The 57671-nt window shown below is 67.2% G+C and carries 52 protein-coding genes and 1 riboswitch; of the genes, 26 read left to right on the forward strand and 26 right to left on the reverse strand.

Annotation, left to right across the window (positions count from 1 at the left end):
- Positions 1–55: 55 nt before the first annotated feature.
- Positions 56–3139, reverse strand: coding sequence for an ATP-binding protein (locus ABD301_RS18330; RefSeq protein WP_344311522.1), 3084 nt, complete (start codon positions 3137–3139; stop codon positions 56–58).
- 99 nt (positions 3140–3238) lie between these two features.
- On the opposite strand from ABD301_RS18330, the gene ABD301_RS18335 reads away from it, so the two are divergent.
- Both ABD301_RS18335 and ABD301_RS18340 read left to right on the forward strand, forming a co-directional pair.
- Positions 3239–4021 (forward strand): hypothetical protein, encoded by a 783-nt coding sequence (locus ABD301_RS18335; RefSeq protein WP_344311467.1) that lies wholly within the window; start codon positions 3239–3241, stop codon positions 4019–4021.
- Positions 4018–5646, forward strand: coding sequence for a hypothetical protein (locus ABD301_RS18340; protein ID WP_344311468.1), 1629 nt, complete (start codon positions 4018–4020; stop codon positions 5644–5646). The genes ABD301_RS18335 and ABD301_RS18340 overlap by 4 nt, the downstream gene beginning before the upstream one ends.
- A gap of 66 nt (positions 5647–5712) precedes the next feature.
- Here the strand turns inward: ABD301_RS18340 and ABD301_RS18345 are convergent, their stop codons facing one another.
- The 6 genes from ABD301_RS18345 to ABD301_RS18370 all read right to left on the reverse strand — a co-directional run bounded on the left by ABD301_RS18345 (position 5713) and on the right by ABD301_RS18370 (position 9398).
- Complete coding sequence (locus ABD301_RS18345) at positions 5713–6111, reverse strand: S26 family signal peptidase (protein ID WP_163571888.1); 399 nt, start codon at positions 6109–6111, stop codon at positions 5713–5715.
- Complete coding sequence (locus ABD301_RS18350; RefSeq protein WP_344311469.1) at positions 6111–7940, reverse strand: ABC transporter ATP-binding protein; 1830 nt, start codon at positions 7938–7940, stop codon at positions 6111–6113. The genes ABD301_RS18345 and ABD301_RS18350 overlap by 1 nt, the downstream gene beginning before the upstream one ends.
- Complete coding sequence (locus ABD301_RS18355) at positions 7937–8476, reverse strand: TlpA disulfide reductase family protein (RefSeq protein WP_163571887.1); 540 nt, start codon at positions 8474–8476, stop codon at positions 7937–7939. Before ABD301_RS18355 ends, ABD301_RS18350 begins: the two co-directional genes overlap by 4 nt.
- Before the next feature lie 84 nt (positions 8477–8560).
- A complete protein-coding gene (locus ABD301_RS18360; protein ID WP_163571886.1) occupies positions 8561–8755 on the reverse strand; it encodes a hypothetical protein in 195 nt (64 codons plus the stop codon).
- A 156-nt stretch (positions 8756–8911) separates the two neighbouring features.
- A complete protein-coding gene (locus tag ABD301_RS18365) occupies positions 8912–9118 on the reverse strand; it encodes a hypothetical protein (protein ID WP_163571885.1) in 207 nt (68 codons plus the stop codon).
- A gap of 43 nt (positions 9119–9161) precedes the next feature.
- The gene (locus ABD301_RS18370) at positions 9162–9398 is read right to left on the reverse strand and encodes a hypothetical protein (protein WP_344311470.1); all 237 of its coding nucleotides are present in this window, start codon (positions 9396–9398) and stop codon (positions 9162–9164) included.
- 12 nt (positions 9399–9410) lie between these two features.
- On the opposite strand from ABD301_RS18370, the gene ABD301_RS18375 reads away from it, so the two are divergent.
- From ABD301_RS18375 to ABD301_RS18385, 3 genes are all read left to right on the forward strand, one after another.
- Entirely contained in the window at positions 9411–9608 is a 198-nt protein-coding gene (locus ABD301_RS18375; RefSeq protein WP_344311471.1) for a hypothetical protein, read from the forward strand.
- Positions 9609–9805: 197 nt separating this feature from the next.
- A complete protein-coding gene (locus ABD301_RS18380) occupies positions 9806–10783 on the forward strand; it encodes an excinuclease ABC subunit UvrC (RefSeq protein WP_163571883.1) in 978 nt (325 codons plus the stop codon).
- Between the two features lie 290 nt (positions 10784–11073).
- A complete protein-coding gene (locus ABD301_RS18385) occupies positions 11074–11979 on the forward strand; it encodes a phytanoyl-CoA dioxygenase family protein (RefSeq protein ID WP_163571882.1) in 906 nt (301 codons plus the stop codon).
- Positions 11980–11986: 7 nt separating this feature from the next.
- Here ABD301_RS18385 and hisG read toward each other — a convergent pair whose 3' ends face one another.
- Both hisG and ABD301_RS18395 read right to left on the reverse strand, forming a co-directional pair.
- Positions 11987–12856, reverse strand: coding sequence for an ATP phosphoribosyltransferase (gene hisG, locus ABD301_RS18390; RefSeq protein ID WP_344311472.1), 870 nt, complete (start codon positions 12854–12856; stop codon positions 11987–11989).
- A gap of 18 nt (positions 12857–12874) precedes the next feature.
- Positions 12875–13192: a phosphoribosyl-ATP diphosphatase gene (locus tag ABD301_RS18395; protein ID WP_279582134.1), complete on the reverse strand. Its 318-nt coding sequence runs from the start codon at positions 13190–13192 to the stop codon at positions 12875–12877.
- A gap of 62 nt (positions 13193–13254) precedes the next feature.
- Here ABD301_RS18395 and ABD301_RS18400 point away from each other — a divergent pair, with 62 nt between their 5' ends.
- From ABD301_RS18400 to ABD301_RS18410, 3 genes are all read left to right on the forward strand, one after another.
- Entirely contained in the window at positions 13255–13506 is a 252-nt protein-coding gene (locus ABD301_RS18400) for a hypothetical protein (RefSeq protein WP_344311473.1), read from the forward strand.
- Positions 13507–13513: 7 nt separating this feature from the next.
- Complete coding sequence (locus tag ABD301_RS18405; RefSeq protein WP_163571881.1) at positions 13514–14263, forward strand: FAD:protein FMN transferase; 750 nt, start codon at positions 13514–13516, stop codon at positions 14261–14263.
- 81 nt (positions 14264–14344) lie between these two features.
- Positions 14345–14626 carry a DUF6355 family natural product biosynthesis protein gene (locus ABD301_RS18410; RefSeq protein ID WP_163571880.1) on the forward strand — a complete coding sequence of 94 codons (282 nt, stop codon included), beginning with the start codon at positions 14345–14347 and terminating at the stop codon, positions 14624–14626.
- Positions 14627–14879: 253 nt separating this feature from the next.
- On the opposite strand, the gene ribH is transcribed toward ABD301_RS18410, so the two are convergent.
- The 3 genes from ribH to ABD301_RS18425 are packed head-to-tail and all read right to left on the reverse strand — an operon-like array spanning position 14880 to position 17190.
- Complete coding sequence (ribH, locus tag ABD301_RS18415) at positions 14880–15365, reverse strand: 6,7-dimethyl-8-ribityllumazine synthase (RefSeq protein ID WP_163571879.1); 486 nt, start codon at positions 15363–15365, stop codon at positions 14880–14882.
- Entirely contained in the window at positions 15362–16603 is a 1242-nt protein-coding gene (locus tag ABD301_RS18420) for a bifunctional 3,4-dihydroxy-2-butanone-4-phosphate synthase/GTP cyclohydrolase II (protein ID WP_344311474.1), read from the reverse strand. Before ABD301_RS18420 ends, ribH begins: the two co-directional genes overlap by 4 nt.
- Positions 16600–17190 carry a riboflavin synthase gene (locus tag ABD301_RS18425; RefSeq protein WP_163571878.1) on the reverse strand — a complete coding sequence of 197 codons (591 nt, stop codon included), beginning with the start codon at positions 17188–17190 and terminating at the stop codon, positions 16600–16602. The genes ABD301_RS18420 and ABD301_RS18425 overlap by 4 nt, the downstream gene beginning before the upstream one ends.
- A 97-nt stretch (positions 17191–17287) precedes the next feature.
- Positions 17288–17416, reverse strand: a riboswitch (FMN riboswitch).
- Positions 17417–17774: 358 nt separating this feature from the next.
- Here ABD301_RS18425 and ABD301_RS18430 point away from each other — a divergent pair.
- The 5 genes from ABD301_RS18430 to ABD301_RS18450 all read left to right on the forward strand — a co-directional run bounded on the left by ABD301_RS18430 (position 17775) and on the right by ABD301_RS18450 (position 23418).
- Complete coding sequence (locus ABD301_RS18430; RefSeq protein ID WP_344311476.1) at positions 17775–19157, forward strand: DUF8189 domain-containing protein; 1383 nt, start codon at positions 17775–17777, stop codon at positions 19155–19157.
- 76 nt (positions 19158–19233) lie between these two features.
- Positions 19234–20448 carry a DUF8189 domain-containing protein gene (locus ABD301_RS18435; RefSeq protein ID WP_344311478.1) on the forward strand — a complete coding sequence of 405 codons (1215 nt, stop codon included), beginning with the start codon at positions 19234–19236 and terminating at the stop codon, positions 20446–20448.
- 159 nt (positions 20449–20607) lie between these two features.
- Positions 20608–21258 (forward strand): peroxiredoxin-like family protein, encoded by a 651-nt coding sequence (locus tag ABD301_RS18440; protein ID WP_279582132.1) that lies wholly within the window; start codon positions 20608–20610, stop codon positions 21256–21258.
- Positions 21259–21319: 61 nt separating this feature from the next.
- Entirely contained in the window at positions 21320–22789 is a 1470-nt protein-coding gene (locus ABD301_RS18445) for an alpha-amylase (protein ID WP_344311480.1), read from the forward strand.
- Between the two features lie 227 nt (positions 22790–23016).
- Positions 23017–23418 carry a hypothetical protein gene (locus ABD301_RS18450; RefSeq protein WP_163571875.1) on the forward strand — a complete coding sequence of 134 codons (402 nt, stop codon included), beginning with the start codon at positions 23017–23019 and terminating at the stop codon, positions 23416–23418.
- A gap of 23 nt (positions 23419–23441) precedes the next feature.
- Here the strand turns inward: ABD301_RS18450 and ABD301_RS18455 are convergent, their stop codons facing one another.
- On the reverse strand, positions 23442–25169 hold the full coding sequence (locus ABD301_RS18455; RefSeq protein WP_163571874.1) for a DUF4185 domain-containing protein: 1728 nt from the start codon (positions 25167–25169) through the stop codon (positions 23442–23444).
- A 101-nt stretch (positions 25170–25270) separates the two neighbouring features.
- A complete protein-coding gene (gene rpe, locus ABD301_RS18460; RefSeq protein WP_344311482.1) occupies positions 25271–25939 on the reverse strand; it encodes a ribulose-phosphate 3-epimerase in 669 nt (222 codons plus the stop codon).
- A gap of 158 nt (positions 25940–26097) precedes the next feature.
- Between rpe and ABD301_RS18465 the strand changes: the two genes are divergently transcribed.
- From ABD301_RS18465 to ABD301_RS18485, 5 genes are all read left to right on the forward strand, one after another.
- Positions 26098–27528 (forward strand): APC family permease, encoded by a 1431-nt coding sequence (locus ABD301_RS18465; protein ID WP_344311484.1) that lies wholly within the window; start codon positions 26098–26100, stop codon positions 27526–27528.
- Positions 27521–29122, forward strand: coding sequence for an amidohydrolase (locus ABD301_RS18470; RefSeq protein ID WP_344311485.1), 1602 nt, complete (start codon positions 27521–27523; stop codon positions 29120–29122). Before ABD301_RS18465 ends, ABD301_RS18470 begins: the two co-directional genes overlap by 8 nt.
- Before the next feature lie 67 nt (positions 29123–29189).
- Positions 29190–30020, forward strand: a complete 831-nt coding sequence (locus ABD301_RS18475) for a TIGR03560 family F420-dependent LLM class oxidoreductase (RefSeq protein WP_344311486.1) — start codon at positions 29190–29192, stop codon at positions 30018–30020.
- A gap of 4 nt (positions 30021–30024) precedes the next feature.
- Positions 30025–30969 (forward strand): zinc-binding dehydrogenase, encoded by a 945-nt coding sequence (locus ABD301_RS18480; RefSeq protein WP_344311488.1) that lies wholly within the window; start codon positions 30025–30027, stop codon positions 30967–30969.
- A gap of 200 nt (positions 30970–31169) precedes the next feature.
- On the forward strand, positions 31170–31856 hold the full coding sequence (locus ABD301_RS18485; protein WP_344311490.1) for a YceI family protein: 687 nt from the start codon (positions 31170–31172) through the stop codon (positions 31854–31856).
- Here the strand turns inward: ABD301_RS18485 and ABD301_RS18490 are convergent, their stop codons facing one another.
- From ABD301_RS18490 to def, 3 genes are read right to left on the reverse strand one after another with little or no spacing between them, the layout of a single operon-like run.
- Entirely contained in the window at positions 31857–33287 is a 1431-nt protein-coding gene (locus tag ABD301_RS18490; RefSeq protein WP_344311491.1) for an RsmB/NOP family class I SAM-dependent RNA methyltransferase, read from the reverse strand.
- Complete coding sequence (fmt, locus tag ABD301_RS18495) at positions 33284–34228, reverse strand: methionyl-tRNA formyltransferase (protein WP_344311524.1); 945 nt, start codon at positions 34226–34228, stop codon at positions 33284–33286. The genes ABD301_RS18490 and fmt overlap by 4 nt, the downstream gene beginning before the upstream one ends.
- Positions 34225–34776 (reverse strand): peptide deformylase, encoded by a 552-nt coding sequence (gene def, locus ABD301_RS18500; protein WP_344311492.1) that lies wholly within the window; start codon positions 34774–34776, stop codon positions 34225–34227. Before def ends, fmt begins: the two co-directional genes overlap by 4 nt.
- A gap of 360 nt (positions 34777–35136) precedes the next feature.
- Here def and ABD301_RS18505 point away from each other — a divergent pair, with 360 nt between their 5' ends.
- Complete coding sequence (locus ABD301_RS18505) at positions 35137–36090, forward strand: acyltransferase domain-containing protein (RefSeq protein WP_163573863.1); 954 nt, start codon at positions 35137–35139, stop codon at positions 36088–36090.
- Between the two features lie 116 nt (positions 36091–36206).
- Here the strand turns inward: ABD301_RS18505 and ABD301_RS18510 are convergent, their stop codons facing one another.
- Positions 36207–38201 (reverse strand): primosomal protein N', encoded by a 1995-nt coding sequence (locus tag ABD301_RS18510; RefSeq protein ID WP_344311525.1) that lies wholly within the window; start codon positions 38199–38201, stop codon positions 36207–36209.
- A 169-nt stretch (positions 38202–38370) separates the two neighbouring features.
- Here ABD301_RS18510 and ABD301_RS18515 point away from each other — a divergent pair, with 169 nt between their 5' ends.
- From ABD301_RS18515 to ABD301_RS18530, 4 genes are all read left to right on the forward strand, one after another.
- A complete protein-coding gene (locus tag ABD301_RS18515; RefSeq protein WP_344311493.1) occupies positions 38371–41175 on the forward strand; it encodes an AfsR/SARP family transcriptional regulator in 2805 nt (934 codons plus the stop codon).
- A gap of 174 nt (positions 41176–41349) precedes the next feature.
- Complete coding sequence (locus ABD301_RS18520; RefSeq protein ID WP_163573111.1) at positions 41350–43017, forward strand: FAD-dependent monooxygenase; 1668 nt, start codon at positions 41350–41352, stop codon at positions 43015–43017.
- A 27-nt stretch (positions 43018–43044) separates the two neighbouring features.
- On the forward strand, positions 43045–43476 hold the full coding sequence (locus ABD301_RS18525; RefSeq protein ID WP_344311494.1) for a hypothetical protein: 432 nt from the start codon (positions 43045–43047) through the stop codon (positions 43474–43476).
- A 55-nt stretch (positions 43477–43531) separates the two neighbouring features.
- Positions 43532–44980: an aromatic amino acid ammonia-lyase gene (locus tag ABD301_RS18530; protein WP_344311495.1), complete on the forward strand. Its 1449-nt coding sequence runs from the start codon at positions 43532–43534 to the stop codon at positions 44978–44980.
- A gap of 233 nt (positions 44981–45213) precedes the next feature.
- On the opposite strand, the gene ABD301_RS18535 is transcribed toward ABD301_RS18530, so the two are convergent.
- The 4 genes from ABD301_RS18535 to metK all read right to left on the reverse strand — a co-directional run bounded on the left by ABD301_RS18535 (position 45214) and on the right by metK (position 49824).
- Positions 45214–46191 carry an NADPH:quinone oxidoreductase family protein gene (locus tag ABD301_RS18535; RefSeq protein ID WP_344311496.1) on the reverse strand — a complete coding sequence of 326 codons (978 nt, stop codon included), beginning with the start codon at positions 46189–46191 and terminating at the stop codon, positions 45214–45216.
- 202 nt (positions 46192–46393) lie between these two features.
- On the reverse strand, positions 46394–47761 hold the full coding sequence (locus ABD301_RS18540; RefSeq protein WP_163573113.1) for a sialidase family protein: 1368 nt from the start codon (positions 47759–47761) through the stop codon (positions 46394–46396).
- Between the two features lie 3 nt (positions 47762–47764).
- On the reverse strand, positions 47765–48271 hold the full coding sequence (locus ABD301_RS18545) for a SigE family RNA polymerase sigma factor (RefSeq protein ID WP_344311498.1): 507 nt from the start codon (positions 48269–48271) through the stop codon (positions 47765–47767).
- Positions 48272–48627: 356 nt separating this feature from the next.
- Complete coding sequence (metK, locus tag ABD301_RS18550; protein WP_344311499.1) at positions 48628–49824, reverse strand: methionine adenosyltransferase; 1197 nt, start codon at positions 49822–49824, stop codon at positions 48628–48630.
- A 241-nt stretch (positions 49825–50065) separates the two neighbouring features.
- Here metK and ABD301_RS18555 point away from each other — a divergent pair, with 241 nt between their 5' ends.
- From ABD301_RS18555 to ABD301_RS18565, 3 genes are all read left to right on the forward strand, one after another.
- Positions 50066–52174 carry a phosphocholine-specific phospholipase C gene (locus ABD301_RS18555; protein ID WP_344311500.1) on the forward strand — a complete coding sequence of 703 codons (2109 nt, stop codon included), beginning with the start codon at positions 50066–50068 and terminating at the stop codon, positions 52172–52174.
- A gap of 294 nt (positions 52175–52468) precedes the next feature.
- Complete coding sequence (locus ABD301_RS18560; RefSeq protein WP_163573117.1) at positions 52469–52888, forward strand: MarR family winged helix-turn-helix transcriptional regulator; 420 nt, start codon at positions 52469–52471, stop codon at positions 52886–52888.
- The gene (locus ABD301_RS18565; RefSeq protein WP_344311501.1) at positions 52885–55155 is read left to right on the forward strand and encodes a molybdopterin-dependent oxidoreductase; all 2271 of its coding nucleotides are present in this window, start codon (positions 52885–52887) and stop codon (positions 55153–55155) included. Before ABD301_RS18560 ends, ABD301_RS18565 begins: the two co-directional genes overlap by 4 nt.
- Here the strand turns inward: ABD301_RS18565 and coaBC are convergent.
- From coaBC to mihF, 4 genes are read right to left on the reverse strand one after another with little or no spacing between them, the layout of a single operon-like run.
- On the reverse strand, positions 55139–56368 hold the full coding sequence (gene coaBC / locus ABD301_RS18570) for a bifunctional phosphopantothenoylcysteine decarboxylase/phosphopantothenate--cysteine ligase CoaBC (RefSeq protein ID WP_344311502.1): 1230 nt from the start codon (positions 56366–56368) through the stop codon (positions 55139–55141). The two genes, ABD301_RS18565 and coaBC, sit on opposite strands and share 17 nt — an antisense overlap.
- Positions 56369–56402: 34 nt before the next feature.
- Positions 56403–56666 carry a DNA-directed RNA polymerase subunit omega gene (gene rpoZ, locus ABD301_RS18575; protein WP_344311504.1) on the reverse strand — a complete coding sequence of 88 codons (264 nt, stop codon included), beginning with the start codon at positions 56664–56666 and terminating at the stop codon, positions 56403–56405.
- Between the two features lie 15 nt (positions 56667–56681).
- Complete coding sequence (gmk, locus tag ABD301_RS18580; protein ID WP_279582911.1) at positions 56682–57269, reverse strand: guanylate kinase; 588 nt, start codon at positions 57267–57269, stop codon at positions 56682–56684.
- 9 nt (positions 57270–57278) lie between these two features.
- On the reverse strand, positions 57279–57602 hold the full coding sequence (mihF, locus tag ABD301_RS18585; RefSeq protein ID WP_163573119.1) for an integration host factor, actinobacterial type: 324 nt from the start codon (positions 57600–57602) through the stop codon (positions 57279–57281).
- Positions 57603–57671: the final 69 nt, after the last annotated feature.

Here is a 57671-nt window from a genome sequence, read left to right on the forward strand (position 1 = left end):
TTTATCCCGCACTCGACGAAAATCCAACCCAACCTCAAGTTCACGACGTCCGGCCTCAGGGCTGGTCCGTCACCTTCCAGGTGCGCGGCAACCCTGGCCCGGCCTGATAGAAGCACTCCGTGCCGGTCACGACTGCTCCGCGCAGCCGTGATCCCAGCTCCTGGTCGGCGGCGGCGACGGCGTCCACGGCACGACGTAGGGCCTTCTGCACAGCCGTACGCGCGCGCTCACGGCTGTCAGTGAAGGCGCGCGACCGTCCGCCGAGGCCGGTGTGGCGGGCGATTTCGTCCAACAGGGCGGCTCGTTCGGTCCGAGCGAGGTCGGCGCGGCCCAGGTCGGCGCAGGCCTCGGCATCGGCCAGGGTCTCGTCCAGGTCAGCGAGCCGGCGGCGGTACGAGCGGCGGGCGGCCGGGTCGAGCACGGCCTGCGCGGACGCGGCGGCGGTCCAGCCGGCGAGGTCCTCGGCGGCAACTGGTTGGCCGGGGTGACCGAGCAGGACCGCGAGGTGGGCCATCCCCCGGGAATGCGGCACGTCGACCGCTTGGCCGCCGATTTCCAGGCGCCAGCCGGCGGACATTCGCCGCAACGTCCCGACGGTCGCCTCGGCGGCGTCGTTGGCGGTGGTGTCCGCGCGCTCGAGCCACTGGCGGGCCCGCTCGTCCAACCCCATCGCGGCGGCCGCCGCGGCGGCTTCCCGCCATCGTACGATCGCTTCCGCCGCGTCGCCGCGGGCCGCCAGCGCGTCGCCGAGCTCGCCCCGGGACAGGCACGCGAACGGCAGGTTGCCGAGCTTTTCGTTTGCTCGTACGGCAGCGTCGAAGTGCTCCACGGCAGCGTCCAGATCGCCGGTGGTCATCGCGCACACGCCCAGGGTCCGCTCGACCGAACCCAAACACACCACCGCGAAGGACGTGAGGACGGCCAGGTCCGCGTACGGGCGCAGTTTCGTGGCCCACTCCGCCGCGAGCGCCCGGTCTCCCAGCAACCGCGCGGTCTCGCTGATCACCACGCCCATCGCCAGCCACGTCGAGGCCAGCCGCTCGTCATCGTCCCCACGCGGTCGGACCGTGTCCAGGCACCGCCGCGCGCCGGCCAGGTCGCCGCCGGCGGCGAGCACCAACGACGCCATCGCCGTGTACGCCGAATCCGGGCCCAGCGAAGCCGAGTGCAGCTTCCCGACCAGCTCGGTGAGCTCGCCGGCGCGGCCCTGCATCCACCGGATCGCCAGCAACTGCGTGCCGTACCACCCGAGCGCGTCCGGGTCCCCGGCGGCGAGCCCGGACTCCAGGCAGGTCGGCGCCTGTTCCTCGACCTCGACGATCCGGCCCTCCCGCAGCATCAACATGAGATCGAGTACGTCCACCACGTAGCCGATGCCCCGATGCCCCAGCGCTCCGGACCGAATCCGCAGGTCGGCGAGCGCTCGCTCAGCGTCCGGATCAGTAACCAGGAAGGCGTCGATCGTCGCCCAGCACCGGCCGTACAGGACCAGTACGTCGTTGCCGGCCGCGGTCGCCACCTCGACGAGCTCACGCGCCACCGCCACCCGCTCGACCGCCGCGGCCGGACCCATCAGGGTGTGGTGTCGCATCGAAAGCGCCTCGCCGAGCGCGTCCCGGTCGCCGATCTCACGGGCCCGGGCAAGCGCCAGCCGGACCGGCTCGTCCGGCCCGCCGGCATAGCATTCGACCGCCGCGATCCGGGACTGCAGCCGGACCCGCAGTGCCGCCTCCCGCGCCGGCAGCCGTTCCAGCGCCGACCGCTGCAACGCGAGGATCCGCTCGCCGTCCAGCGCCGTCACCGTCTCGTTGATCCACACACCGCCGAGCCCGAGCGCGGCCCTGCCGAGCATCACCGCGTCCCGCTCGTCCTGCGCGGCGGCGCCGGCCAGTTCGAAGGCGGCTCGCGCGGCGGACAGCTGGCCGGCGGCCCGCAATGCCTCAGCGCGTGCGGTCAGCAACGGCGCCCGCGGGTCTGTCATGCCCGTACGGTCGAGCACCTCCAGCGCCTGTCCCAGCCAGGTGGCGGCCCGCTCGTACCCGCTGGCGTAGTCAGCGTCCGCGGCGGCCCGCAAACACGAATCGACTGCGAGCCGGGCATCGGCTCGGCCGCGGGCGGCCGCTCGTACGGCGTGATGCGCGCACCTCGCGAGCCGCTCCGGTCCGCTGCCGGCGGCGAACAACGCGGCCGCTTTCGCATGTGTTTCCAACAAATCACCGGCCGGCAGGCTGTTCGCCAGCGCCTCCCGGACGAGGTCGTGGGCGAACCGCAGCCGGTCGGCGGCCGCTGGCTCGGCAAGCTCGGCATGCACCGCTTCGGCGACCACGGACAGGACGGCCCGAGCCGACACCCCGGCGATCGCGGCGATCTCCTCGACCGTACTTTCGGTGCCCAGCACCGCGGCCCGGGTCAGCACCGACACCGTCGACAACGCCAGCGGCCGCAGCCGGGCGGTGATCGCCTGCCGGATCGTGAGCGGCAGCGGCCGCCGGCCGTGCGCGACCATTTCCTTCAGGAACAACGGATTCCCGCCAGTGGCCGTACGCAACCGAGGGGCGTCGGCGGCCGACAGGCCGACCGCGGTGAGATAGCCACCCACGTCCTGGACGCTCAGTCCCTTCAGGGCCAGCGTCGCGCCTTCCCTTGCCAGCTCAGCCAAACCCGCCGCCGACCGGGCCTCGGTCGACCGCCAGCTGGCCAGCAGCAGGAGCCGGGACCGAGCCGCCTCAACTGCCAGCATCCGAGCCACCATCAGCGCGTCCGGGTCGGCCTGATGCAGATCCTCCAGCACGAGCAACCGTGGCCGTTCCACGCAAGCTGCCCGTACTGCTTCGACTATGCCCAGGAAACGACCAAAACGCGGCAATGGATCGGCACTGTTCTCCGGCTGACCCAACTCCGCGATGACCTTCGGCCACGGCCACAACGCCGGCGCGTCGCCGCCCGCCCAACACCGCCCCCAATGTACGACAAAGCCGGCGTTTTCCGCGGAAAGCGCGCATTCCTCCAGCAGTCGCGTCTTGCCCATGCCCGGTTCGCCGGTCACCATGACCAGCCGGGACTCACCGTTGTCGGCGGCCGCGAGCGACTCCCGGAGCAGACGTGTCTCTGCCCGGCGCCCGACAAACGGCCTGCCCATCCCCGCCACGGCCCAACCGTATCGTCCCACCGCATTCCCGATAGGGCAGTTGGCACACCGATGTCACACCGTGAGATGGAGGTCATCGGGAGGTCACACATGCTCATCGGGGGCACCACACAGCTCGACCACACCAGAATCCTGCTCGGCATCTGGACCGCGGCCGACCAGGAAGTAGCCGCGGCCACCGCGGCTGGCTATGTCATTCCGGTGGAACTACGCAGAATAGGGCGGCATGCCCAAAATCAACTGAAACGCGCAAGACACCGTTGGGCCGCCCATCTTCCCGACCACGAACAGCAGATGAGCCCGGCCGAAGAACACCGCCTCGCCGACTTCCAGCGAAACGCCCTGGATCTCATCACCGACATGCGCGTTCGCCGTACGGCCGACATGCGCCGGACCGCGACCGCCGAGATCCGGGCACTGGAAGAACTCGCACACGGCCGCCTTCTCTCGCTGCGTTCGGCGGTCGCGGACCAGCGCCGGCACGCTTTCGCGACGAACCAGCAGGCCGGGATCGGCCCCCTGCACAACGCACTCGTCGAGATCACCCTTGCCATCGAGGAAGTGCTGGCCACCGCGCAAATCATCACCACTGAGCTGGCATCCGTCGCGGCCGGAATCGACCGGCCACTGGTCATTCCGATGGACCAGATCAAGCACATCCACGACCGCATCCGCTGCGCTTTGCGACTGCTGGACAAAAGTGACACGGCCGTGACGGAGCTGGACCGCGGCTCGCATTACCTGCGACAGCCCGGCTACGCGATCAAACGCTTCGCCGGCGCCGACGCGTGCCCCTTCGTGCAGACGTACGTCAGCCAGTTCCTGGTCCCCGCGCTTGACCGCTGCCTCGCGTCCCTGCCGGAGCTACCGTGAGAACTCGCCCCACCGGCGCCGAACACCGGCTGCCACCCGGACCGCCGACCGCTCGCGCGACCAGTGCGGATACTCGAAAACTGGCGCCTGCCGCGATGATCGCCCTGCAGCGTGCGGCCGGCAATCGAGCGGTCGCCGGCGCCGTACGGCAGCGGGCAGTCACCGTCCAACGACACAATTCGTACGAACATGCCCTCATGGCGGACACCCCGCGCAAGGACATCGAGTCAGTGGTCTCGGGGCTGCCCGGTCGCGCGCACGCGGCCGAAGAGGAACGCCTGCGGCTGCAGTTTTTCGCGACGGACCCGGCACGCGAGAAACCACAGCTGCAGTTTCCTGACGTCCACTGGATAAAGCTCGATGGGAGCGGCCTCTGGGTGAGCGCCGGCGAGATCACCGCGCTGGCCGATATCCTGCCCAACCCGGCCGTGATCATGTCCTCCTCGAAGAAATTCCTGGCACCGGTCTTGCAGAAACTCCGACAGGACATGGTCGACGCGATCACCGGCCTCACGTACGTCGGGGACACCAAGGTCACCTCCTTCGCTGGCGCCGCCGGGCTGCCTGCGTACGTGAAAGTCGGCAAGAAGGTGGTGGATATTCCGGACAGCGCGGCACAGATCGCGACCTTTGACGAGGCCACCGCCACCCTCGGCCCCGACCGGCATCGTGGAGTGCTGGCCCGAAACGCCTGTCATTTCGCACCATTCTCCTGGCAACGCTGGGCGAACTATCACAATGAGGCGCGTCGGGAAGCCACCGCGCACCATGCCAAGACCGGCGGAAAGCTTGGTGCACCGGGAAAGCTGGAGCACCACGAACAGCTGGCCAGGGTGAACAATTATTATGCCAACCATTTCCTGCAGGACAGCTTCGCGGCTGGCCACCTGATCAACAAAACCCTGGTCATGCAGTGGTTTCTGGAATATGCGAGTAAATGGGCCGGCATGCCCAAACTCAATGCCGCCAAGGCAATGACCACCAAGGCACAGCCGGGAATCGCCGGGCGACATCTCTATGGCGGACCTGACACCAGGACATCGGCCAGCCAGGACAGCAACAGCGGAACCATCGCGGCCGACCCACAAACGACCAGAGAGCGCACCGACGGTGGCCGAAAGCTGAGCGGCAGCGGCCTGAACGCCGGTGCGCATGGGAGGGCCTTCGCGTACGCGCAATACAACGCTTTCCTCAACTCTTCCTACATCAGCCTCGCCGCCAACGCGGCCCACGATCATTTCAACGACATTGGCTTGACTGTTGTCAACGGCCGCGGCGACCGATACACGATTGGCGGCGACGGCACGCTGCTGGACCTGAACGACGCAGCCGCCATGACCAACGTACTGGAGGCGAACGTCAACGCCGATCAGGCGATCGAGGAACTGCTCACGGTCGGCAAAACCAGTGTGGACCTGGACTCGATCTTCGCGCGGTTCCCGAGGGCCGTGGTGGTCAAAGGCGTCAGCGCACCGGTCCCGCTGGAAAGCTGGAACGATGGAGTGTTGCGCGAGATCTGCTTCAAGACAATCTTTCCCAAGGAAATGGAAAGTTTTCTCGTACTCCGGGCCCAGTTCCCGGAATTGGTGGAAGGCACCGGCCCAGTGCCCCTCTCGAGTGACTGAACCCTCTGACAAGGCCGCCATCTCGCAGAATCGGCACTTTCCCGAAGATTGCCCACGGCCCGAAAGTCAGGGGGCGAGGCGGCGGATGGCGATGCCCAGGACGCGATCAGTGCGGAAATAGCCGGCGGTCCGCGAATCGTAGCTGGCCGCCGGATTGTCGCCAACCAGAACGATCTTTCCTGCTGGTACACGATCTTCTGGCACATCGGCTAGCGCGTCGGCCCGGTCGCGCGGCACTGGATCGCCGGCCACCGCGACCACTCGCTTGATCATCCAGCCGCCGGTTCCCACCGGTGAGCCGGTGGGTATCTCCACCACGACAACCTGTCCGACCACGGGTGAATGGCCGCGTCGTGCCAGCACCCGATCGCCGTCGCGGTAAGTCGGCTCCATGCTCACGCCCCGCACAATCACCGCGATCAACTTGCGGCTCATTACCCCAAGAACCACCTGCCACCAGGTCATCAACGCCCGCTCGCCAGGATCGGCTCATCGGCTTGGTAGCCGGCCGCCTGCAAGGTGAAGAGCCGCGCGTATCCACCACCGGCGGCCAAAAGTGTGGCGTGGTCGCCCTGCTCCGCGACTGCGCCGCCGGCCAGTACGACGATGTGGTCGGCGTCCCGCACCGCGCCCAGCCGATGCGAGATCAGGAGGCTGGTTTTCCCGGCGCGGTGGGCGCCGAGGGAGGCATGGATTTCGTGTTCCGCCTCAGCGTCGAGCCCCGCGGCCGGTTCATCGAGGATCATCAGGTCGCAGCGATCACGCACGATGGCGCGGGCCAGCGCGAGCCGCTGCTGCTGGCCGCCGGAGAGTACGACGCCGGACTCCGGATCGTCTTTGTCGGACTCGGTAAAGAACATCCGCGACAGCATCGTGTCGTATCCGTGTGGCAGCTCGGAAAGTTTCTGGTGAATGCCGGCCTTGCGAGCGGCGGCCTCCAGCCGGGGACGATCCTGAAGAGCACCCAGGTCGCCAAGGGCGATGTTCTCCGCGGCGGTGAGGTCGTAGTGCATGTAGTCCTGGAAAACCGCGCCAATCCGCCGGCGCAGCTCAGCCGGGTCGACTTCACGAATATCCACGCCGTCCCAGCGAATCTCGCCCTCCACCGGGTCATAGAACCGGCACAACAGTTTGACCAGGGTGGATTTCCCGGCGCCGTTCAACCCGACCAGAGCCAGCGAATTCCCACGTGGGATGAACAAGTTTACCCCGCGCAGGATCCACGGGTGGTCGTCAGAATACCGGAACCAGACGTCCCGCAGCTCAATGCCGTCGCGCAGCGCCGGGAGCGCGTGGGGAGCCGCGACGACCGGCAGATCCGGTGCTGCCGCGATCACCGCCGCATAGTGTTCGAATGTCAGCAAAGCCTGGTGCGTACCGGCAACCTCGCCGGCCAATGACGCGAGCGCGCCCTGTACGCCGACCGCCGCCGCGGTGAAAACCGCGATATCACCAACCGAAAGAGTACCGGCCCGCGCGGCGATCACCGCCCACAGCAGCCCCCCGCCGGAAACCAGCGCGGTCAGCAGGCCAAGGCCACCCTGCACGACAACCTCGGTGCGCTCGGTAACCCGCTTTCCCTCATTGGCCTTTCGCCGCTCGGTCCGCATCCTGGTCCGCAGGAACCCACCAATCCCAAACAGGCGAACCTCTTTTGCCGCGTTCACGCTGGACAACAGCTCCGCATAGAAGAACTCGCGGCGCTGGGCGGGCTCGATTTTCCAGAGCATGTGCGCTTTGCGCCGAGAAAGCGCGACCTGCGCGAGCAGCCCGGGAGCCCCGGAAGCGAGCACCACCGCGGTCATCACCGGGCTGATCACCCAGAGCGAGGCGGCGAAGCCGCCGACCGTGATCACCGCCCGACCCACTCCAAGCATGCCGTCCACAGCCTGTTGTACGGTCCGCATACTGGCCTGCTGCGCGAGCCGCAGCCGGTCCAGAAAATGCGGATCCTCGAACCGGGCCAGTCCGACGAAGCCTTCCAGCGCGACGAAAAGCCGGTCGGTCGCCAACAAGGCCACCTGTCGCTCCAGCTCGGACCGCAAAAACTGGATGAGCTGCGGAGTGACCCTCGCGAGGACGCCGGCGACCGCCAACCCCAGCCCCAACCAGACCAAAATGATCAGCGGCGCCGAACCCACCACGCCATCGAGCACCAGTTTTGTCAGCCAGGCGACCACGACCGGCAGAGCACCGGTGGTCAGGGTCAACAAACAGTAGACGGCTAGCCGGCCCGGCGAGGTTTTCGCCGCGAGCGCACAGACCTGCCCCAGCTGCCGAGCGAGCGCTCTCACCCGACGAGAGCCGGTTGACCCAAAGGCACGTCGTTGGCGCGTACGACCAGACGGCCGGCCTCGTCCGGGGCGACTGTCAGCAGCGTCGGGAACGACTGAGTCTGGAACGCTGACACCAACGAACTTTCCATGCTCTCGACGACAACTCGCGCGACTGGGCGCAATGCGGCGACAAACTCCGCGGCCGCCTCGGGCTCGCCGACAATGGTCGCCAGCACTCGCTCCCGGCCGCCGGGCATCGCCTTCGCGTATTCCACGAAGCTCGGCATCTTCGCCCGGCAGGGCTTGCATTCCGGCGAGAAGAACGCGACCACGGTTTCCCCGTCCAGCCGCGCCGGACTCAGCACCTCACCGTCCACAGTGGACGCGGAGAACGTGCCGATCTCGGTGCCGACCGCGACCACCGGCTGGCTGCTCCTGCTGTTGGCGAGCTGCTCGGTGTGCTCTCGCAACCTCCTGATCACGCCCACCATGAGAACGAGATTCACTGCGCCCAGCACGCCAACCAGCAGCACCGACGCGACCAAGACTGCCATCACAAAACTCCCTCTATTTTCCGCTATCCGCATACGAACAGCTGGGAAGGAAGGCCGCCGGACCTCCCCTCCCAGCTCAGCAAACTAGTTGTAGCAGCTGGTGACCCAGCAGTCCTCGCGGACAATGCAGCCGGCACCCGGCCAGCAGTGGTTGGAAAACGGCAATGGGCAATGACCCGGGGCATAGCAGAACGGGGTGCACTGCGCCGCCGACGCCTGGACCTTGGGCACGAACCGGGCCAGCATCCGGTCCGCGACTGCCTGGAACTTCTTCTGCACGCTGAGACTCCTCACATGTCTTTTTGACCTTCCGATGGGTACGATGCGCGAGACCACCCATTGGTTGCGGCGAACCCCAAATATCTCAGCAAACACCGCGAACAAATGGCATTTCGGCCGAATTTTCCTTCAGTTCCTGACAAATGTCATCACGAGTCAATGGGTCGACAGAGCCGTTCGTTGACCCGCTGCACGGCACCAGTCGGTTCGCGCCGGCGACGGCACATCCACGTACGAAAACCCGGTCACGTCCGCGATGAGCTGTCCGAGAATCGCGTACCCGCCATTGCTGGGCAGGAACTCGCTGCGCCGATTGTGGCCCGGCACCGCCATTCCCCACAGGGCCACCCGGATCGGGGACACTGTTCGCGAATTCCCGCCGATCGCGGGTCGCTTTCGCCAGGTATTAGTTGGGGCGGCGTCCCGAGGTGGAGAAGAGCGGGTACGAGCTGACGGCCAACTCCGGATCGTCCAGCAGATTCAGGAAAGTTTCCACCTCGGCCTCGGCGGCGAGGCCTTTCGCGACCAGTTCGGCGCGGACCTGCACGGTGTTGGCGCTGTGCAGGCCAATCGCCGCCGACCCGCCCTGCCACGACTCCGAAAAACTGGTCATCGAGAGATCGACGAACCCGGCCTCGCGCATCGCCCGGTAAGCGTGGATGCCCCATTTCTGGTCACCACCACGGTCGTCGACGAGCTGATGAACACCGCCGCTGATCTTCGCGAAGAGCTCCGCGCTCGGCTGGTCCGGGGCCGCCAGCACTGGGAGGTACGAGCAGTCAAACTCGTCCAGCAGCGCCAGCCCGGCGCGATGTCCAGATCGGTCAGCCGAGCGGTGGTCACCGGGTCATAGCGGTGCTCCAGCGCGGCGAACCGGTTCGCCGTCGGCACCCGTCTGGCTGTTGTCGAAGACGTAGCCGGACACCGGAAACCTCCCCCTTGGATCCTCCCGAATGTAACGTCGTCGTCGGCGTCGGCTACCCGTAGTAAGGACCGATGTCCTCATCGGGCACCGCGGAGCGCGCGTGTACGCGGCAAACTGTCCGCCCGATGCTGGATGATCGGTTTCGGGGGCAGCTCAGCGCGAAGACGATCAAGGAGTTCTGGCCGATGGCAGCTGCGGGACCGCCGCCTTCGGTGCGGATGCTGCCGGCCGAGCCCGGTGTCTACCGGTTCCGTACGGCTGCTGGGCGCGCGCTCTACATCGGACGCGCGATCGATCTCCGCCGCCGCGTCGGGTCGTACTGGCGGGATCTGCGCGACCGGCCGCACCTGTCCCGGATGGTCGCCCAGGTCGGCCGTATCGAGGCGGTGGCCTGCGACTCCGGGCACGAGGCCGCGTGGCTGGAGCGCAATCTGCTGGAGCGCGAAATGCCGTATTGGAACCGCACGCCCGGCGGCGCGGAGGTCCCCGTCTACATCCGGCTGGACCAGCGGGTCGGGCTGCGGGCCGTCCGCTCCCCCGACACGGTCGCCGGCTCCCGTCTTTTTGGACCGTATTTGGGCGGTCTCAAGGTCCGGCTCGCGCTGTCGGCGCTGGAACGACTGATCCCGATCGCGTACGCGGCCAGCAAGCTCAGCGGCTCGGAGCGGGACCTCGCTCGTGTACGGGGTGTTGAACAGTCTGATCGCGCCGCACTTATGGACGCGGCGATGGCCGTGTTGGAGCGTGACCCGGCGGCGGTCGCGGCAGTGCGGACCGAGCTCGTACGTCGGCGGGACTGCGCGTCCGCCGACCTTGGCTTCGAGCTCGCCGGCCAGCTGCAGGCCGAGCTGGAGGCGATCGAGTGGATCGTCTCCGAACAGAAGGCGACCCGCACCGACACCCGTGATCTTGTCGTGCACGGCTGGGCGGACGGTCTGCTCGTACGCTTCGAGATGCGCGCTGGCCGGCTGTCGACCTGGACCCAGCGCCGCTGCAGCGAACCCACCGCCCGCGACCGGGTCGCCGCGACGGCGCCGGAATGGCAGTCCTTCGCGACCCGCAATGCCGCCCTCGCGGCCCGGTTGCATCACGTTCAACGATAGAAAGCCGCTCGGCGTACGACCTGAGGATGAATGCCGCACGCTGGACATAATCCGCTGAGCAACGCTTCACGCGACCGGTTGCGGACGCGGTCGGGCGTTGTTCGCGTGCACAGTTGCATAAGGCCGATCAAGGCAAAAGAAAGTTTCATCCTTCGACCAACCTGATGCCGCCCACAGCCGTTTATTCCTGTGAAGGACCTTCGAGGCATCACCGGGAGAAGGGGTGTGGACATCACCCGGCTGTTTTGGGTGATCTGCACGACACATCACAAAAGAGGGAAACGCGAAACATGACTATTGACGACGACGTCAGAGCTGTCTCCAGCACTGGGTACGAACGCATCAGCAAAAGTGAGCGCGAGCAATTCCAGGAACAGGGCTGGCTGTTGATTCCGAACGCGTTGGAATCGACGATGCAAAAGCGGCTCGTACGCGCCGTCGACAAGGTCTATCAGGAGGAGGCCAACGCGGGCGGATTGCGCGCCGACAAATCCCTGCACCTACTGGGATTCTTCGCCCGCGATCCGATGTTCGCCGAGCTGCTCGACTATCCGAGCACTTTCCGCTACGTGTGGAGTCTGCTGGGCTGGAACATCTACAGCCACCACAACCACATCGATGTCAATCCGCCGATCACCGAGCCGGTGGCACCGTTCTGGAACTGGCACCAGGACGGTTACCGGCAGAATTCCGACATCGACGCCGCGGTACGTCCAATGCTGTCGCTGAAGGTCTGTTTTGTGTTGTCAGACCTCGGGAAAGGCAGCGGCGCGACCCAGATCATTCCGGGCAGCCACCTCAACAACGAGCTGGCCGGCCGGCCAGCCAAGCCCGGCGATCCGGTCATCACGCCACCCGGCGCGGTGAGCATCGAAGCCAAAGCCGGCGACGCGTTCATTTTCGACCGCCGACTGTGGCACTCCCGCTCGGTCAATGTTTCTTCCGTCACCCGAAAACTCGTCTTCGTCGGCTACACCCATCGCTGGATCCGGCCATTGGACGAGGAGCGCTATCACCCGGATCCACACTGGCAGCGCATTCTCACGCCCGTCCAGCAGCAGCTGCTGGGTAACGGCCCGGACCACGCGAATTTCTGGGGCGTACGCCAGGATGGCTGGATCGACAACGACATTCCGCTGCGCGCCGAACTCCGGGCCCGCGGCCTCCTCGACGGCAGCGAGCCCTACCTCCGCTAGCGGTGGTTTACAAGCGGCACGCGTGAATGTCGGTGACGAGAATCGCGCGCGCCCCCACCTCGTAAAGTGCATCCATGATCGGGTGGATATCGGACCGCAGGATCATCGCCTGCACCGCCACCCATCCTTCGCGCTGCAGCTGCGAAACGGTCGGCGACTCGATGCCCGGAGTGTGCGCGGTCGCCTCGGTCAGCAGCGCGGTCGGCACGTCGTACGCGAGCATCACGTACTGCCGGGCGACCAGCACGCCCTGCAGCCGGCGCAGCAGCAGGTCCACGGCGTGCTGGACGCTGTCGTGGCCACCACCGGGCCGGCGGACCAGCACCGCCTCGGACTCCAGGATCGGGTCGCAGACGATCTCCAGACCGGCCGCGCGCAACGTGCTGCCGGTCTCCACCACATCCGCGATGGCGTCCGCGACACCGAGCCTGATGGCACTCTCCACCGCGCCCTCCAGCTGGATGATCGTGGCCGCGTGGCCGTGCTCGCGTAGGTGCGCGGCGACCAACCCGGGGAACGAGGTGGCGATCCGCAGCCCGTCCAGGTCAGCCAGTTCCTTGACCGCGCCGGGACGTGCCGCATAGCGGAACGTGGAACCGCCAAAGCCCAGCTTGAGCAGCGTCTCGGCCTCGATTCCGGCGTCCAACAGCAGGTCCCAGCCGGTGACGCCGAGGTCGATCTCGCCGGAGCCGATGTAGGTGGCGATGTCCCGTGGCCGTAGGTAGAAGAACTCGACCTGGTTGGGCGCGTCGAGGATGGCCAGCTCGCGATGGCTCCCGCGCTGCGCGTACCCCGCCTCCCGAAGCATGGTCGCCGCCGGGTCGGCGAGCGAACCCTTGTTGGGCAGGGCGATGCGCAGCGTACGGGTGGATTCCATGACAGCCAGCGGTCTCCTTTAGAGGTGTGCGTAAACGTCGTCGAGCGTGATGCCGCGGGCCAGCATCACGACCTGCAGGTGATAGAGCAGTTGGGAGATCTCCTCGGCGGTGCGGTCGGTCGACTCGTACTCGGCCGCCATCCAGACCTCGGCCGCCTCCTCGACGATCTTCTTCCCGATCGAATGGACGCCGGCCTCCAGCGCCGCGACCGTGCCCGAACCCGGCTCGCCGGCGGCCGCCTTGGCCGACAGCTCGCCGAACAACTGCTCAAAAGTCTTCACATCGGTATCTTTCCAGGCCGGCCGGGCCGTACGACGGAGGGTCTCGGCGGTCATTCTCACCGACCGAAGAGCACATTCTCAGGAAACTGTCAGGTACCTCACGCAGACTCAGGTTTATGAGCACGTCCGGGGAACGTCGATCAGCACCTGAGATTAATAAGAACGCACTGGACCGGCGAGCCAAGTCCAGCCGCGAGCGCCGCCGGATGGCCGCCGTCACAGCGGCCACGGCTGGCGGATTGATCAGCCTCACGGTGGCCCTGCTGGGCCCGAACGCCAGCACGGGTGCGGCCAGTACGGCAGCGCCGAGCGTGCAGCGACCAGCGCCGTCCTCGGTGACGGTCGCCGCGACCACCCAGCGGCGGTGACGCACGGATGAACGTCACGCACAGTGAGGTGCACCCGTCCGCGTCCCTGATCCGCCTGAAGACGTACGACGACGCCGACGCCGCGCCGATCTTTCGCAGTCATGTCTGCGACGACCGCGACGACGTCGAGCTGGTGGTGATCGGCGGCGACGCCGGGGTCATCGAGGATGCTCGCGACTCGCTGCATCGGCTGGCCCGGCGGTGGGATCTGGAGCGCCGCGGCAGCGAGCTTTGCAAGATCAACACCGCCGACGGTCCGGTCCCGGTGAGCCCGGAGACGCTGCTGCTGGCCGGCCTGCTGGAGGATCACGGCATCGCGCTGTCGGTGGATTTCACCACCGGGACGGTTCGCCGCGACAGCGCCGAGCCGATCGATCCGGCCGGCATTCCGGCCGCGCTGGCCACCGACCTGGTGGCCGCGGAGGCGCTGGAAGCCGGCGCGGACGGCGTCGCAGTGGCCGTCGGCAATATCGTACGCGTCGCTGGTGTCGGTCCTTATAGAGCCGGCTGGCAGGTGGAAGCGTGGTTGGGGTCGGACGGCTGGCGGCCGCTGACGCTGCGCGAGGGCGCGGTCGCGGCCGTGCGAGCCGGCGCCCGTACGGCCATCGCGGTGGACACTCAGGCGTGGCGAGCGCAGCGCGCGCTCACCGCGCTGCTCGCCGGCGACGAGCCGGAACCGCAGGTGGGAGCGCTGGTCGTGGGCGGCGAGCAGCCTGCTTGGCGGACGGCGGCATGGGACCAATACATCTCCGCTTGAGGCGTTTGTCCGTATTCTATCCCGATTCCATCTCGGCTTGGCACTGTGCGGGAGTCACAGTTCCACCGAGAGGAGACGATCGTGAAGCTCATCCCCGCCGTCGCGTTGGCTGGCCTGCTGGCCGCCGGCACGGTCGCTTTGACGGCCGCGCCGGCCGCCGCCGACGGCCCGCCCTCCCAGTGCGGGTTCTGGTCGGACACCGCGAACCACTCGCATTGGGGCAACTGCCGCCCGACCAACGTGAACATCGAGGTGCACACCTGGGTCGGCTCGAACTGGACCCGCTGCGTGCCGGGCTTCCAGACCACCGACCTCGGCAACGGCTTCAACATCCGAACCGCCAACGAAATCGGCGGTTGCTAGTGGTCTGTCCGCCGCGAGGGCGGAGATTTCCCACGCCACCCTCGCGGAATCGGCTCAGCTCTGCGGGTTGAACGCGCGCTTATCTCGCGCGCGCGTCAACTTACGTAATAAAAACCCGCCACCCACCCCCCACCCTTCTGAAAGGGCGGGGGCTCAAAATTTCACAACGGTACGACAGTTTCGCGCCGCACCCTAGGTAGACCTGCACAATCGGAATCCGATTGTCACGAAGGCGGGCGCCTGGTGGGTCGGCTCAAACCGATGCACCAGCCGCCAGCCGGCGGAGCGTGACGGCCGTGTCGAGCGCCGCGACCGTCGCCTCATAGCCCTTGTCCTCCGCAGATCCGGGCAACCCCGCCCGGTCCTGCACCTGCTCGAGGGTGTCGCAGGTGAGTACGCCGTTCCCGACCGGTACGCCGGCGTCCAGCGCGACCCTGGTCAGGCCGGCCGTGACGGCGTCGCACACGTACTCGAAATGCGGTGTTCCGCCGCGTACGACCACGCCGAGCGCGACCACCGCGTCGACCTCCCGGGCCAGCGCCTGCGCCACCACCGGCAGCTCGATCGCGCCGGCTACCCGCACCTGGACAATGTCCGTCACGCCGGAGTTGGCGGCCGCGATGCGGGCCCGGTCAAGCAAAACTCCGGTCAGCTCGCCATGCCAGCGGGTCGAGACGATGCCAAGGCGCAGCCCACTCGCATCCACCGATTCCACGGCCGGCCGCCCGTCGCCGCTCACAACACACCCGCTTCCGGAAGATCGAAGATCTCGTGCCCCATCCGGTCCCGTTTCGTCCGCAGATAACGAATGTTCTCGGGATGGACGTGGGTCGGCAGCGGCACCTGCCCGTTGACGGACAGCCCGTAACCCTCCAAACCAGCGCGCTTGGCCGGATTGTTGGTCAGCAGCAACATGCTTCGTACGCCGAGATCGGCCAGGATCTGCGCGCCAATGCCGTAATCCCGTGCGTCGGCGGGCAACCCGAGCAGCGTGTTCGCGTCGACGGTGTCGGCGCCCTGGTCCTGCAGTTTGTACGCCTGCAGTTTCGCCATCAGCCCAATGCCACGGCCTTCATGCCCGCGGATATAGAGCACCACGCCCCTGCCCGCAGCCGCAACCGCGCCCATCGCCGCGTCCAACTGCGGACCGCAGTCACACCGCAGGGAGCCAAAAGCGTCACCGGTCAGGCATTCCGAATGCACTCGTACGAGCACGTTCTCGCCGTCGCCGAGGTCGCCACTGACCAGCGCGACATGTTCGCGCCCGTCCACAATGGACCGATAGCCGTATGCGGCGAAGTCACCGTATTTGGTGGGAATCCGAGTGTCGACCACCTGCTCCACCTGCTTTTCCGACCGCCGCCGGTAAGCGATCAGATCGGCGATGGTGATCAGGCAGAGGTCGTGTTCCTTGCAGAACTCGACAAGCTGCGGCAACCGCGCCATCGAACCGTCGTCGTTCACGACCTCACAGCAGGCCGCGGCTGGCCGCAGGCCGGCGAGCTGGCACAGATCCACCGAAGCCTCGGTGTGGCCGGGCCGACGCAGCACCCCACCATCCTTGGCTCGCAACGGAAAGATGTGTCCGGGCCGGGTGAGATCGGCGGCGACCGTCGCCGGAGCCGCGATCGTACGCAACGTGTGCGCCCGATCGGCGGCCGAAATGCCGGTGTCGACGCCGTTTCTTGCGTCGACCGACACCGTGTAAGCGGTGCCCTTCCGGTCCTGGTTTGTGTGGTACATCGGCGGAAGTTCGAGCCGGTCCGCCTCGTCACCAGTAACCGGCGCGCAGATCACGCCGGATGAATAGCGAACGGTGAAACCGACCAGTTCCGGCGTCGCCATTTCGGCGGCGAAGATGATGTCGCCCTCGTTCTCGCGATCCTCGTCGTCGACCACCACGACGGCCTTGCCCGCCTTGATGTCCGCGATCGCGTCTTCGATGCTGTTAAAGGGCGTTGTCCCTGGCTCAATCATCGCGTACTCACCAACCGTTCCACGTATTTCGCGATCACGTCGACCTCGATGTTGACCAACTGGCCGGGTTCCTTCTTGCCGAGCGTGGTCAGGCCGAGGGTGGTCGGGATCAGGCTGACCTCGAACCAGTCGTCGCCGACCGCGGTCACTGTCAGCGAGACGCCGTCCACAGCCACTGAGCCTTTTTCGGCCAGATACCTGGCAGATCGGCGGGGTACGGAGAATCTGAGCACGTCCCAGTGCTCGTCCGACTGCCGGCTGAGCAGCTCGCCGGTGTCGTCGACGTGGCCTTGGACGATGTGCCCGCCGAGCCGGTCGCTGGCGCGTACGGCCCGTTCCAGGTTGACCTGGTCGCTGGGCTGGACGCCGCCCATGGACGAGCGGTCGAGGGTTTCGGCCATCACGTCGACGGTGAAATGCTCACCGTCCGTACGGATGACGGTCAGGCAGACGCCGTTGACGGCGATCGAGTCGCCGTGTTTCGCGTCCGCGGACACGGTCGGGCCATGCAGCGTCAGCTGCCCCGCCGTACCCAGGTTTTCCCAGCTCACGACGGAGCCGAGCTCTTCCACGATGCCAGTGAACATCCTGCCTCCCGGTCAGACGATGGTCACCGGGGTTGCGTCAGGCAGGTGCCTTGGAGCGACGCCCACAGGAGCACGTTTCCGTACGCCCATCGGCGGCGCGCGCATCCTCCCATCCGGACTTTAACCGTCGGTCCCGGAATTTCACCGAGTCAACCGGCCGCTGGCTGCGGACGGGTCGCGGACTTTAACCGCCGGTTCGGAATTACACCGACCCCGGAGCGCGTACTGCTGTTACGCCTGCGATTGTCGCACGTGATCGTCGAGTCCGTCGCCTAGGTGACCTGCCCCACATCCGCGATCACCGCGAAGGGGCAGGATCCGCGCACAGCGGACTGGGGGGCCTTCTGTTCGCCAAGACCGGCAACACGCCCGTCCTGCGCGCAAACGGCCTTCCGCCACGTTGGCCACATCAGCACCACCGGCCTCACGTCCGACGGCGAAGGCCTCCGAAGCAGAGGGAACGCACGTGTGTGGCGTTTTCGGCCGTGGCCGAAAACCGTTGGCCAGCGCTGACTCCTTCGTCATGCTCTGGAAGGTCCGCCGGTAGGACGCCGGTGTTTCCGGCCCAAAAAAAGGAAAGTTACATGAGTGAAAGTATACGGCCAGCTCTGCGTCGGTGGTCAGGCGCGCTGATCGCGACCACGACTTTGCTGGCGAGCTTCGGCTTCGCCGGTGCTGCGACACCAGCCTTCGCGGCATCCGGAATTGGCGGGAAGATCACCAGGTCGGAGCTGATCGCCCGGGCCGACGACTGGATGCGCCGGGCGCCGGCGTACGACCCCAACGGATCGGTCTTCGACGCGGGTCAGACGCGCAAGTATCGTACGGACTGCTCAGGATTCGTCGACATGGCCTGGCACCTGAATTCCGACGACAACACAACCGATTTCGCCGCTGACCCGTCGCGATTCGTCGAGGTCAGCGGCCGGGGCGCGGACAAGAGCGGACTGCGGCCAGGCGACCTGCTGAACGACACCATCGACGGACACGCGTTCCTCTTTGAGGCGTGGGAATCCGACCACGTGCATTTCTCCTATTTCAACTTCGGCGGACTCGACGGGTCCGCTCCGCCAGAACACCACACGCACGAAACATTCAGCCAGGCCAAGGTGGGATTCGAGCCGACCGGGAACTACGTGGCCTATCGGTATGTCAATGTCGTCGACGACCCTGGGGTGTCCGCCGTCTATGACGCCGCTGGCGCGTACCACGTTTTCTCGATCAACAAGGACGGAACGCTCTATCAGCGGATTCACACCGCCGATGGGTGGGGCGCTTTCCAGAACCTTGGCGGCACAGTGCACGGCACGCCAGGCGTGACCTACCACGACGGCCGGTACGACGTCTTCGCCATTGGCGGCGGTGGCGCCCTTTACCAGCAAATCTACGACGGAACCTGGCACGGCTGGACGAAAATCGGCGGATCCAATCTAGTGGGCGGCGTCCAGGCCCTCTACGTCAACGGCGTCTACCACATTTTCGCGATCAACAATGACGGCACGCTTTACCAGCTCATCCACAACGCCGACGGCTGGGGCGACTGGCAAAACCTGGGCAGCGGCGTCAGCGGCGTGCCCGGCGTGACGTACCACGACGGCCGGTACGACGTTTTCGCGGCCGGCGGGGAGGGTGTTCTTTACCAGAAAACGTACGACGGCACCTGGCATGACTGGAACAGGATCGGCGGCTCGAACCTGACCAATGTCGAGGCGTTGTACGTCGATGGCGCGTACCACGTCTTCGCGATCAATAACGACGGCACCCTTTACCAGATCATTCACAACTCCGACGGCTGGGGAAGCTGGCAGAACCTGGACGGGACCGTGCACGGTACGCCCGGCATCACATATCACGGCGGACGTTACGACGTCTTCGCGGTCGGCGGCACCGGAGCCATTTACCAGCAGACGTACGACGGCACCTGGCACGGCTGGGGCGCCACCGTTGGCGGCAGCGACTTCTACTGATCCGGAAAGGGTCGAGATGACGAAATACTCCTACCACAGACTGAGACGCGCCGCAGCGCTGATTGCCGTCGCGGTCTTGACGATCGCGGGTCTCGTGGCCACCTCGCCCGCGGCGTCGGCGGCGGTAGGCTCGGATTTATGCGCCCAGGTCGGCTATAACGCCGGGTTTCGCGACGACTCTCTGGTCACCGCGGTCGCGGTCGCACTGGCCGAGTCCGGATGCGATCCCAGTGCGGTCTCGCCGCGGAACTCCGACGGCTCGGTCGACCGGGGACTCTGGCAGATCAACAGCGTCCACATTCCACCGTACACAGTGGACTGCTTGCTCGATGCGCAGTGCAACGCCGGCGCCGCTTGGGACATTTCCGGGCAGGGCAGCACTTGGCAGCCGTGGACGACATACAACAATGGTGCCTACCGGCAGTTTCTCGACGAGGCGCGAGCGGCGGTGGGTCGGCTGCAATCGACTGCTCCCGGATACCTTCCCGGTATCTCCGCGGTCTATGACGCGGCGGGCGCGTATCACGTTTTCGCGATCAACAAGGACGGCACCCTCTATCAGCGGATTCACACCGATGATGGTTGGGGTGCCTTCCAAAACCTCGGTGGCACGGTGCATGGCACACCGGGCGTGACCTATCACGATGGCCGTTATGACGTGTTCGCCATTGGCGGCGGAGGTGCTCTGTACCAGCAGATTTATGACGGCAGCTGGCACGGCTGGACGAAGATCGGTGGATCCAATCTGACCGGCGGAGTGGAAGCGCTGTATGTCAACGGCGCATACCACGTTTTCGCGATTAACAACGATGGCACGCTCTACCAACTCATCCATACCGCGGACGGCTGGGGAGATTGGCAGAACCTCGGCGGCAATCTCAAAGGCGTGCCTGGAATTACCTATCACGACAACCGCTATGACGTGTTCGCCGCTGGCTCGGATGGCGTACTTCAGCAGCGTACCGCGGAAGACGGGACGTGGAGTGGATGGCACTCTGTCAGCGGGTCCAATTTGACCGGTGGCGTGAACGCACTATACATCGACGGCAACTATCACATTTTCGCCATCAACAACGACGGCACGCTCTACCAACTCATCCATAACACCGACGGCTGGGGAAGCTGGCAGAACCTCAACGGGGTCGTGCACGGCACGCTGGGCATCACCTATCACGGTGGCCGCTACGACGTATTTGCCGTAGGCGGGACCGGCGGCATCTACCAGCAGACGTACGACGGCACCTGGCACGGCTGGAGCGCCACCGTCGGCGGCAGCAACTTCCTTTACTGATCCACGGGACACGTGTCGAGGCCTGAGCGTTGACGGCGCCGACCTCGGGCCTCGGGCCTCGGGCCTCGACAGAGAGACGGAAGTTTTGGAGTTGACATTCCAAAAATAGGTGGCTAGCTTGTGGAGCATTCACTCCATACTTCGTCGAGAGGTTCTCTCGTGACCAGCATCGCTGAGCAGGTAACCCGTCTCCAGGAGGGCATGGCCGGCCAGGCGCCCGCCGAAATCCTGGCCGTCTTCGGGGCCGAGCAGGCCGTGCTCGACACGGCCGGTGTCCCGTCCGGGGTGCCCGCTTCCGGGGCGGCCATGCCCGACGGCGACCTCCTGGACGCCCACGGCACGGCCACCACGCTGGAGAAGGCGCGCGGCGGGAAGCCCGCGGTCGTCGTCTTCTACCGCGGTGCCTGGTGTCCGTACTGCAACATCGCCCTCCGCGCGTACGAGCAGCAACTCGTCCCGGAGTTGTCCGCGCGCGGCGTCGAACTGGTCGCCATCAGCCCGCAGAAGCCAGACGGCTCGTTGTCCATGCAGGAGACCAACGAGCTGACCTTCACGGTGCTGTCCGACCCGGGAAACCAGCTCGCCGGCCCGCTCGGCATCCTCACCGCGCCGTCCGAGGAGGCCCGTGGCGCGCAAGGCGCCCTCGGCCTCGACGTGACGGCCGTCAACGCGGACGGCACCGCTGGCATCCCGATGCCGACCACGGTTTTCGTGGACGCCTCGGGAGTCATCCGCTGGATCGACGTGCACCCGAACTACACCACCCGCAGCGAGCCGGCCGCCATCCTCGCCGCGGTCGACGCGGGCTGACTTTCGGCCGGGACGCTCAGAAGCCTTGCGGTCGGCGCGAGGACGGGACACGATGCCTGCCATGAAGGTGCGTGCTCTGCTTGCCGCTTCGCTTCTGATCCTGCTCGCCGCGGCCCAACCGGCCGCGGCCGCGACGCCCGCCTACAGCGGGCCGCGAGCCGGGATCGTGCAGCTGTTTCAGTGGCCCTGGAACGATGTCGGCAAGGAATGCACGAATTTCCTCGGCCCGAAGGGCGTCTGGGCCGTGCAGGTGACGCCGCCGCAGGAACACGCCCGGGTCGCCGGCGATCCGTGGTGGGAGGTCTACCAGCCGGTCAGCTACCGGCTGGACAGCCGCAGCGGGAATCGCGCGCAGTTCGCCGCGATGGTCAGCACCTGCAAAGCCGCCGGCGTCACGGTGATCGTGGACGTGGTCCTGAATCACATGACCGGCACCGACGGCACCAGCATCGACGGCACCGCGTACACGAAATACCACTACCCGTTCTACGGCCCGCAGGACTTTCATCAGCCGACCTGTCAGGTGACCAACTACCAGGACCGGTCGAACGTGCAGAACTGCGAGCTGGTCGAGCTCGCGGACCTGAACACCGGGTCTGATTACGTACGACAGACCGAGGGCGCTTATCTCAACGACCTGCTTTCGTTGGGAGTTGGTGGATTCCGCGTCGACGCGGCCAAGCACATGGCCGCCACCGACTTGGCCGCGATCATCGGCCGGGTCGACTCGAAATACCACCCGTACATTTACCAGGAGGTCATCGACTACGGCGGCGAGGCTATTTCCCGCGACGAATACACCGGCATCGGCAATGTGACGGAATTCAGGTACGGCCAGGACATCACCGGAGTTTTCCGGTCCGGCCGGCTTTCCACCCTGATGCATCCGGAGCAGAGCTGGAACAACTGGGGTCTGCTCGGCAGCTCCGACGCCGTGCCGTTCGTCGACGACCATGACACCGAACGCGACGGCAGCGCACTCAACTACAAGGACGGCTCGCTCTACAACCTCGCCCAGGTGCTCACTTTGGCGTGGCCGTACGGAAACCCGCTGATCACTTCGGACTTCAACTGGTCCAACCGAGACGCTGGCCCACCGACCGCCAGCAACGGCATGACCATCGGCCCGTACACGGCCGGCGACACCAGTTATCCGAGCGGCTGTACGAATATCCAGCCCTGGGTCTGCGACCACCGGTGGGGCAACATCGCCAACATGTTCGGCTTCCGGGCCGCCACCACTGGCGCCTGGTCGGTGGACAACAAATGGGACAACGGCAACCAGCAGATCGCCTTCAGCCGCGGTTCCCTCGGATTTGTGGCCGTCAACCGCGAATCCGGCGGCCTGGACCAAACCCTGCACACCGGCCTCGCCGCCGGCACGTACTGCGACGTGCTTTCGGGCGACTTCAACCTGACCACCCATGCGTGCACCGGCCGTACGATTTCGGTCGCCAGCGACGGAACCGCGCACATCACGCTTTCGGGAATGACAGCTGCCGCCCTCTACACGACCTCAAAGCTGTCCTGACTTTGACAAACGTGTTCAGTGTGATCTGACAAAAGTCATCGTTCCGCGCATTCCCGCCGTCGCGGATGTAAGACATCCGCTTTCATTCGCTACTTCGCAATGACGACTTCTTCCAGTTCAGTCCTATCTTCGACGTCATCTCTTGACCGCTCCGGCACGATCGCGTACTAATCCACACACCAGGTCTCATTCGTACGTGGATTCGCGTGCTCGATAGGAGCGATCACATGATTGACAAGAGGAATCGTCCCCTGTGGACAGTCGTCGGCATCTTCGTCGCCATTGCCGGCGTGCTTCTGATGGCTTCTCCCGCGAATGCGAATGTCGCGCGTCCGATGGGGTCGGCGAGTAACGCCCACATCGGCATCTCGAATTTCTGGGATGGCCACTACTACTACACGAAGGCTCGCCCCAACAGCTCCCCCAGCGGTAGTTCGCTCTATGGTCACTGGCAGTTCTGGGACCACGACCACCCCAACAGCCAGTTCAACACGCAGGAGATGTCGTTTCCGGTCGGCGTCGACCTCACCCAGAACGCCACGTGGGGCTACACCTGCGCGGTTTTCTGGATCCACAACAGCAACGGCAGCTACAGCCAATGGGGTCCGGCGATCTGCGCCACGGCATAATTCGACGACCGGCTGTGCGGTGGTCAGTTGTCGAGATAGACCTCTAGTTCGGCAATGGACGTGAAGGTGCTGGCGCCACCGGGCTGGCCGACGACGCGTACGCCGTCGCCCCAGGTCGTCTCGAAGCTGATCGTGTACGGGACGTTGGCGCCAGCGCTGGAAGAATGCGGATAGTCCGGGGTGATTCGCAGGTGTCGGACGTCCACCCAGTCGAAATTCTGCCGTACTTGTACGCGTGGGCCGCTCGCGAACCAGCCACCGTCCGGGAACATCGTGCCGGTCGTGTAGACCAGGCGATTCATCCGGTAGGAGCGGGAAAAAGCGTAGCCCCAGAAATCGAGCGACTTCACCGCGCCGTCGTAACTGTCCTCACTTCTCGTACGGTCGCCGTCGTTGTAGTAGCTACTGTGCGCGTAATGCGCCGACACCTGGATCGGCGTCACGTCGGCACCGCTGCGGGCAAGGTTGTCGTGCGAGTTCGGATGGTTTACCGGGATCGTCGGCCGGTACGGGGTGACGCGCAGCCGACGGAGGTTGAAATTGTAGTTGGCTTCCGGAGTGGGCACCGGCGCCTTCCACCAGTTGCTCTGCACCCACATCAACTGGCCATCATGACTCACGTACTTCGACGGGATAGTGGTCGCATACCCGCCATTTTTCGGCGTGTGGGTCCTGTCCCCCATCTCGTACCACTCGACCAACCCGAAATCGTGCGAGAGGAAGCGTTTCCACGGTCCCCACGGTGTGGGCGACTCATAGAACTCGAAAGTCGGATCGGTCCACGAGGTGTAGATATAGCGATCGAGCGGCCGGTTGTAGAGCACCCCACCCTGTGAGATCACCGTCAGATCACCGGATTTTCCCGGCAAAGGCTGGGTGAAGCGGCGGGTCGGGTCGTGCAGCACCGCGACCTTGTCCTGGATTTTCCGGCTCCAGGTCGGCCGGTGGTTTCTGGTGCCAGTGAAGAACTCCCATTGCGACCGCTGCTGGACCGCGTGCCGCGGCACCCGGGCGAGATACACGTCGACCGGGTCCGGCACCGTGTTGGTGTTCGAGTCCCGCCAGTTCCAGTCCAGCCCGTACGCGTAGACGAATCCAGCGTCCAGCGGCCCGAGGGCATAACCGGCGTTCCGGGAATCCTTGCCAAAGTCCAGAAAGAAGATGGTGGTGAACCGGTGGTCGGTAAACATCGGCTGGCTGGTCTTCTGCCACGTACGCCCATGATCGTCGGACCGGGAAATGCTGGCATTCGGTACGTCGTCGAATGCGTTCGCGCCGGATTTGAGATCCTGTACGGCGACGTAAAGAACTCCGTCGACACAGACCATGCCGGTCGGCTTGCGATTGTACTGGGTGGGATCGCCCCAGACAGTGCCGATCTGGTCGGCCTCGGCCAGTTTCACGCCGGACAGTCCGGATTCCGGAGTGCCGTCGATCCGGTTCATCACAATGTCTTTGAACGGCTGGTCACTGAATCCGCGGCCGTCGCCATTCGCCGCGTACGTACTGTCATCGTCGGCCCAGCAGTTGGCCCATAGATCACCATCGCTGCCCGGTGCCGCGTATGTGCCGGATTCCTCAATGGAAACCGTCGAGAAGAACGTGCTGGGAGTGTCTTGGGGAACCGCGGCGGCCGCGGCCACCGGCAGCGACGCGCCCAGGCCCACTGTCACCACCGCTCCCGCGACAGCCGTACGCCGCAGGAACTGCCGACGCGACAGCTCGGCACCGCTTTCCTGGTCCTCGCTCATGCCCAGCCTCCCGACGGAAATCGATTTCCGCAAGCTATGTCGGGGTCAGGAGGAGTGTCAAGGGCGAGCCAGCCGATGTCCCCATCCGGCTCCTTAAGGAGCTACTTCTGGCCGATGGCCAGGGCGCGGAGGCGGCGGACGGCTTCGGCGGGATCGGCGGCGCCGAACACGGCGGACCCGGCCACGAAGGTGTCCGCACCGGCCTCGGCAGCGGCTTGGATGGTGTCCGCGTTGATACCACCGTCCACCTCCAACCGGATCGACAGGTCGTCCAGGTCGATGGCCTGCCGGATCGTACGCACCTTGGCCAGCAGCTCCGGCATGAACGCCTGGCCACCGAAACCGGCCTTGATCGTCATGATCAGCACGGTGTCGAAATACGACAGGAGCGACAGGTACGGCTCGACCGCCGTGTCGCGGTCGATGGCGAGGCCAGCCATGCTGCCGGCGGCCCGCAGGTCCTTCGCGATGGCGATCGGGTCGTCGGTGGTCTCGGCGTGGAAGGACACGTTGACCGCACCGGCCTCGGCGTACCCGACCGCCCACCGCTGCGGATTCTCGATCATCAGATGACAGTCGAGCGGAATGCCGGTGGCCGCCTTCAGGCTCTTCACCACCGGCAGGCCAAGGGTCAGGTTGGGCACGTAGTGGTTGTCCATCACGTCCACGTGCAGCCAGTCCGAGCCGGCCACCGCGGCCGCCTCGTCGGCGAGGTGGGCGAAGTCCGCGGACAGGATGCTGGGCGCCACGAAGGCCTGCTGAATAGCCATGATGGAGGCAGCTTACGACCAGCCGCCGGACCGGCACGCTACGCGGTCGACACACGTGATTTCGTCGATTCAGGCGACCAGCACCACGGAATCACTTGTCGATCATGTCTGATTCTGTCAAAGTCGCACTTATCCTGGCCCCTCCCCGCGGAGGTCACATGTCCGAATCGGCTCCGGAGCAGTTGCGGCGGGTGCTCGGCATCGCCGACGGGATCGGCATCTCGGTCTCCAGCATGGCGCCGACCTTCACCATCGGCGTCGGGCTCGGGGTGACCGCGGCGATCGTCGGGCCGGCGATGCCGGGGATCTGGATTCTCGCGATCCTGCCGATGCTCGGCATCGCTGCTGGCCTGGCCAGGCTGAACGTACGGGAGGCGAACCTCGGCAGCGTCTACCACTGGGCCGGCGTCCACCTGAACCCGTGGCTCGGGTTCGTGTCGGCGTGGATCACCGTCGCGGGCGCCGTTTTGCTGCTGTCGTACACGATCCAGGTCACCGGCCAGACCACGCTGCAAACCCTCGCGTCCGCCGGCGCGCTGTCCGACCACGTTGTCAGCAGCGTCCCAGCGGCGGTGATCATCGGGGCGGTATGGCTCGCCGGGCTGTGTTTTCTGGCCGTACGCGGAGTGGATCTGGCCGCTCGCTTCCAGACGGTTCTCATCGTGGTGGACGTGATAGCGGTGATCGGCATTTGCGGGCTGGCGCTGCTGCACGGCGGCGGCGAGCCATTTTCCTTAGCCTGGTTCAATCCGTTCGCGGCCGGCTCCATCGGCGCGGTGGTGCACGGCGTCGTCGTCACGATTTATCTTTACTGGGGCTGGGACAACTCGCTCCGGTTGAACGAGGAGAGCCTCCGGGCATCGTCGGCCGGCCGGGCCGCTATCTGGTCTTTGACGCTGATCCTGGTGGTTTTCCTGCTCGCCCAGGTCGGGTTCCAGCGGGCCACCACGATCGGTGAACTGGTGGAGCATGGCGCCGCCGGGCTGACTTTCGTCGCTGGCCGGGTCGGCGGCCGCCCGGGCGAGCTGATCGCGGCGCTAGCGCTGCTTGTGTCGGTGCTGGCCATCGCCCAGGCGGTGGTGCTCGCGGTCAGCCGACAGACGCTCGGGATGGCCCGGGACGGCGTGCTCGGCCAGGTGTGGGGACGGATCCATCCGCGCTGGAACACGCCGGCCGCTGGCACTGTTCTGATCGGCGTCATCGCCACCGCCATCTGCGTGGCGAGCGCCGCGCTGGGCAGCCTCAGCCAGATCATCGCCGCCTTCGTCACCGCGATCGGCATGCCGATCTGCCTTTATTACGCCATCGCCGGGCTGGCCGTCGCGGCCGCTTTTCGGCGCGACAGCGGCAACTTCGGCGACCGGCTGGTGGTGTGGTGGCTGCCGATCGGGTCGGCGGTGGCGCTTTTCGCGATGGCCGTTTACCTGTTCGTGCTGAACTGGATCACCGCCGATGGATTTGCCTTCACCGCGACCAATACCCGCTTCCAGGACGTGGTCGCTCTGGTGGTGCTGATCGGTGGCGTACCGATCGCGCTGGCCCGCCGGAACAGCCCGTACTTTCACCGACTGGCGAGGACCGATGGCTGACATTGTTATCACCGGCGCGAAAATTCATGGCATCGACGCCGCGGCGATGGCCGTACGGGACGGCCGCATTGTCGGCGTCGGCGACGAGGCGAAAGTGCTGTCGGTGGCCGCACCGCAGGCCCAGCGGCTGCACCTGCCCGGTCGGATGGTGGTGCCCGGATTCCAGGACGCGCACGTCCACGCGCCCTTCGCCGGCCGCGACCTGCTCCGCGTACATTTGAACGACCTGGCCGGCAAGGAGGCCTACCTGGCCGCCATTTCGACGTACGCGCGGGAAAATCCGGACGAGGAATGGATCGCCGGGGGCGGCTGGGCGATGGAGTATTTCCCCGGCGGCTCACCGTCCAAAGAGGACCTCGACCGGATCGTGCCGGACCGGCCGGTGTTCCTGTTCAACCGAGACGTGCACGGCGCCTGGGTGAATTCGGCGGCGCTGCGGATCGGTGGGATCACCGCGCACACTCCCGATCCCGCCGACGGCCGGATCGAGCGGACCGCTGACGGCGAGCCCAGCGGGATGCTCCAGGAAGGCGCCGCCTACACATACCGGGACCGTTTCCTGCCCGTACTGACCAGGCAGGACTGGGAAGCCGCGATCCTGCACGCGCAGGAATATCTGCACAGCCTGGGCATCACCGGCTGGCAGGACGCCTGGGTCACCCCGGACACCCTCGCGGCCTACCGCTCGCTGGCCGACGACGGCCGGCTGACCGCTCGGGTCGCGGCCGCGCTCTGGTGGGAACGGCATCAGGGCCTGGAGCAGATCCGGTCCTTCACGGAGCAGGCGTCCTGGGGATCGGGAGGCAATATTTCGGTGCGTACGGTCAAAATCATGACCGACGGAGTGCTGGAAAACTACACCGGCTCGCTGCTTGAGCCCTACCACGACGGTTGTGGCGGCGACAACGTTGGGCTGTCCTATTTGGACTCCGACGAGCTGGCGGCCGCGGTCACCGAGCTGGATCGAGTCGGTTTCGGCGTACACATGCATGCGATTGGCGACCGGGCCTGCCGAGACAGTCTGGACGCGGTGGCGGCCGCCCAGGCCGCGAACGGCGTTTCCGACAACCGCCACCACATCGCGCACATCCAGCTGATCGACCCAGCCGACCTGCCGCGGTTCAGTCACCTTGGTGTCACCGCGAACATGCAGGCGTACTGGGCACAACGCGATGGACAGCTGGAAAAATTGACCCGCCCGTTCCTCGGCGACGAGCGTACGGACCGGATGTATCCCTTCGCCGACCTACGCTCGGCCGGAGCCCGGATCGCCGCCGGCAGCGACTGGCCGGTGTCCACTCCGGACCCGCTCGCGCAGATCGAGGTCGCGGTCCGCCGCCGCAGCCCGGAGGACCGAGAGAACGATCCTTTCCTGCCACACCAGTCATTGTCACTGTCCGAGGCGCTGACAGCCTTCACCAGCGGCTCGGCCTACGTGAACTACGACGACGAGGCCGGCCGCATCGCGGTCGGCCAGCGCGCCGACCTGACCGTGCTCGACCAGGACCTTTTCCAATGCCCAGACGGGAAAGTAGCGGACGCCTCGGTCGAGTTCACCATCACCGCCGGCACCATCGTCTACGCGCGAGGCTAACCTCGCTGCCAGACCACCGGCGAGGGCGTAGGTTCAGGCGGGAGACCAAACTCACGAGGAGGACACGGTGCGTTTCGCGATCAAGACCCGGCCTGAGCACACCACCTGGGAGCGGATCCGGGATGTCTGGATCGCCGCCGACGACTTCGAGATCTTCGAATCGGCGTGGAACTGGGACCATTTCTATCCCCTGTCGGGCGATCCGGCCGGCTCTAACCTGGAAGCGTGGAGCATGCTCGCGGCGCTCGCCCAGGCGACCCGGCGGATCCGGATTGGCTGCCAGGTGAGCGGCATGATTTACCGGCATCCGGCGCTGCTGGCCAATATCGCCGCCAGTGTCGACATTATTTCCGCCGGCCGCCTGGAACTCGGCGTCGGTGCCGGCTGGAACCAGCAGGAATGTGATGCGTACGGCATCGAGCTGCCGCCGTTGAAGGAGCGTTTCGACCGCTTCGACGAGGGTGTCCAGGCCATCATTGGCCTGCTCACCCAAGAGCAGACGACTTTCCAAGGTCAGTACGTGAAACTCACCGAAGCCTTTTGCGAACCAAAGCCGGTACAGCGCCCGCACCCGCCCATCGTGATCGGCGGCAAAGGCCCGAACCGAACGCTGCGAGCGGTCGCGAAGTGGGCGCAGCAGTGGAACGCGATCACCGAAAGCCCGGAACAATGGCGTGAGCTCAAGGAAGTTCTGGTCACCCGGTGCGCCGAGGTGGGTCGCGACCCGGCCGAGATCACCTGCTCGGTGAACGTCCGCATCGACCCCGCCGAGCCGCTGGAGCGGGCCGCTGAAACGGCTGCCGCGTACGGAAATGCCGGCGTTGATCTGATTGTGATGAACCTGCCGCTGGACGCCGGTCCGGAGGTTTTGGAGCCACTCGCCAAAGTGTTGGCATAACACCGTGTGGGCGTGGCGGCAGCCGGGGCCGTACGAGTTCGAGCGGATCGAGGTGCCCGCGCCCGATCCGGCCACCCTCGGGACCGGCGCGGTGCTCGCGCGGTTCCGGGCCGGCGCGATCTGCGGCAGTGACCTGCCGCCCTTCACCGGGGTGCGCAGCGCGGAGTTTCCGCAGACCGGCACGGTCGGGGCGCCGCTGCATGAGTTCGTCGGCGACGTGGTTTTCTCCGCGTCGCCGACCATCGCGATTGGTGACAGGGTGGTCGGTACGGCATGGCCAGCCGCTTTGCTGGAAATCGTGCCGTCGTCCGTGGACCGCCTGCACGTCCTTTCCCCGCGGTTGGACGATATTCACGCGACCAGCGTCCAGCCGCTCGCGACCGTGCTGTGCGCGGCCGAGCGCATCGGGGACGTACGGGCAAAACGCGTCGCGGTATTGGGGCTCGGCCCCATCGGCGTGCTTTTCGCCGCCGTGCTGCACGATCGCGGCGCGTACGTGACCGGCGTCGACCGAGTCGACCGGACCGATGTCGCCCCGCTTTTCGGTATCGACGAGCCGGTCACCGGGCACGCCCGGCAATGGGCCGCCGAACTGTCCGATGTGGACAGACCGGACGTGGTCATCGACGCGATCGGGCATTCGCACGACATTCTCGAAGACTGCGTCGAGGCCGTACGCCCGCACGGCGAGATCTTCGCTTTCGGCTTGCCAGAAGAGCGCTACGTGATGCCGATGCGGCGATTCTTCCGGAAGAACCTCACGCTCCGCGCCGGCGTGACCTCCGACTGGCCGCGGCACCTCGCGGCCGCCGAGATCTTCCTGGCGGCCCGGCCGGAGCTGGGTGCGGCCTACGTGACCAACACGTTCGGGCTGGATCGCCTCCAGGACGCGTTTCTGACCGCTCTCCGGCCGGCCAAAAATCGCCTCAAAGTGGCCCTGATCCCCTGAGAAGTTCGTCAGCCGAATGTAAGAGCTGCCTGAAAGCTTCCGCTATTTCCCTTATATCGATCGTTTTCTCAGCTACCTTGACAACAAACCCGGACACCGGGTCGGTTGTGAGACAGATCGCGGAACTGGCACATATCCGGACCAGCTGACATCCTTCGTTGAAGGTTCAACTACCCGGCCAGTCGGAGGGATCGACCCGTATGAACATCAGGAAGCACTGGAAAGCGTGGCTTGTCGGCGCGGTCGCCGCGGCGATCGTGCTGGTGGTGGGCGTGCCGTACGCATACATTCACTTCGTCGAGGGCGACCAGCCGGCCGCCCTCAGCCTGAATAGCGGCACGTCGGACTCCACATCGACGAGCGCCGTCTCGGCCGACGGGAGCTGGAAGGTCTCCAGCGGCTCACAGGCGGGCTATCGCGTCCACGAGACGCTCGCCGGCCAAAGTGTCACCGCGGTCGGCCGTGGCACCGGTGTCACCGGCACGCTGGCGATCAGCGGTACGAACGTCACCACCGGCAGCTTCACCGTAGACATGACCGCGATCAAGAGCGACCGCACCCAGCGCGACGCGCGTTTCTTGTCCATTGTGGACACAGCGAAATTCCCGACCGCGACTTTCGCGGTGACCAAACCGATCGCGCTCGGTTCCATCCCGGCGGCCGGCAAGACGATGGACGCCACCGCGACCGGCAATCTGACCGTGCACGGCGTCACCAAGCAGATTTCGGTGCCGATCAAGGCAACCCGCTCCGGCGACAGCATCAAGGTGCAGGGTGCCATTACGGTGACCTTTGCTGACTACGGCGTGCAGGCGCCGAACATCGCCAGTTTCGTGAAGGTCGACCCCAGCGGTCAGATCGAGTTCCTGTTGACCCTCACGAAGTAACTACTTCCGGCGCAACAGAGCCAGAAACATCGCGTCGGTGCCCTGGCGGTGCGGCCACAGCTGCACCGTCGGGCCGGCGCCGAGGTCCGGTACGTCCGGGAGCAACGGCCTGGCGTCGACCAGCTCCGCGCCCGTACGACGCACCACATCGGCGACCTGGACCCGGGTTTCCGCCAAGTGCGGCGAACACACCACGTACCCCACAACACCGCCCGGCCGAACCGCCGTCAGTGCGGCGACGGCCAGTTCCCGCTGCAGCTTCACCAACGGCTTCACGTCCGCCAGTTGCCGCCGCCACCGCGCCTCGGGGCGGCGGCGCAACGCGCCAAGGCCCGTACAAGGCGCGTCGACGAGCACTCGATCGAAGCCACCCTCGGGCAGCCGCGGATCCTCGCCCACCGACCGGCCGTCGGCGACCACGACCGTGACCGGCAGGCCTTCGGTCGTACGAGCCACCAGGTTCGCGCGGTGCTCGGCCTGCTCGACGGCCACCACCGACGCCCCTCGCTGCGCCGCCAGCGCGCCCAGCACGCCAGTCTTGCCGCCCGGCCCAGCGCACAGGTCCAGCCACCGCTCGTCCGCACCGGCCAGCTCGACGTTCGCCAACGCCAGCGCGCACAGCTGACTGCCCTCGTCCTGGACGGCGGCGCGGTTGTCGCGGACAGCCTCGATCGCCGCCGGGTCGCCGCCGTCAAGGTAGATCGCGTACGGGCTAAACCGGCCAGCGGTCCCGCCGGACGCGGCCAGCAGCTCGTCCCGGTCGATCCGGCCCGGCCGGGCCACCAGGTGGGTGGCGGCCGGCGCGCCGTCGGCGGCCAGCGCGGCGGCGGTCTCGGCCAGCGCGCCGATGCCCCCGGCTGGCTTCTCTCCCAACGCGTCGGCGAACGCCCGGACGATCCACTCCGGATGCGAGTGCTCGATGGCCAGATGCGCGACCGGGTCCTTCTCGGGATCCGGCGCCACCTCGACCATCCACGCGTCGAACTCACGCTCGGCGACTCGGCGCAGCACCGCGTTCACGAACTTCGCTGGCCCGTCGGTGACCGCGACCCGGGCCACCTCGACGGTGGCGGCGACCGCGGCATGCGCCGGCACCCGCATGTGAAGCAGTTGGTACGCACCCAGCCGCAGCAGCTCCAACACCCGCGGATCGACCTGCTTGAGCGGCCGCGAACTGCAGAGTTCCAGCACCTTGTCCAGCTGCCCGGTGCTGCGCAGGGTCCCGTAGGCCAGCTCGGTGGCGAAAGCCGCGTCCCGGCCGACGATCCGCCGGTCGGCCAGCATGCCCGGCAGCACCAGGTTCGCGTACGCACCGCGGGCCGTCACCGCGACGAGAGTGTCGAAGGCGGCCCGGCGGGGCGCGTCGGGCTGCGGCGGCTTGTACGGCCGGGTGGCCTTCCGCGCCGGCCGGCGCGGGCCCTGACCAGTCATCGGCCAAGCACCTCGCCGCCGTTCAGGCGCAAGCCGCGGGCCCAGTCGGCGGCCGGCATCGCCCGCTTGCCCTCGGCCTGCACCTCACCCAGCTCCAGCGCAGTCGTACCCGTCCCCACGAGAACATGCTTCTTCGAGACCACGAGTTCCCCCGGTGCGGGTTGCTTGAGCCCGATCACCGCCGGTTGGTAGACGGGCTTGACCGGCCCGAGTTTCACCCGGTGGCCGCCCAGCGTCGTCCAGGCACCCGGTGCCGGCGTACAAGCGCGGATCCGGCGGTCGACGGCCCGAGCCGGTTCCTCCCAGCGCACCCGCGCGTCGTCGACGCTGATCTTCGGCGCGAGCGACACGCCATCGGCCGGCTGCGGGACCGCCACCGCTGTGCCGGCCTCGATCGCATCGAGCACCGCGACCAGCAGTTTCGCGCCGGACAAAGACAGGCGGGCGAGCAGGTCACCGGAGGTGTCGCCGGCGGTGACCTGCTCGGTCACCGTGCCGTACACCGGGCCGGTGTCCAACGACTCCTCGATCGTGAAGACGCTCGCGCCGGTGATGTCGTCGCCGTGCAACAGCGAATGCTGCACGGGTGCCGCGCCGCGCCAGGCCGGCAACAGTGAGAAGTGCAGGTTCAGCCAGCCGTGCTTGGGGATGTCGAGAGCGCTGCGCGGGATAAGCGCGCCGTACGCGACCACCGGGATGCAGTCCGGCGCGAGCGCCCGCAGGTGCTCCTGGAACTCCGGCTCGGACGGCCGGCGCGGGCTCAGCACCTCGATGCCGAGCTCGTCAGCGAAGGTGGCCACCGGCGACCGGTGGGCCTGCCGGCCACGGCCGGCTGGCGCGTCCGGCCGCGTGACAACCGCCACCAGGTCATGAGCCGAGGCCTGGATCGCGCGCAGGGCGGGCAGTGCGGGTTCCGGCGTACCGGCGAAGACGAGTTTCAGCGGATCGTCCCATGCAGCTCGGACGGGCTCAGTTTGATGACCGGCGGGGCGTCCGGGTTGAACCACTCCGCCTCGCGTACCGCCTTCATGGCGGCCCGTTTGGTCTCGCCCTCCAGCCGGTCCAGGAACAGCACGCCGTCCAGGTGATCGGTCTCGTGCTGCAGGCAGCGGGCCATCAGCCCGGTGCCGACGATCTGCAGCGGGTCGCCGTACTCGTTGAAGCCCTTGGCGATCACGTTCTGCCGGCGCTTGGTGTCGAAGTAGAGCCCGGGGATGGACAGGCAGCCCTCCGGGCCCTCCTGCTCCTCCTCGTCGGTGAACTCCAGCACTGGGTTGGCGATGTGGCCGACCACGTCGTCGATGTCGAAGGTGAACACCCGAAGACCGACGCCGAGCTGGGGCGCGGCGAGGCCAGCGCCTTCCTTCTCGTGCATGGTGTCGATCAGGTCCGCGACCAGCTGGCGCAGCTCCTTGTCGAACGTACGCACCGGGTCCGCCGGCGTACGCAACACCGGATCGCCAAACAAGCGGATCGACTGGACGGTCACACGGGTCTCCTCACCTCCGGCCGACCCGGCACGAATCGGGACAGCTAACCAGGTGACATTTTAGGCAGCGAGCTGCGGGCTTGTTCACCGCGGTCAGCACTGCGAACAGCACGCGAGCGGACGGGCCTCTGCACGTCCGCTCGCTCTGTGCCCTGCTCAACACACTGATTTCTTTATCGGCGCTCGACGACTTGGGGGACCCGTCTTGCGATGAGCATGAGGATAGCGGAAATAACCACCACGTGGGGCGCTTCGGAAGAACAAAACAAACAGAACTCCGCTGACGGAAATGGTTTGTCGTCAGCGACAAATATCCGGCTGGCAGGATGGACGTCATCCGACCCGCTTCCGAGGAGACCCGTGCCCGACCCCCGCGCCTCACTTGGCTTCGCGCCGCCGGCGAACGAGTGGCTGGACAGCATCCAGAACCTCGCTGCCACCGAGGTCGTACTTCCCGACGACCATACCGCTGACCAGCAACTACGTGACCTCGGCGTACTCGAAGCCGACCGCGCCGACATCCTCGCCGCCCGGCCGGCCCAGCCCGAGCTGCGCTGGCTTCTGGACCGCTGCCACACGCAACTCGTCGCTGACATCGACCAATCACCAGGCATGCTTCCCTGGCCCGAGCTGCCCACGTCGTACGGCCCAGTCGGCCGCTTCTTCTACGTCTGGGTCTTCCTGACCGCACTGCCGGCCATCCGCGACTGGCACGCCCAACACGGCATCACCGACGCCGAGTCACGGGAGATTCTCCAGGACGTCGGCCGCCAAATCGCCGTCCACCGCCGCCTTTTCGACGGCGTCAGCGGCCTGCACACCCAGGCGTGGTTGACCCTGCACTTCCGCGCCCAGATCTTCTCCTTCGGCCGCCTCCAGTTCGAGCGCCAACACTCCCGGGTGACGGTCCCCGACGTACTCGCCCTCGGCGACCCGGTCCTGAGCGTCCACATCCCAGAAACCGGCCCGCTACTTCCAGCCGCCTGTGACGCTTCGTTCGCCGCTGCCGCGAAGTTCTACCGCGAGCACTTCCCGGCCGAGAAGTACGAGCTAGCCGTGTGCCGCTCATGGCTGATGGACACACAGTTGGCGGACTACCTGCCGGCCGAATCGAACATCATGGCGTTCCAAAACCGATTCACCTCGAGCGGAGAGCAGTCCCCCGGCGATGCCGCCGTTCTCGAGTTCGTGTTCCGGTACGCGGGTACGAATCTCGACTCGCTGCCCCAGGACACCGGCCTCCAGCGAGCCGTTGTCGCACATCTTCGATCCGGCAAACGCTGGTTAGCCGCCACTTCCTACTGCCGCCTGTAGGAAGCGGTCCGACGTCGAGTGCAGTACAAAACCCCACTCTCGACGTCGAGAGTGGGACATTGTCCCGCACTCGACGTAAATCCAGCCCCAACTTCTGACCTACCCGGCCAATAGACCTAGATCAACTCCGACGGGTCGACCTGAATCCGAACTGGATCAGGGGCCTTGCGGGCACTTCGCACCCCAGCCGCCTGGTGCAGGGCGGCCGCCAATGCCAACCCCGCGCCCCGCCGCACTCGTACCAGCGCGCGCTCGGTGTCCTCATCCTCAGCATCGGACACCGCCACCGGCCCTAACACCTCGCCGCCCTCGGGGAGGTGGAACGCCTGCAGGAAGTCGGCGACGGCGTCGGCGCGGCCAGTCAGGGAGGCCATTCTCACGGCCGGGGGGAACCCCAGGGCCGTACGGTCGGCGAGCTCGCTGCTCGCGTGCCATCCCGGGTCCCACCGAAGCAACGCCTGCACGACGGGCACCGAACCATCGGCGTGCGCGACGACGATCCCACCGCGTTGGGCGGGGCGTACGAGCGCGACGGCGTTCGCCCATCGGCGCAGGGTTTCCTCGGACGCGCGCAGGTCGGCCCGGGTCAGCAGAGCCCAGCTGTCCAGCAACAACGCGGCTCCGTAGCCGCCGTCGGCGACCGGTTCGGCGCCGGGCGTGGCGATCACCAGGGCCGCTTCGGCCGGCACGGTCGCGAGCACACCGTCACGGCCGGAGGTGCGTACGGGTGTGCCTGCGAAGGCGCGGCCGAGTTCCTCGGCGGTCCGGCGGGCGCCCACCACGGCTGCCCGGAGCCGCCGTGACCCACACTCCGAGCAGGTCCAATCGCCCGCCAACCGGCCGCACCAGCGGCAGCTGGGCACCGCGTGGCCGCTGGACAGCGCCAGCGGGCCGGAGCAGGCCGAGCAGCGGGCCGAGGCCCGGCAGCGCTCGCAGGACATCGACGGCAGGTAGCCCCGGCGCGGGACCTGGACAAGGACGGGTGCGCCGTCGGCGAGCGCCTTGCGGGCGGCCTGCCACGCGATAGTGGGCAGCCGAGCGGCCATTGCGCCGGCGTCCCGCTCCTGGTCACGTTCGTCGCCGACCGGTACCACCCTGGGGCTGGCGGACCGCACCACCGCGCGGTCAGCAGCCAGCTCATGCGCCCAGCCGGACTCGATGAGCAGCTGCGCTTCCGCGGTCCGTCCGTACGCGCCGATCAGGACAGCGCCGCCGCCGTGCTGTGCGCGCGTCAACAGAACCTGACGGGCGTGCGGATAGGGGGCGCGGGGCTCGGCATGCAGGTCGTCGCCGTCGTCCCAGATCGCCACCAGACCGAGGTCGGCGACCGGCGCGAAGGCCGCCGCACGGGTGCCGGCGACCACCCGGACCTGCCCGCGGCTGGCTCGCAACCAGCGCCTGTACCGAGCTTCCGGGCCGAGCGCGGCGGACAGGCTGACGTGCTGCCCATCGCCCAGTACGGCGGTCAACGCGGCATCCAATCGATCCAGATCGCGCTGGTCTGGGACCACCAGAACAGCGCCACGACCGGAACGTACGCACGCGGCGGTGGCCTCGGCGAGCCGAGCCGGCCAGTCCTCGCCAGGCAGCGCACCCCAGACCGCCCGCGGCGAGCGGCCGTCCTGAAGAGCGGTCAAATAGGCCGCTCCGGTCGCATAGCGCTGCCAGCCGTCAGCAGCCGGCGCGGCGACCTCGGGCAACGGCTCGTCCGTCGTACGAGCGGCATTCTCAGCGCGCGCGTGCCGGGGCGGCACCGCCAACCGAAGCACATCGGCGAGCGTGCCGGCATACCGATCGGCGACCTGCCGCGCCACGGTCCCGATCTCGGTGCTCAGCACCGCCTCAGCGGACACCGCACGCTGCAGAAATGCGAGCTTGCCGGGATGTTCACTGGCCTCCAGCCGGGCCAGCACGAAGCCATCCACCAGCTGTCCGGAGAACCTCACCCGGACCCGCCCGCCTGGCACCACCTGCTCGTCCGCGGTGGCTGGCACGAGGTAGTCGAACGGGCGGTCCAGGTGCGCCAGCGACATGTCCACGGCCACCCGGGCGACCGGCAGCCGCTCAGCGGGCTCCGGTCCGGCCGTGGCCTTGCGGCGCGCTGGGCGCACGGCCAGACCGCGCAGCGCGAGCTGCCCCTCCCCCTCGTTCACGCACCCAGGTCTACCAGAGGCCCACGACCGAACCGCCGCGACCAAACTGGTGCGGCCCACCACACGTCAAGACAAGATGAACTCAACACGGCCTAGACTGCGGTTCCGGTGGATCGAGAGGCAGGCCTTGATCAGCGAGTCTTTGGCGTTTCATGTCCTGGGCCCGTTCGAAGTGCTCGTCAACGCGGAACCCGCGGTGGTGCAGGGCCGCCAGCGGTCGGTGTTGGCCGCGCTCGCGCTGTCCGCCAACCGGGTCGTCTCCTACCGGGCGCTCACCGAGTACGCGTGGCCCGAGCCGCCGCCGAGCCGCAACAGCCTGCAGACGGTGGTGGCCCGACTCCGCCGCCAGCTCGGCACCGACACGATCGTCACCGTCGGACCCGGTTACCTGCTCCGGGTCGATCCGTTGGCGGTCGACGCGCTGCGGTTCCGCGACCTGCTGCGAGCCTCCCGCGCCGCCGGCGAGCCGGCGGCTGAGCTGGAGTTGTTGCACCAGGCGCTGGCCCTGTGGCGCGGCGACCCGCTCAGTGACGTGCCGTCCGACCTGCTCCAACGCGAGGCCGCCGCCGAACTCACCGAAGACCTGCTGTCAGCGCTGGAACGTCGACTGGATCTCGACCTGGCCAACGGACGGCACCGCGAGGTGCTGGCCGAGCTGCGCGGCCTGACCAGCACCTATCCGCTCCGGGAAGCCCTCTGGCAGCGACTGATGCTGGCGCTGCATCGCGGTGGCCGGCGGGCCGACGCGCTGGAGGCGTACCGGTCGGTGGCCACCGCCGTACGCGATCAGCTTGGTCTGGATCCCGGCCGGGATCTCGCCGACCTGCACCAGGCCATCCTCGAAGACCGAGCGTCGCTGGCCGTGCCGGAGACCGCACCGGCCTCGCCGACCGCGCTGGTACGCCCGCCGCGGCAGCTGCCGTCGGACATCGCCGGTTTCGCCGGCCGGGCCGACCACCTGGCCACCCTGGACGCGCTGATCCAGCCGGTCGCCGGCCGGACGCCGAGCGCGGTGGTGATCTCGGCGATCGACGGCGCCGCCGGGATCGGCAAGACCGCGCTCGCGGTGCACTGGGCGCACCGGGTCAGCGACCGGTTTCCGGACGGCCAGCTCTACCTGAACCTGCGCGGCTTCGGCCCCGGCGCACCCGTACCCGCGGCCGACGCACTCGACACCGCGCTGCGATCGCTGAACGTGCCGGCGGACCGGATCCCGGCCGACCTGGACGCCCGGGCGGCCGCGTTCCGCAGCGAGCTGGCCGGCCGGCGGCTGCTGATCCTGCTGGACAACGCTCGGGACAGCGACCACGTACGCCCGCTGCTGCCGGGCAGCGACTCGCTGGTGCTGATCACCAGCCGTCGCCAGTTGCGCGGTCTGACCGCCCGCGAAGGCGCCCAGCGGATCACCGTCGGGCAGCTGACCACGCCGGAGGCGTTGTCGCTGCTGTCGGCCGCGGTCGGCGCCGAGCGGGTGGCCCGAGAGCCGGCCGCGGCGGCCGGCATCGTCGAGCTGTGCGACCGGCTGCCGCTGACCGTACGACTGGCCGCCGAACCCGCGGCCCGGCATCCGAGCCGGCCACTGGGCGACCTGCTCAGCGACCTGCACCACCAGCGGCACCGACTGGACACCTTCGCCCTCGATGACGCCCCAACGGACCTGCGGGCGGTCTTCTCGTGGTCGTACCAAGCCCTCGCCGCGCCGGCCGCGCTGCTGTTCGCGCTGCTCGGACTGCATCCCGGCAACGACGTGAGCATCGGCGCCGCAGCCGCGCTGGCTGGCCTCGACAACCGCCGCGCGGCCGCCCTTATGGATGAGCTGGTCTCGACCAGCATGCTGGAACGGCGGTCCGCCGACCGATACGAGTTCCACGATCTGCTCCGCGAGTACGCGCGCGAAGTCGCCGAGACCGAGCTGACCGACCGGGACCGCAGCGCGGCGATCGACCGGCTACTGGACTGGTACGTGCACACCGCCGCCAACGCGCGCGAGCGGCTCAGCGAATACCCCCACGGAATGCGGCTACCGGCGCCGCACCCAGGCGTCACACCGGCGGTCTTCGAGGACTACCCGCGGGCCATCGGCTGGTGGGACAGCCAGCGGCCGGCAATCACCGCGGCCGTCGACCTCGCCGTCGAACGAGGCTCGCACCGGCACGCCGCGGTGCTCGGCGAGCTGGGCTGGTCGTACCGCTACATCCGCGGGCACTGGGCCGAAATGCTCCGGATCGGTGAGGTGGCGGTCCGGTCCGCGCGCCTGGCCGGCGACCCGTTCCTGGAGGCGAAGGTCCTTAACGGCCTGGGCACCCCGTACAGCAGGACCGGCCGCATCGACGACGCGATCAACGCCTGCCGGCAGGCGTTGCTGCTGTTCGAGCGGCTCGACGCGCCGGTGGAGCAGGTGATGTGCCTGATCAACATCGGCTCCAGCTACAACCTCTCGGGCCGGTACGAGGAAGCGCACGAGACGCTCGCGCAGGCGCTGGTGCTGTGTCCGGACGCGGAGCCGCGCGGCTCCGAGGCGATGGTGCTCAACAACCTGGCGGTCGCGTTCAACGGCCTCGGCCGGTACGCCGACGCGGCCCGGCAGGCGCGGCGCGCAGCGGCCATCTTCCGCGACCTGAACGAGCCGGCCCGACTGGCGTACACGTTGGAGACCGAGGCGGACGCGTACGCCGGACAGGGCGACCTGGCCGGTGCGATCGCCATCTATCAGGATGCCCTTCACCAGGCCGAACAGGCCGGCGTCACGACCCTGGCGGTGGCCATCCGGCGCAGCCTGGGCAAGCAGTTGCTCGCAGATGGGCGGTCCGGCGAAGCCCGAGCGGTGTGGACCGAGGCGCTACACGTCTGCGTCGATCGCGGTGACCCGGAGGCGGATCACCTCCGCGCGTTGCTGGCACGGCTGGACCTGCCCACCACCAGCCACCACTGAGTCTTGGCCACTGAGTTTTGGCCGCGACTTGTCGCGAATAGTGGTATTCGTTACGATTTTGACGATGCCGCCTGCAGCTGCCTGATCGGGCATTCTCTTTTCCTCCCATTTGCCGGCTCCCCTCGCTTGGTCGTACCTTTAATTCATTGCGAGATGAATTAAATGGAGGCAGAGATGACCGATGTGGACGTACCGATCCTGATTGTCGGCGCCGGACCCACCGGACTGACCATCGCGCGTGAGCTGGCCCGGCACGGCGTACGCGACAGCATTCGGCTGATCGACCGGGCGCCGGAGGCGTCGCGCACGTCCCGGGCGCTTGTCGTCCAGGCCCGTACGCAGGAGCTCTACGACGACATGGGGATCATCGAGTCGATGCAGGCGGCTGGCGAGGAGGTGCCGGGCCTGCACATCCTGTTCACCAACAGCTCGGCTGACGTACGGATGGACCTGAGGGGCCTGCTGACCGCTCCCGACATCCGCAGCCACTACCCCAGTTCCTGGACCATCTCGCAGAACGAGACCGAGCGGGTGCTGGCCGAGCATCTCGCCGAGTTCGACCTGGAGATCGAGCGCGACCTCGCGGTCATCGACATGATCGCCGACGACACCGGCGTGACGGTCACGACCCGTCGTGGGGACGGCACCCAGCAGACCATTCGCGCTGGTTACGTGATCGGTTGCGACGGCGCGCACAGCGCGGTCCGCAAAGCCAGCGGGATCCCGTTCGAGGGCTCCACGTACGAAGAAGAGTTCATCATGGCGGACGCGAAGCTTGACTGGGAGCTGCCGCACGGCGACCTCTACGTCTTCCCGTCCAAGATCGGCATCATGGCCGCGTTCTCGATGCCGGGCCAGGACCGCTACCGGATCTTCGGCAATGTCAAGACTCCGGAGACCGGACACTCCGGCGAGTACAGCGAGCCGACCCACGAGGAATTCCAGGCGATGCTGGACAACCGCGCGTCGGTGCCGGCCAAGGTCGTCGAGGAGTACTGGGTCAGCCGCTATCGGATCCACCGCCGCTCGGTGCCGCGCTATCGCGACGGCCGGATCTTCCTGGTCGGCGACGCCGCACACGTACACAGCCCGGCCGGCGCGCAGGGCATGAACACCGGCATCCAGGACGCGTACAACCTCGCGTGGAAGCTCGCGTTGGTGCAGCGTGGCGTGGTCACCGGCGCGAACGCCGAGGTCCTGCTGGACAGCTTCAACGACGAGCGGCACCCGGTCGGCGTCCAGCTGCTCAAGACCAGCGACCGGATGTTCCAGATCGCGTCCGGCCAGGGCGCCGCGCAGGCGTTCATGCGCGAGTTCCTCGCGCCGACGCTGGCCAAGACGGTGCTGACCCGTGAGTCGTTCCGGCGCTTCTTCGCCGGCATCCTCTCCCAGCTGGCCGTCCACTACCCCAAGTCGCCGCTCAACCTGTCCGAAGGCACCCACTGGGGTGAGGCGCCCGAGCCGGGCGAGCGGGCTCGCGAGGCTGACGTCCAGATCGACGGCACGGCCGGCCGGATGTACGACGTGTTCCGCGGCACCCACCACACCGTCCTGCTTTTCACCGGGCACGACGAAGGCTCGATGACCAGCATCGAGTTGGCCCGCATCGCGACCAAGCTGGAAGCGGACTTCGGCGATCTCGTACGCGCTCGGGTTGTCAGCGCGGAGCGGTTCGCCGACCACCCCATGGTCATCGGCGACCTCGAACGCGAGGTCCATAAGACGTACGCCGTCGAGAAGGCCAGCGCTTTCATCGTCCGGCCCGACTCGTATCTCGCCTACCGCTCCCAGCCGGTTTCCGCTGACCAGATCACCGCCTACCTGACCTCCAAGCTCTCCTAGAGGCGGACGGATAGTTAAGGAGTCGTTGTGGTCACTACGTCCACGCCCACCGCGAGCAGTGTTCTGGTCCAGCGCGCGCTGACCATCAACGGCATGTTTCTCATGGTCGTCGGGGGTGTTCAGGTCATCCTGGAACTGTCCGGCTACTTCGGAATCGGACTGTACGCCGCCGCCTTCCACTCGTCGCCGTACACGATCGGCTTCGCTGAGGCGCACGGTCTCGCGTTGATTATTGGTTGGACGCTGTTTTCCCAGCGGTCAAAGGCATATCGCCCGGCGAATCACATCCTCGCTGTGTCGGTGCACGTTTTGCTGGCAGCGGCGAACATCTTCTTCTGGCGCAGCTATCCGGCTTTCGGCATGGTGGTGCCCGGCATTTTGTCGACTGTCGCGCATATCGGGTTGGTCATCCTGCAGGTTGTGGTGCTCAGCCGGCAATCGGGCGACAGACCGTCCTAAGTACAGTGCCGCGGGTCCCCGCGCAGGTACGCGGGGACCCTGGTATGCCGTAGAGATGGCTGAAGCTGTCGTACGGGTGGATGGGCGGGCGTTGACCTGCGCCGAGGTCGCGCTGGTGGCGGACGGGCAGGCGCGGGTCGAGCTGGACTACGAGGCGGTCAGCCGGGCTGAACAGTCGTGGCAGCTGGCCGGCGACCTCGCCACCCGCCGGCACGTCTATGGACGTACGACCGGCGTCGGCGCGAACCGTGACGAGGCGGTCCCGGCGGAGGCCGCCGGCGACTACGGCCTGCGGTTGTTGCGCAGCCACGCCGGCGGCGGTGGAAGTCCGTTGCCGGCTCCGCACGTACGAGCGATGCTGCTGATCCGGCTGAACCAGCTGGCCACCGGCCGTTCCGGCGCCCATCCGCGGCTGCCGACGGCGTTGGCGCAGGCGCTCGCGGACGGCGCCCTGCCGCTCGTCCACCGGTTCGGCGCGATTGGCACCGGCGACCTGACCGCGCTGGCCGAGACCGGGCTGGCGCTGGCCGGCGAGCGGCCGTGGGCGGTCGGCCACCTGCCGGCGATCCCGATCGACACCGGTGACGCGCTTGCCTTTATGAGCAGCAACGCGGCCACTCTCGCGGAGTCCGCGCTGGTGTGCGTCGGCCTCGACCGGCTGCTGCGGGCCAGCCACTGCGTCGCGGCGCTCTCGTACGTGGCGCTGGACGGGTCACCGGAGGCGTACGCGACGCCCGTCCACGAGGCCCGGCCACATCCCGGCCAGGTCGAATGCGCCGCCGAGATTCGCCGGCTGCTCGGCATGCACGGAGTCACCAAACCCGGTAGCCGACTCCAGGATCCGTACGGCCTGCGGGCGTTTCCGCAGGTCCAAGGGCCGGCGCTGGACACTCGGCGGTATTTGGAGCAGGTGCTGGAAATCGAGATCAACGCCAGCGCGGAGAACCCGATGGTGTCCGTCGCGGACGGGAACGTGTTCCACCACGCGCACTTCCACACGGCATATCTGGCGCTTGCCCTCGACCAGGTCCGGTCCGCGCTGCACTCGGTCGCCGAGCTGTCCGCGGCCCGGCTCGGCGACCTGGTCGAGCCGGCTTTCACCGGCCTGTCGCCGTTCCTCGCGGCCGGCCCGCCGGGCAGCTCCGGGGTGATGATCCTGGAGTACGTGGCGCACGACATGCTCACGCAGCTGCGGCAGGCCGCGCTGCCGGTGTCGCTCGGGACGGCCGTGGTGTCCCGCGGAATGGAGGACCACGCCAGCTTCTCCACCCAGGCGGCCCGGCAGACCGCCGCCGCGGCCGACGCGTACCAGCAGGTCCTCGCCTGCGAGCTGGTCGCAGCCGTACGCGCGCTCCGGATGCGGCACGCGGAAATGCTGGACATCCCCGCCCGTACCGCCTTCGACCAAGCCTGCGCAGTCCTGGACGCGGACCTCTCGGACCGCTCGCTGACCGCCGACGTACAGGCCGCCGCCGACCTCCTCCCCTCCCTCGCCGACCTCTGATCCCTCTGACACCAAAACCGCTCCGCCGAGCGACGCAATTTCTGTGGCACTCGCCGAACGCCACACTTTTCTTGCCATTGGACAACTCTTGGCTCATCGACTGCAGCACAAAATCCCGCACTCGACATCGAGTGCGGGACATTGTGCCGCACTCAACGCCGAAGTTTCGCGCTGTAGCGGGTAATTCAGCGGAACCAGGCCAGACGCACGCAAGAGGCATCGCGGCCAAAGGTTCAGGCGGGTACGACGGCCAAGCGGCCGACGGTTTTGCCGTCGGCTAGGCGCTGGACGGCGTCGGGGACCTCGGTGAAGGGGATCTGTTCGGTGATCAACGGCTTGATGGCGCCGGCGTCGGCGAGCTTGGTCAGCTCGGCGTGGCACTCGGCGACCAGCTGCGGCGCGCGCTGGGTGTAGAGGCCCCAGTGCAGGCCGACGATCGAGTAGTTCTTGATCAGCGCGTGGTTGATGCCCGGCGTCGGGATGGTGCCGCTCGCGAACCCGATCACCAGGATCCGGCCCTCGAAGGCGATCACCTTGGTGGACTGCTGGTACGCGTCACCGCCGACCGGGTCGTACACGACGTCCACGCCTTTTCCGTCCGTCGCCGCCTTGACGGCCGCAATGACGTCTTCCTTTTTGCGGTCAATGACCAGGTCCGCACCCAGCTGCCGGGCGAAGTCGGCCTTCGCCTCGCCGCCCACCACGCCGATCACCCGCGCTCCGGCCGCCTTGCCCAGCTGCACGGCCGCGCTACCGACCCCGCCGGCCGCGGCATGTACGAGCAGAGTCTCACCCGGCTGGAGGTTGGCTCGGCGATGCAATGCGAACCAGCCGGTCTGATAGCCGATGAACAGCGCGGACGCCTCCGCGTCGGTCAGCGACGCTGGTGCGGGGAAGGCGGCGATCGCGCCGGTCAGCGTGAGGTCCGCGAACGCGCCGGGCGCTCCGCCCAGCACTCGGTCCCCCGGCTTGAACCCGGTGACGCCTTCGCCGACCTCCAGGACCTCGCCGCACATCTCCTGGCCGATCGTGAACGGCAGCGGCGGCTTGACCTGGTAGAGCCCGCGGCACATCAGCGCGTCCGGGAAGTTCACCGCCGCGGCCAGCGGCTTGACCAGCAGTTGCCCCGCCGCTGGCGTCGGGTCGTCGACTTCGACGAGCTTCAGAACCTTCGCCGGCTCCCCGAGCTCCTGAACCTGCCAGGCCCGCATACGCCTCTCCCATCGATCGCCGTCATCCTGCGGCTCACCATACGTGCCCCCGCCGCCATTCCCATACCGACCGGTCGGACGGTATGGGCGTGCGGCCGTCTTGGAGCCTTTCGTGTATCCAGCCGACATCCACCGGTTCGTTGCTCGGGGGAAGATCAAAGTCAAGACCTTGCCCTTCGGGCGGACTCTCCTGGATCGAGAGTCAGCCGCCGACTGTTTTGCCGCGGGATGGGACGACGTAGACGGCGGGTGGTTCGGGTGCGGCGTTCCAATGCAAGCCGTCCTGGCTGACCAGCCACACGGCGGGCACCTGCTTGTCGGGGTCCTTCTCGACCCGGACATTCGCTACGACGCCGCCAGCCGCGGTGTCGCCGAGCCATTGGACGTGGCCGGCCCCGATGGCCTGGGCGAACGTCTGGCCACCGTCCTTGCTGATCCAGACCTGGGCGTCGTCAGGCTGCCCTGGCGCGTACGCCCGGACCAGCAGTGATCCGTCGGACCGCAGCGCGCCGCCACCGATCTGGCGATTGGGCAGTCCATGGGCGGAAACCCGATCCCAACTGCCGCCGCCGTCCGTCGAAACATAAACGGCGCCGGTCCGTCCGATCGCGTACGCCGTCCGGCCGTCGACATCGACAATGTCGGCCGGAATCTGATCGGCGAGTTTCCAGCTGCGGCCTGCGTCATGGCTGATCGCAGGCGATGAATGCGAGGCCGGTGCCTTGCTGGCGGACGTACGGATGACCTCCTTGTTCACCAGCGTCCACAACGATCCGTCGGCGGCTTGCCGCAGGTGACCGCCGGGCTGCCACCAACTCCCTGGATTGTCGTCCTCGACGACCTGCAGCGGCGGCTGGTGAGCGAGTGGTTTCCGCGCACCGCTGCCCGGGTCCTGCGCCGCCAGCCCGAGAGTTCCACCGTTCGTGACGTGGAGGTAGGTGATGGCCCGCCAGCCGGACGGAACCTGGTCGACGGTGGCCTCAGGCGCGGACCGCCGCGTCCAACTCTGGCCTCCATCCAGGCTCACGTAGTCGCCGATGGTCACTGTCTGGCCGTCGCCGGCGACCGGGCCAGCCGGCTCACTGGGGGTTCCGTCGACACTGTTCACCAGCTTCGGGATCTCCGCCGGCAGGGTCCACGCCTGCCAGGTGTAGCCGCCGTCGAGCGTTCGCGTCAGCGCGAACTTCCCGTCCTTCGTACGCGTCAGCGCATATGTCCGCCATTCGTCGGCGGTCCCGCTCGACATCAGCTCCATCCGCTGGTCAGCCGGGATCTTCACGCCGTGCAGCGGCCCGTGTACGGCCGGCGGCAGCAGCGGCGGAGTACCCGTCGGCGGCGCCCACACAGCGGTGGCCGGCGGCAGCGTCCGATCGGTGTCGGAGCCCAGCCGCGGCGCCGCGTAGGCGGCGAGTGCCACCACCACGACGATGGCGACCGGGACAAGCACCCAGCTCTGGCGGCGGATCCGGCGCCGTGTCAGGCCTTTGCGGTGAATCGACGCGAGGTCGGGAAAAGCACCGAGCTCGTCGACTTTCTCGCGGACGTCAACAAAATCTGCTGGAGTGGTCATGATCTATGCACCTGCCTTGGTCAGATCGTCCGCGAGCAGCGAACCGAGGGCGGCACGGCCGCGGGACAGCCGCGATTTGACAGTGCCCTGCGAGACACCGAGGGTGGCCGCGATGTCGACGACCGGCAGGTCGGCGATGTAGTGCAGCGCCACAGTCTCGGCCTGCGGGCGTGGCAGCCGGCGGATCGCGGCCATCACCGCGACCCGGTCGGGCGACGCTCCGTCGACCACCGGATCAGGGTCGGCCGCGCGTCTGAGCAGCAACGCCAGGTGTTTCGCGCGTTTCCACCTACTGACCGCGATGTTCCTCGCGACGGTGCGCGGCCAGGCCTCCGGGCTGTCCGCCGCGAGGATGTTCTCGCGCTTGGACACGGCCCGTACGAACGCCTCTGCGACCACGTCCTGCGCCTCGGTCATGTTGCCGGTCAGCGCGTACATGCTGACCAGCAAGCGTCTGTAGGTGTTCCGGAAGATGTGATCGAGGTCGGCGTCCGGTGTCCGGTCGCTCATCGTCCCCCCGCTTGTCGAGTTCAGAAGCAGTGTCACAGGGGATGACAGACGACCAGGGGGTCGGGTTCCACGCGATCTCAGGCGAATATGCCTGGTTACCCGCACTGGCGCAGAGGCATGTGTGAATGAGGCCCATGGTTAAGCGGGGCCGCGTATGACGTACTGCTCGAACCGGACACCGTCCGGCAGCTCAACCGACCCGACGCTCAGCCGCGCCCTGCGCGCGCTCCATGAATGATCCAGCGCGCCAACTCGTCATCCGCCATGATCACCACCCGATTCGCCGCCCGGCGGATCGGGAGTCCGGGCGGCGCTTCTCGTACTGTGAGCTGTCGGCAGCGGAGAAACCCGAGAAACTAGTTGGTGACAGCGGCCTTCAGAGCGTCGGCGCGGTCGGTCTTCTCCCAGGTGAACTCGTCCAGCTCACGGCCGAAGTGGCCATACGCGGCGGTCTTCTGGTAGATCGGGCGGAGCAGGTCCAGGTCGCGGATGATCGCGGCCGGGCGCAGGTCGAACACGGACGTGATGGCGTCCTGGATCTTGGCCGGCGCGACCGTCTCGGTGCCGAAGGTCTCGACGAACAGGCCGACCGGCTGGGCCTTGCCGATCGCGTACGCGACCTGGACCTCGACCCGGGCGGCGAGGCCGGCGGCGACCACGTTCTTGGCCACCCACCGCATCGCGTACGCGGCGGAGCGGTCGACCTTGGACGGGTCCTTGCCGCTGAAGGCGCCGCCGCCGTGCCGGGCGAAGCCGCCGTACGTGTCGACGATGATCTTGCGGCCGGTGAGGCCGGCGTCGCCCATCGGGCCGCCGATCTCAAAGCGGCCGGTCGGGTTCACCAGCAGCCGGTAGTCGCTGGTGTCCAGGCCCAGCTCCTTCAGCTCGGGCGCGACCACGTGCTCGGCGATGTCGGGCTGCAGCAGCTCTTCGAGCGAGATGTCGGCGGCGTGCTGGCTGGAGACGACGACCGTGTCCAGACGCACCGCCTTGGTGCCGTCGTACTCGATGGTGACCTGGGTTTTGCCGTCGGGCCGCAGGTAGGGAATCACGCCGTCCTTGCGGACCTGGGTGAGCCGCCGGGCAAGCCGGTGCGCGAGCGCGATCGGCAGCGGCATCAGCTCGGGGGTGTCATCGTTCGCGTACCCGAACATCAACCCCTGGTCGCCGGCGCCCTGCCGGTCCAGCGCGTCCTCGACGCTCTCGCCGGTCCGCGCCTCGTACGCCGAGTCGACGCCCTGCGCGATGTCCGGCGACTGCGAGCCGATCGACACGCTGACACCGCAGGACGCACCGTCGAAGCCCTTGCGGGAGGAGTCGTAGCCGATCTCCAGGATCGTCTCGCGGACGATCTTGGGGATGTCGGCATACGCCTCGGTGGTGACCTCGCCGGCCACGTGCACCAGGCCGGTGGTCAGCAGCGTCTCCACGGCGACCCGGCTACGCTTGTCCTGCGCGAGCAGCGCGTCGAGGATGCCGTCGCTGATCTGGTCCGCGATCTTGTCCGGGTGGCCCTCGGTGACGGACTCCGAGGTGAACAGGCGTCGAGACACAACTCTCCCAGGTGCTGAGGCTTCTTTTTTGACTAGCGACCGAGTCTACTTGTGGATCCGCGCCGGTAGGGCACCCGGTACGGCGTGATGGACGCCACCCGGCCCGGACATCCACCGGAAACGCACGAAGGCTAACGATCGGTGATCGGGTGACGCTCGAGCGCGAATACCCGACGTCCACCGGATGAATCCCTTCGCGCGGCCTTTCTAGCAGCGGCTAAGCGTTGCTTTGATGCGTCTCATGAGCGAGCGTTCGGAGTTTGGGGTGTCCCGGCGGCGCCTCCTGGGCATGTCCGCGGCGGCGGCCGGGGCCGGTGCCCTCGGGTCGCTGCTACCGCCGTCCGTCCACGCGGCGATGGCGGCGCCGATGCAGCCCGGTGGCCTGCGGGCGATCGACCACGTGATCGTTCTCATGCAGGAGAACCGGTCTTTCGACCACTACTTCGGGCGGCTTCGGGGCGTACGCGGCTTCGCCGACCGGCATCCGCTGGCGCTGCCCGGCGGGCAGAGCGCCTTCCAGCAGCCGGCCGCCGGCCGCGACCCGGTGCTGCCGTTCTCGCTGCGCCGCGAGGCCGAGCGGGAAGGCCGGCCGGACACCGACATCCAGTATCTCGGCTCGCTCGACCACGGCTGGGCCGGCGGCGGAGTGGCCTGGTCGGGCGGCTGGAACAACGGCTGGATCGCCGCCAAGACGGCCGCCACCATGACGTATTACGAGCGCCAGGACATCGCCCTGCAGTACGAGCTGGCCGACACCTTCACGGTCTGCGACGCCTACCACTGCTCGCTTTTCGGTCCCACCAACCCGAACCGCAACTACCTGTGGTCGGGCAAGGTCGGCTACGAACCGGACGGGATCCGACGCGCGGTCGAGAACGACGCGTACGACTACGACCACAAAGGCTATTCCTGGTCGACCTACCCGGAGCGGCTGGAGGCGGCCGGTGTGAGTTGGCGGGTCTATCAGGAATTCGACAACTTTACCGACAACCCGCTCGAGTTCTTCCTGGCTTTCAAGAACATCGCGGACAAGGTGCTGGCGGCGGCCGGCCTGAAGTATCCGAGCATCAACGCCTTCTACGACGAGCTACTGACTTTCAGCGTGGACAAACAGAAGGCCCTAGCGGCTGCGCTGACCAACGGACTCACCGTGCTGACCGCCGCCGAACGCAGCCTTTACGACAAAGCCTTGTATCGCAGCGAAACGAACAGTCTCGTACCGCGACTGCGGGCCGACATCAAGGCCAAGAAGCTGCCCACGGTTTCCTGGCTGGTGCCCTCCGCGGTGCTCGCCGAGCATCCGGGCTCGTCCACACCGGTCGGCAGCGCCAACCTGATCTACGACGTGCTGGACGCCGTCGCGTCCGATGTGGACACCTGGTCGCGGACCGCGATTTTCCTGAACTTCGACGAAAACGACGGCTACTTCGACCACGTGCCGCCGCCTGTTCCGCCAGCACCGGTGAGCGGCAACAGCGACGACTACTACAACGGCCGGCCCATCGGGCTCGGCTTCCGCGTACCGATGACAGTGATCTCGCCGTGGTCGATTGGTGGTTTCGTCAACTCCGAGACCTTCGACCACACATCCGTGCTGCGTTTTCTGGAACGCTGGACCGGTGTCTCCGAGCCGAACATCAGCCCGTGGCGGCGGACCGTGGCCGGCGACCTGACCTCGGCTTTCGACTTCCGGAACAGCGGCAGGCCAGCAAAACTCACCCATCCGGGCGGCATTCCGGCGCCGATCACCCGCTGGCACCCGCAGCCGCCGGCCACCCAGGCGCTGCCCGACCAGGAGCCGGGCAACCGGCCGGCCCGGCCGCTGCCGTATCACCCGACGGTGGCGATCGAACCGGCCGCCGGCGGGCTGACCGTGGAGTTGGGCAACTACGGCAGCCGTACGACCCACTTCGCCATCTATTCGTACGCGCCGACGCCCACCCCGCCGCAACACGTGGACGTACGCGACCGGACCGTGCGGCCGGTCGGCGCGGTCGGCCCGTACCAACTGACGATCCAGGGCCCGAACCGCTTCTGGGCCGACGCGGCCGGCTCCACCACCGGTGCCGCGCACCCGATCGCGGTCCGGATCCTGCCCGCGGCCGGCCGGATGGACCTGCAAATCACTCTGCACAACACCGGCAAGCGAACCCTCGCGCTGGCGCTGACCGCCCGCGGCTACGGCTCGCACAAACAGCAACTCGCCCTCGCTCCCGGCCAAGCCCGACTGGTCAGCTGGCCGACCTCGCACGGCTGGTACGACGTGGAGATCACCGCTCCGACGGACACCACCTTCACCCGCCGGCTGACCGGCCGCCTCGAAGACGGCCGCCCCGGCCTCAGCGGCTGACACCGTTGGCGTGTCGCGACATGGCGCGCCGCGGGGTGCGGCGCGAAACTGTCGTACCGTCGTGAAATTTTGAGCCCCCGCCCTTTCAGAAGGGTGGGGGGCGGGTGGCGGGTTTTCATTACGTAAGTAGACGCGCGCGCGAGATAAGCGCGCGTTCAAGTGGCCGGCACGATGGTCGCGGGCCGGGTCTGCGCCGAAAGACCGGGTTTCTCGGCGGCGAGTAGGCGTTTGTTGTCGATCACTTCATGGGAAGTCCCACTATGGGGATGCCCACGAATGCGGTAGCGTGCGGTTATGGACAATCCGCTGCTGGGGATGCCGATGTTCGCGACCGTCCGGCTGGGCCGGATCGCCCGGGCCACGGTCAGCGGCGCGTTCGACCAGGAGGGGCTGTCGTGGCGGACACATTTCGCACTGTATTGCCTGACCGAGCTCGGCGAGCTGTCGCAGCGAGAGCTCGCCGACCATCTCACGATGGATCGAAGTGATCTGGTGAAAATGCTGGATGAGGTCGAGACGGCCGGCCTGGTACGGCGAGCGCCTGACCCGAGCGATCGGCGCCGGCGCATCCTTTCCATCACCGCCGCCGGCAAAGATCAGCTGCAGCGCGGCAAAGATGTTGTCGACCGTGCCACCGACGAATTTTTGGCCCACTTGAACGGCAACGAGCGTGAGCAGCTGCATCAGCTGACATTGCGAGCGATCGGCGCATGACCGAACACATCCAGACCGCCTCCCATTGGGGCGTCTACTCGGTGGAAACCGACCGCGCGACGCATGAAATTCGAGGAGTCGACGGCGTCTCGTACGACCCGCATCCATCGCCTATCCAGGCCAGCTTGCCCGAGACCGTGCACGGCCGGTTGCGGATAGACCAGCCGTACGTGCGAGAAGGCTATTTGCGATCGACCGGCCGGCGTGGCGCCGATGCGTACGTGCCGATCAGTTGGGAAGAGGCACTCGATCTCGTCGCCACCGCATTACTGGAAACCCGCGAAAAGCACGGAAACGAGTCGATTTACGGCGGCTCGTACGGCTGGGCCAGCGCCGGCCGGTTGCACCACTCCCCCAGCGTGCTCAAGCGTTTCCTGGCTCATTTCGGCGGGTATGTCGACAAGACCGGTAACCACAGTTTCGGTGCGGCGGCCGGAATCATGCCCTATGTCGTGGGCCGGTCGGACATCAGCAACCTGGTGGTGCCGTGGCCGGAGGTCGTCGAGCACACCAAGCTGCTGGTGATGTTCGGCGGCGCGCCGCTCAAGAACGCGCAAATAGACTCGGGCGGCGCGGTCAACCACGAGAATCCGGACTGGTACGCCAAAACTCGCGCGGCCGGCGTCGACGTGGTCTGCATCAGCCCGTACCAACACGATGTCGTCGAGACGGTCGCCCCGCGGTGGATCCCGATCCGACCGAACACAGATACGGCATTGATGATCGGACTGGCCCACACCTTGGTGTCCGAGCGTCGGCACGACCTCGAATTTCTGCACGAACACTGCGAAGGCTTTCCGGAATTCGAGCGTTATCTGCTCGGTCATGATGCCAGCTGGGCATCCAGGATCACCGGCGTACCCGAAGAAACGATCATCGACCTGGCCCGCCAAATGGCCTCGACGAGGACACTGGTCAACACAGCCTGGGCGGTCCAGCGTGCCGATCACGGCGAACAGCCGGTCTGGATGACGGTGGCGCTGGCCGCGGTCCTCGGCCAGATTGGCCTGCCCGGCGGCGGTTTCAGCCTCGGCCTCGGCGCCGTCAGCGGCATCGCGTTGCCGCGTACGACCGGCATCCCGCGGCCGAAACTGCCGCTGGACAGCAATCCGGTGAAGGCCACCGTGCCGGTGGCTCGGGTCACCGACCTGCTTTTGCACCCTGGCGAAGAAATTGAGCACAACGGTCGCGTCATCACCTTTCCCGACATCGAGTTGATCTACTCAGCGGGCGGGAACCCGTTTCACCACAACACCAACCTGAACCGCTTTCTGGGTGCCTGGCAGCGGCCCGCGACCGTCATCGTGCACGAGCCTTTCTGGACCCCACCGGCCAAACACGCCGACATCGTGCTGCCCGCGACCACCACGATGGAACGCAACGACATCGGCGCCGCGGAGCTCAGCCGGTTCTGGATCGCGATGCACCAGGTCGTGCCGCCGTTTCAGCAGGCTCGCAACGACTTCGACATCTTCTCCGAGCTGGCCGACCGGCTGGGATTCGGTGCCGAATACCACCAGAACCGCGACGAAATGGGCTGGCTGCGGCATATGTACGACGGCGCGCGGAAGCAGGCGCTCGAAGCCGGCTTCGACCCACCGGACTTCGACACCTTCTGGGCCAGTGACAAGTACGAGTTTCCAGCCGACGAAGGGCCAACAACCCTGTTCGCGGACTTCAGAGCGGGAGCTGCCCTCAAGACGCCGTCGGGCCGGATCGAGCTGGTCAGCGAAAAGATCCGGTCATTTGGCTACCCCGACTGTCCCGCGCACCCGGCCTGGCTGGAACCGGCCGAGTGGCTCGGTGGCCCGCTCGCGCGGCGATTTCCCTTGCATCTGCTGTCCCACCAGCCAGCGACCCGACTGCACAGCCAGCTCGACCACGCCTCGCTGAGCAGGCAGACCAAAATCCGGGACCGGGAGCCGATTCAGCTCAGTGTCGAGGACGCCAACGACCGTGGTCTCGTCGACGGCGATGTCGTACGAGTCTTCAACGACCGAGGCGCTTTCCTCGCCGGCGTACGGATCTGCACTACGCTGATGACCGGAGTCGTCCAGATCGCGACCGGCGCATGGTATGACCCGGCCGAGCCGGGCGTGCCCGGCAGCCTGGACAAACACGGCAACCCCAACGTCGTCACCCTCGACAAGGGAACGTCCCGGCTGTCTCAGGGCTCGACGGCCCAGACCTGCCTGGTAGAAGTCGAAAAGTACGACGACCCGCCGACCGTGACCGCTTTCGAGTTGCCGGTCATCCTTCGCGTTTGATCCGCGGCAGGACCAGGTCCCAGAGGACGTTCGCCAGCTTTTCCTTGGAACCGCGCGGAACCTCGGTCGACGAGCCGTCCGAGCCGAGCACCACGGCGGAGTTTTCGGTGCCTTCGAAGGCGCCGCCCTCACCAACGTAGTTGACCGCCAGCAAGTCACAGCCCTTGCGGGCCAGCTTCGCGCGACCCAGCTCCAGGACCGACCGGTCGGCGTCGCCGGTTTCGGCGGCGAAGCCGACGACCACCTGACCGGGCTTGCCGCGAGTGGCGGCCAGCTCGTGCAGGATGTCCGGGTTCTGCGCCAGCACGATCGTCGGCGCGGAGCCGTCGTCGGCCTTCTTGATCTTGTACGAGCTGGTGCCGACCGGCCGGAAGTCGGCCGGTGCCGCAGCCATCACCACCGCGTCCGCGGCCGGGTCGCGGGTGGCCGCCAGCATCGCGTCCCGCAGCTCTGCAGTGGTCCCGACCCGTACGACGATGACCCCGGTCGGGTCCGGCAGGCCGGAGTTTGCGGTGACCAGGGTGACGTGGGCGCCGCGGGCGGCGGCCGTACGAGCGAGTGCGTAGCCCTGCCGGCCGGACGAGCGGTTGCCGAGGAACCGAACCGGATCCAGCGGCTCACGCGTACCGCCAGCGGAAACGACGACTCGCAGGCCGGTGAGGTCGGCGGCAGCGGTGCCGCGTTCGAGGGTCGCGAAGGCGATCGCGGCGATGTCGTCGGGATCGGGCAACCGGCCCTGTCCGGTATCGGCGCCGGTCAGCCGGCCGACCGCCGGCTCGATGACGAGCGCGCCGCGGGATCGCAGAGTCGCGACGTTGTGCGCGGTGGCCGGATGCAGCCACATCTCGGTGTGCATGGCCGGCGCGAAGATGACCGGACAGGTCGCGGTCAACAGAGTGGAAGTCAGCAGGTCGTCGGCTCGGCCGTACGCGGCTTTCGCGAGCAGGTCAGCGGTGGCCGGTGCGACCACCACAAGATCGGCTTCGCGGCCCAGCCGCACGTGCGGGACCTCGTGCACGTCGGTCCACACGTCGGTCGCCACCGGCTGGCCGGAAAGGGCGGCCCAGGTGGGCTCACCGACGAATTTCAGCGCGCTCGCGGTCGGGATCACCCGTACGGACAGGCCGGACTCGGTGAGGCGGCGGAGCAGCTCGGCAGCCTTGTATGCGGCGATGCCGCCGCCGACCCCCAAAACAACGCGGCGTGCCGGCATGGTGCTCACCGACACGCCCCGCGACACATGATCTTTAGGACTCGACAACCTCGTGAGTCAGCAGGTTCGCGTTGATCTCCCGGAGCGAGATCGACAGCGGCTTCTCCTGCGGGCTGGTCTCCACCAGCGGTCCTACGTATTCCAGCAGGCCCTCGCCGAGCTGCGAATAGTACGCATTGATCTGGCGCGCGCGCTTGGCGGCGTAGATGACCAGCGCGTACTTGGAGCTGGTCTTCTCCAGAAGCTCGTCGATGGGGGGATTGGTGATGCCTTCAGGGGCGGCGACAGTGCCGGACACGCAGATCAGCCTCAGTCAACTGTGGGAAATGGTGGATGACTCGAGCAATAGTACCAACTCGTCGCACGCGTGTTGCACAGTGTCGTTAACCAGTACGACATCGAACTCACCCACAGCGGCCAGCTCGACCTCCGCGAGCTCGAATCTGCGCCGTACCGTCTCCTGGTCCTCGGTGCCCCGGCCGGACAACCGCTCGAACAGATGTTCGCGCGACGGCGGGGCGAGGAAGACCAGCAGGGCTTGCGGCTCGGCCACTCGGACCTGCCGGGCGCCGAACAGGTCGATCTCCAGCAACGCGGATTTTCCCTGCGAAAGCCGGCGTTCCACCGGCTCACGTGGGGTCCCGTACAAGTTGCCGGCATACTCGGCCCACTCCAACAACATGTTCGCGTCGACCATGGCCATGAACTGGTCACGGTTGACGAAGTGGTAGTGCACGCCGTCGCGTTCACCCGGACGTGGGTGTCGGGTCGTCGCCGACACCGACAGCCACACATCCGGATGCACGCGGCGCATAGTGGCGATCACGGTGCTCTTGCCGACCCCGGAGGGACCGGACAGAACAGTCAGCCGGCCTCGTTTGGTCAGATCGTCCGTGGTCACCGTCGACACTTACTGGCCGGGCGAGCCGAACTCGTCCAGCAGGGCACGTCGCTGGTTGTCGCCCAGCCCCCGCAACCGGCGGCTGCTGGCGATCTTGAACCGTTCCATGATCTGCACGGCCCGGATCTTGCCGATGCCGGGCAGCGCCTCGAGCACCGCCGCGACCTTCATCTTGCCGACAATCTCATCGGTGTCGGCTGCCTTGAGCACATCAGCGAGCGTGGTCTGGCCGTGCTTGAGCTTGTCTTTCAGCTCAGCCCGGGCCTTGCGTGCCACAGCGGCCTTTTCCAGAGCCGCCGCGCGCTGTTCTGGGCTCAGTGACGGGAGCGCCACTCTTTCACCTCGGTCAATGTCGTCGATGGGCAGATTTGGTGGTACACGGTCTGGCGATTCGCTGAACCT

It is taken from the genome of Fodinicola feengrottensis (assembly GCF_039530045.1).
Classification (GTDB): Bacteria; Actinomycetota; Actinomycetes; order Mycobacteriales; family HKI-0501; genus Fodinicola; species Fodinicola feengrottensis.

Excerpts from the sequence above, each read along its gene's own strand:
- ABD301_RS18335 (WP_344311467.1), top strand. The coding sequence starts at position 3,239 with ATGCTCATCGGGGGCACCACACAGCTCGACCACACCAGAATCCTGCTC.
- ABD301_RS18425 (WP_163571878.1), bottom strand. The coding sequence starts at position 17,190 with ATGTTCACTGGCATCGTGGAAGAGCTCGGCTCCGTCGTGAGCTGGGAA.
- ABD301_RS18455 (WP_163571874.1), bottom strand. The coding sequence starts at position 25,169 with ATGAGCGAGGACCAGGAAAGCGGTGCCGAGCTGTCGCGTCGGCAGTTC.
- ABD301_RS18420 (WP_344311474.1), bottom strand. The coding sequence starts at position 16,603 with ATGATTGAGCCAGGGACAACGCCCTTTAACAGCATCGAAGACGCGATC.
- ABD301_RS18400 (WP_344311473.1), top strand. The coding sequence starts at position 13,255 with ATGAGCACGTCCGGGGAACGTCGATCAGCACCTGAGATTAATAAGAAC.
- ABD301_RS18405 (WP_163571881.1), top strand. The coding sequence starts at position 13,514 with ATGAACGTCACGCACAGTGAGGTGCACCCGTCCGCGTCCCTGATCCGC.
- ABD301_RS18565 (WP_344311501.1), top strand. The coding sequence starts at position 52,885 with ATGACCGAACACATCCAGACCGCCTCCCATTGGGGCGTCTACTCGGTG.
- ABD301_RS18345 (WP_163571888.1), bottom strand. The coding sequence starts at position 6,111 with ATGACCTGGTGGCAGGTGGTTCTTGGGGTAATGAGCCGCAAGTTGATC.
- ABD301_RS18385 (WP_163571882.1), top strand. The coding sequence starts at position 11,074 with ATGACTATTGACGACGACGTCAGAGCTGTCTCCAGCACTGGGTACGAA.
- ABD301_RS18465 (WP_344311484.1), top strand. The coding sequence starts at position 26,098 with ATGTCCGAATCGGCTCCGGAGCAGTTGCGGCGGGTGCTCGGCATCGCC.
- ABD301_RS18395 (WP_279582134.1), bottom strand. The coding sequence starts at position 13,192 with ATGACCGCCGAGACCCTCCGTCGTACGGCCCGGCCGGCCTGGAAAGAT.
- ABD301_RS18545 (WP_344311498.1), bottom strand. The coding sequence starts at position 48,271 with ATGAGCGACCGGACACCGGACGCCGACCTCGATCACATCTTCCGGAAC.
- ABD301_RS18450 (WP_163571875.1), top strand. The coding sequence starts at position 23,017 with ATGATTGACAAGAGGAATCGTCCCCTGTGGACAGTCGTCGGCATCTTC.
- ABD301_RS18555 (WP_344311500.1), top strand. The coding sequence starts at position 50,066 with ATGAGCGAGCGTTCGGAGTTTGGGGTGTCCCGGCGGCGCCTCCTGGGC.
- ABD301_RS18355 (WP_163571887.1), bottom strand. The coding sequence starts at position 8,476 with ATGGCAGTCTTGGTCGCGTCGGTGCTGCTGGTTGGCGTGCTGGGCGCA.
- ABD301_RS18430 (WP_344311476.1), top strand. The coding sequence starts at position 17,775 with ATGAGTGAAAGTATACGGCCAGCTCTGCGTCGGTGGTCAGGCGCGCTG.
- ABD301_RS18540 (WP_163573113.1), bottom strand. The coding sequence starts at position 47,761 with ATGACCACTCCAGCAGATTTTGTTGACGTCCGCGAGAAAGTCGACGAG.
- ABD301_RS18370 (WP_344311470.1), bottom strand. The coding sequence starts at position 9,398 with ATGCGCGAGGCCGGGTTCGTCGATCTCTCGATGACCAGTTTTTCGGAG.
- ABD301_RS18535 (WP_344311496.1), bottom strand. The coding sequence starts at position 46,191 with ATGCGGGCCTGGCAGGTTCAGGAGCTCGGGGAGCCGGCGAAGGTTCTG.
- hisG (WP_344311472.1), bottom strand. The coding sequence starts at position 12,856 with ATGGAATCCACCCGTACGCTGCGCATCGCCCTGCCCAACAAGGGTTCG.
- ABD301_RS18380 (WP_163571883.1), top strand. The coding sequence starts at position 9,806 with ATGCTGGATGATCGGTTTCGGGGGCAGCTCAGCGCGAAGACGATCAAG.
- rpe (WP_344311482.1), bottom strand. The coding sequence starts at position 25,939 with ATGGCTATTCAGCAGGCCTTCGTGGCGCCCAGCATCCTGTCCGCGGAC.
- ABD301_RS18520 (WP_163573111.1), top strand. The coding sequence starts at position 41,350 with ATGACCGATGTGGACGTACCGATCCTGATTGTCGGCGCCGGACCCACC.
- ABD301_RS18490 (WP_344311491.1), bottom strand. The coding sequence starts at position 33,287 with ATGACTGGTCAGGGCCCGCGCCGGCCGGCGCGGAAGGCCACCCGGCCG.
- ABD301_RS18470 (WP_344311485.1), top strand. The coding sequence starts at position 27,521 with ATGGCTGACATTGTTATCACCGGCGCGAAAATTCATGGCATCGACGCC.
- ABD301_RS18485 (WP_344311490.1), top strand. The coding sequence starts at position 31,170 with ATGAACATCAGGAAGCACTGGAAAGCGTGGCTTGTCGGCGCGGTCGCC.
- ABD301_RS18330 (WP_344311522.1), bottom strand. The coding sequence starts at position 3,139 with ATGGGCAGGCCGTTTGTCGGGCGCCGGGCAGAGACACGTCTGCTCCGG.
- ABD301_RS18530 (WP_344311495.1), top strand. The coding sequence starts at position 43,532 with ATGGCTGAAGCTGTCGTACGGGTGGATGGGCGGGCGTTGACCTGCGCC.
- ABD301_RS18560 (WP_163573117.1), top strand. The coding sequence starts at position 52,469 with ATGGACAATCCGCTGCTGGGGATGCCGATGTTCGCGACCGTCCGGCTG.
- ABD301_RS18445 (WP_344311480.1), top strand. The coding sequence starts at position 21,320 with ATGAAGGTGCGTGCTCTGCTTGCCGCTTCGCTTCTGATCCTGCTCGCC.
- coaBC (WP_344311502.1), bottom strand. The coding sequence starts at position 56,368 with ATGCCGGCACGCCGCGTTGTTTTGGGGGTCGGCGGCGGCATCGCCGCA.